General features: G+C 68.1%; 48 protein-coding genes and 2 tRNA genes (2 of these 50 running past the window's edge). 25 read left to right on the forward strand and 25 right to left on the reverse strand.

All coding sequences use genetic code 11. The features are described 5' to 3' along the window. The 6 genes from ACAM42_RS19130 to ACAM42_RS19155 form a co-directional block, all read left to right on the forward strand. Positions 1 to 480, forward strand: the 3' portion of a protein-coding gene (locus ACAM42_RS19130; protein WP_307693511.1) for a thiazole synthase. Its footprint begins 330 nt before the window's first position; the window shows 480 of its 810 coding nt (coding positions 331–810); the start codon falls outside the window, past its left edge; its stop codon occupies positions 478 to 480. Beyond that, positions 477 to 1436 carry a thiamine phosphate synthase gene (gene thiE, locus ACAM42_RS19135; protein WP_369629040.1) on the forward strand — a complete coding sequence of 320 codons (960 nt, stop codon included), beginning with the start codon at positions 477 to 479 and terminating at the stop codon, positions 1434 to 1436. Before ACAM42_RS19130 ends, thiE begins: the two co-directional genes overlap by 4 nt. Further along, the gene (locus ACAM42_RS19140) at positions 1433 to 3580 is read left to right on the forward strand and encodes a TonB-dependent siderophore receptor (protein ID WP_369629041.1); all 2148 of its coding nucleotides are present in this window, start codon (positions 1433 to 1435) and stop codon (positions 3578 to 3580) included. Before thiE ends, ACAM42_RS19140 begins: the two co-directional genes overlap by 4 nt. Before the next feature lie 115 nt (positions 3581 to 3695). Beyond that, positions 3696 to 3771, forward strand: a tRNA-Asn gene (locus ACAM42_RS19145). A gap of 189 nt (positions 3772 to 3960) precedes the next feature. Then, a tRNA-Asn gene (locus ACAM42_RS19150) sits at positions 3961 to 4036 on the forward strand. A 258-nt stretch (positions 4037 to 4294) separates the two neighbouring features. Further along, positions 4295 to 4735, forward strand: a complete 441-nt coding sequence (locus ACAM42_RS19155) for a hypothetical protein (protein ID WP_369629042.1) — start codon at positions 4295 to 4297, stop codon at positions 4733 to 4735. Between the two features lie 45 nt (positions 4736 to 4780). On the opposite strand, the gene ACAM42_RS19160 is transcribed toward ACAM42_RS19155, so the two are convergent. Continuing rightward, a complete protein-coding gene (locus ACAM42_RS19160) occupies positions 4781 to 6685 on the reverse strand; it encodes a hypothetical protein (protein ID WP_369629043.1) in 1905 nt (634 codons plus the stop codon). A 265-nt stretch (positions 6686 to 6950) separates the two neighbouring features. On the opposite strand from ACAM42_RS19160, the gene ACAM42_RS19165 reads away from it, so the two are divergent. Beyond that, entirely contained in the window at positions 6951 to 7103 is a 153-nt protein-coding gene (locus tag ACAM42_RS19165; RefSeq protein WP_369629044.1) for a hypothetical protein, read from the forward strand. 18 nt (positions 7104 to 7121) lie between these two features. After that, on the forward strand, positions 7122 to 7523 hold the full coding sequence (locus ACAM42_RS19170; protein WP_369629045.1) for a hypothetical protein: 402 nt from the start codon (positions 7122 to 7124) through the stop codon (positions 7521 to 7523). 91 nt (positions 7524 to 7614) lie between these two features. Here ACAM42_RS19170 and ACAM42_RS19175 read toward each other — a convergent pair whose 3' ends face one another. From ACAM42_RS19175 to ACAM42_RS19190, 4 genes are all read right to left on the reverse strand, one after another. Further along, positions 7615 to 8622, reverse strand: a complete 1008-nt coding sequence (locus tag ACAM42_RS19175; RefSeq protein ID WP_369629046.1) for a hypothetical protein — start codon at positions 8620 to 8622, stop codon at positions 7615 to 7617. Positions 8623 to 8641: 19 nt separating this feature from the next. Further along, complete coding sequence (locus tag ACAM42_RS19180) at positions 8642 to 15862, reverse strand: hypothetical protein (RefSeq protein WP_369629047.1); 7221 nt, start codon at positions 15860 to 15862, stop codon at positions 8642 to 8644. Between the two features lie 216 nt (positions 15863 to 16078). After that, positions 16079 to 18904 (reverse strand): hypothetical protein, encoded by a 2826-nt coding sequence (locus ACAM42_RS19185; RefSeq protein WP_369629048.1) that lies wholly within the window; start codon positions 18902 to 18904, stop codon positions 16079 to 16081. 234 nt (positions 18905 to 19138) lie between these two features. Continuing rightward, positions 19139 to 19762, reverse strand: a complete 624-nt coding sequence (locus tag ACAM42_RS19190; protein WP_369629049.1) for a hypothetical protein — start codon at positions 19760 to 19762, stop codon at positions 19139 to 19141. An 890-nt stretch (positions 19763 to 20652) separates the two neighbouring features. Here ACAM42_RS19190 and ACAM42_RS19195 point away from each other — a divergent pair. Continuing rightward, entirely contained in the window at positions 20653 to 21054 is a 402-nt protein-coding gene (locus tag ACAM42_RS19195) for a GreA/GreB family elongation factor (RefSeq protein WP_062472433.1), read from the forward strand. 43 nt (positions 21055 to 21097) lie between these two features. Here ACAM42_RS19195 and ACAM42_RS19200 read toward each other — a convergent pair whose 3' ends face one another. Beyond that, entirely contained in the window at positions 21098 to 21328 is a 231-nt protein-coding gene (locus ACAM42_RS19200) for a hypothetical protein (protein WP_062472430.1), read from the reverse strand. A 178-nt stretch (positions 21329 to 21506) separates the two neighbouring features. Here ACAM42_RS19200 and ACAM42_RS19205 point away from each other — a divergent pair, with 178 nt between their 5' ends. Both ACAM42_RS19205 and ACAM42_RS19210 read left to right on the forward strand, forming a co-directional pair. After that, a complete protein-coding gene (locus ACAM42_RS19205; RefSeq protein WP_095950180.1) occupies positions 21507 to 22394 on the forward strand; it encodes a CsgG/HfaB family protein in 888 nt (295 codons plus the stop codon). Positions 22395 to 22476: 82 nt separating this feature from the next. Continuing rightward, the gene (locus tag ACAM42_RS19210) at positions 22477 to 23553 is read left to right on the forward strand and encodes an MBL fold metallo-hydrolase (RefSeq protein ID WP_369629050.1); all 1077 of its coding nucleotides are present in this window, start codon (positions 22477 to 22479) and stop codon (positions 23551 to 23553) included. Positions 23554 to 23560: 7 nt separating this feature from the next. Here the strand turns inward: ACAM42_RS19210 and ACAM42_RS19215 are convergent, their stop codons facing one another. Further along, positions 23561 to 24574 carry a zinc-dependent alcohol dehydrogenase family protein gene (locus tag ACAM42_RS19215; RefSeq protein ID WP_369629051.1) on the reverse strand — a complete coding sequence of 338 codons (1014 nt, stop codon included), beginning with the start codon at positions 24572 to 24574 and terminating at the stop codon, positions 23561 to 23563. Between the two features lie 120 nt (positions 24575 to 24694). Between ACAM42_RS19215 and ACAM42_RS19220 the strand changes: the two genes are divergently transcribed. The 3 genes from ACAM42_RS19220 to ACAM42_RS19230 are packed head-to-tail and all read left to right on the forward strand — an operon-like array spanning position 24695 to position 27028. Next, positions 24695 to 25597 (forward strand): LysR family transcriptional regulator, encoded by a 903-nt coding sequence (locus tag ACAM42_RS19220; protein ID WP_307588607.1) that lies wholly within the window; start codon positions 24695 to 24697, stop codon positions 25595 to 25597. 31 nt (positions 25598 to 25628) lie between these two features. Continuing rightward, positions 25629 to 26495 carry an alpha/beta fold hydrolase gene (locus ACAM42_RS19225; RefSeq protein WP_369629052.1) on the forward strand — a complete coding sequence of 289 codons (867 nt, stop codon included), beginning with the start codon at positions 25629 to 25631 and terminating at the stop codon, positions 26493 to 26495. Then, positions 26492 to 27028: a GrpB family protein gene (locus tag ACAM42_RS19230; RefSeq protein ID WP_369629053.1), complete on the forward strand. Its 537-nt coding sequence runs from the start codon at positions 26492 to 26494 to the stop codon at positions 27026 to 27028. The genes ACAM42_RS19225 and ACAM42_RS19230 overlap by 4 nt, the downstream gene beginning before the upstream one ends. A gap of 2 nt (positions 27029 to 27030) precedes the next feature. On the opposite strand, the gene ACAM42_RS19235 is transcribed toward ACAM42_RS19230, so the two are convergent. Together ACAM42_RS19235 and ACAM42_RS19240 are read right to left on the reverse strand one after the other, a co-directional pair. Beyond that, positions 27031 to 27444, reverse strand: a complete 414-nt coding sequence (locus ACAM42_RS19235) for a PaaI family thioesterase (protein WP_099789819.1) — start codon at positions 27442 to 27444, stop codon at positions 27031 to 27033. 67 nt (positions 27445 to 27511) lie between these two features. Next, complete coding sequence (locus ACAM42_RS19240; protein WP_095950185.1) at positions 27512 to 27916, reverse strand: GFA family protein; 405 nt, start codon at positions 27914 to 27916, stop codon at positions 27512 to 27514. 91 nt (positions 27917 to 28007) lie between these two features. Here ACAM42_RS19240 and ACAM42_RS19245 point away from each other — a divergent pair, with 91 nt between their 5' ends. The 3 genes from ACAM42_RS19245 to ACAM42_RS19255 all read left to right on the forward strand — a co-directional run bounded on the left by ACAM42_RS19245 (position 28008) and on the right by ACAM42_RS19255 (position 31608). After that, positions 28008 to 28985 carry a helix-turn-helix transcriptional regulator gene (locus ACAM42_RS19245; RefSeq protein ID WP_369629054.1) on the forward strand — a complete coding sequence of 326 codons (978 nt, stop codon included), beginning with the start codon at positions 28008 to 28010 and terminating at the stop codon, positions 28983 to 28985. Between the two features lie 108 nt (positions 28986 to 29093). Beyond that, positions 29094 to 29732: a response regulator transcription factor gene (locus tag ACAM42_RS19250; protein ID WP_082818203.1), complete on the forward strand. Its 639-nt coding sequence runs from the start codon at positions 29094 to 29096 to the stop codon at positions 29730 to 29732. 4 nt (positions 29733 to 29736) lie between these two features. Further along, positions 29737 to 31608 (forward strand): sensor histidine kinase, encoded by a 1872-nt coding sequence (locus tag ACAM42_RS19255; RefSeq protein WP_369629055.1) that lies wholly within the window; start codon positions 29737 to 29739, stop codon positions 31606 to 31608. Between the two features lie 15 nt (positions 31609 to 31623). Here ACAM42_RS19255 and ACAM42_RS19260 read toward each other — a convergent pair whose 3' ends face one another. The 4 genes from ACAM42_RS19260 to ACAM42_RS19275 all read right to left on the reverse strand — a co-directional run bounded on the left by ACAM42_RS19260 (position 31624) and on the right by ACAM42_RS19275 (position 36139). After that, positions 31624 to 33105, reverse strand: a complete 1482-nt coding sequence (locus ACAM42_RS19260; protein ID WP_369629056.1) for a DegQ family serine endoprotease — start codon at positions 33103 to 33105, stop codon at positions 31624 to 31626. A gap of 76 nt (positions 33106 to 33181) precedes the next feature. Beyond that, positions 33182 to 34537, reverse strand: coding sequence for an ATP-binding protein (locus tag ACAM42_RS19265; RefSeq protein ID WP_369629057.1), 1356 nt, complete (start codon positions 34535 to 34537; stop codon positions 33182 to 33184). Between the two features lie 109 nt (positions 34538 to 34646). Beyond that, a complete protein-coding gene (locus ACAM42_RS19270; RefSeq protein ID WP_056580229.1) occupies positions 34647 to 35306 on the reverse strand; it encodes a response regulator transcription factor in 660 nt (219 codons plus the stop codon). Positions 35307 to 35368: 62 nt separating this feature from the next. Continuing rightward, complete coding sequence (locus ACAM42_RS19275; RefSeq protein WP_070060906.1) at positions 35369 to 36139, reverse strand: IclR family transcriptional regulator C-terminal domain-containing protein; 771 nt, start codon at positions 36137 to 36139, stop codon at positions 35369 to 35371. A gap of 154 nt (positions 36140 to 36293) precedes the next feature. Here ACAM42_RS19275 and pobA point away from each other — a divergent pair, with 154 nt between their 5' ends. Beyond that, positions 36294 to 37475 carry a 4-hydroxybenzoate 3-monooxygenase gene (gene pobA, locus ACAM42_RS19280; RefSeq protein WP_369629058.1) on the forward strand — a complete coding sequence of 394 codons (1182 nt, stop codon included), beginning with the start codon at positions 36294 to 36296 and terminating at the stop codon, positions 37473 to 37475. Here the strand turns inward: pobA and ACAM42_RS19285 are convergent. From ACAM42_RS19285 to ACAM42_RS19305, 5 genes are read right to left on the reverse strand one after another with little or no spacing between them, the layout of a single operon-like run. Then, the gene (locus tag ACAM42_RS19285; protein ID WP_369629059.1) at positions 37445 to 37879 is read right to left on the reverse strand and encodes a nuclear transport factor 2 family protein; all 435 of its coding nucleotides are present in this window, start codon (positions 37877 to 37879) and stop codon (positions 37445 to 37447) included. The genes pobA and ACAM42_RS19285 overlap by 31 nt on opposite strands. 8 nt (positions 37880 to 37887) lie before the next feature. Further along, a complete protein-coding gene (locus ACAM42_RS19290) occupies positions 37888 to 38295 on the reverse strand; it encodes an SRPBCC family protein (RefSeq protein WP_369629060.1) in 408 nt (135 codons plus the stop codon). Between the two features lie 19 nt (positions 38296 to 38314). Continuing rightward, positions 38315 to 38677, reverse strand: a complete 363-nt coding sequence (locus ACAM42_RS19295; RefSeq protein ID WP_369629061.1) for a VOC family protein — start codon at positions 38675 to 38677, stop codon at positions 38315 to 38317. Then, positions 38656 to 39573, reverse strand: coding sequence for an AraC family transcriptional regulator (locus tag ACAM42_RS19300; protein ID WP_095745520.1), 918 nt, complete (start codon positions 39571 to 39573; stop codon positions 38656 to 38658). The genes ACAM42_RS19295 and ACAM42_RS19300 overlap by 22 nt, the downstream gene beginning before the upstream one ends. Before the next feature lie 39 nt (positions 39574 to 39612). After that, complete coding sequence (locus ACAM42_RS19305; protein ID WP_070060911.1) at positions 39613 to 41943, reverse strand: xanthine dehydrogenase family protein molybdopterin-binding subunit; 2331 nt, start codon at positions 41941 to 41943, stop codon at positions 39613 to 39615. Between the two features lie 227 nt (positions 41944 to 42170). Here ACAM42_RS19305 and aat point away from each other — a divergent pair, with 227 nt between their 5' ends. From aat to ACAM42_RS19320, 3 genes are read left to right on the forward strand one after another with little or no spacing between them, the layout of a single operon-like run. After that, entirely contained in the window at positions 42171 to 42926 is a 756-nt protein-coding gene (aat, locus tag ACAM42_RS19310) for a leucyl/phenylalanyl-tRNA--protein transferase (RefSeq protein ID WP_095745522.1), read from the forward strand. 6 nt (positions 42927 to 42932) lie between these two features. After that, complete coding sequence (locus ACAM42_RS19315; protein ID WP_062478083.1) at positions 42933 to 43682, forward strand: arginyltransferase; 750 nt, start codon at positions 42933 to 42935, stop codon at positions 43680 to 43682. Positions 43683 to 43712: 30 nt separating this feature from the next. Continuing rightward, on the forward strand, positions 43713 to 44537 hold the full coding sequence (locus ACAM42_RS19320; RefSeq protein WP_070060913.1) for an IclR family transcriptional regulator: 825 nt from the start codon (positions 43713 to 43715) through the stop codon (positions 44535 to 44537). A 112-nt stretch (positions 44538 to 44649) separates the two neighbouring features. On the opposite strand, the gene ACAM42_RS19325 is transcribed toward ACAM42_RS19320, so the two are convergent. The 7 genes from ACAM42_RS19325 to ACAM42_RS19355 all read right to left on the reverse strand — a co-directional run bounded on the left by ACAM42_RS19325 (position 44650) and on the right by ACAM42_RS19355 (position 54107). After that, positions 44650 to 45816: a serine hydrolase gene (locus tag ACAM42_RS19325; RefSeq protein ID WP_095950197.1), complete on the reverse strand. Its 1167-nt coding sequence runs from the start codon at positions 45814 to 45816 to the stop codon at positions 44650 to 44652. A 117-nt stretch (positions 45817 to 45933) separates the two neighbouring features. Beyond that, on the reverse strand, positions 45934 to 47472 hold the full coding sequence (locus ACAM42_RS19330; protein WP_070060915.1) for a 2-isopropylmalate synthase: 1539 nt from the start codon (positions 47470 to 47472) through the stop codon (positions 45934 to 45936). A gap of 53 nt (positions 47473 to 47525) precedes the next feature. Further along, positions 47526 to 49229 (reverse strand): 2-isopropylmalate synthase, encoded by a 1704-nt coding sequence (gene leuA, locus ACAM42_RS19335; RefSeq protein ID WP_369629062.1) that lies wholly within the window; start codon positions 49227 to 49229, stop codon positions 47526 to 47528. Between the two features lie 211 nt (positions 49230 to 49440). Beyond that, complete coding sequence (pssA, locus tag ACAM42_RS19340; protein ID WP_062478071.1) at positions 49441 to 50265, reverse strand: CDP-diacylglycerol--serine O-phosphatidyltransferase; 825 nt, start codon at positions 50263 to 50265, stop codon at positions 49441 to 49443. 271 nt (positions 50266 to 50536) lie between these two features. Continuing rightward, a complete protein-coding gene (gene ilvC / locus ACAM42_RS19345) occupies positions 50537 to 51553 on the reverse strand; it encodes a ketol-acid reductoisomerase (RefSeq protein WP_062478069.1) in 1017 nt (338 codons plus the stop codon). Positions 51554 to 51701: 148 nt separating this feature from the next. Then, positions 51702 to 52193 (reverse strand): acetolactate synthase small subunit, encoded by a 492-nt coding sequence (gene ilvN, locus ACAM42_RS19350; protein ID WP_062478068.1) that lies wholly within the window; start codon positions 52191 to 52193, stop codon positions 51702 to 51704. Positions 52194 to 52322: 129 nt separating this feature from the next. Next, positions 52323 to 54107 (reverse strand): acetolactate synthase 3 catalytic subunit, encoded by a 1785-nt coding sequence (locus ACAM42_RS19355; protein ID WP_369629063.1) that lies wholly within the window; start codon positions 54105 to 54107, stop codon positions 52323 to 52325. Between the two features lie 283 nt (positions 54108 to 54390). Between ACAM42_RS19355 and ACAM42_RS19360 the strand changes: the two genes are divergently transcribed. The 4 genes in view from ACAM42_RS19360 to ACAM42_RS19375 are tightly spaced (at most 59 nt apart) and all read left to right on the forward strand, a layout consistent with a single transcriptional unit that may run on beyond the window. Continuing rightward, positions 54391 to 54957 (forward strand): RNA polymerase sigma factor, encoded by a 567-nt coding sequence (locus ACAM42_RS19360; RefSeq protein WP_062478063.1) that lies wholly within the window; start codon positions 54391 to 54393, stop codon positions 54955 to 54957. Beyond that, entirely contained in the window at positions 54954 to 55379 is a 426-nt protein-coding gene (locus tag ACAM42_RS19365; RefSeq protein WP_062478060.1) for a DUF3619 family protein, read from the forward strand. The genes ACAM42_RS19360 and ACAM42_RS19365 overlap by 4 nt, the downstream gene beginning before the upstream one ends. A 59-nt stretch (positions 55380 to 55438) precedes the next feature. After that, a complete protein-coding gene (locus ACAM42_RS19370; RefSeq protein WP_369629064.1) occupies positions 55439 to 56263 on the forward strand; it encodes a DUF3106 domain-containing protein in 825 nt (274 codons plus the stop codon). A 12-nt stretch (positions 56264 to 56275) separates the two neighbouring features. Beyond that, positions 56276 to 56508, forward strand: partial view of an RDD family protein gene (locus ACAM42_RS19375; RefSeq protein WP_369629065.1) — the 5' portion only. It continues 328 nt past the right edge of the window; 233 of the gene's 561 nt are visible here — the first part of the coding sequence; its start codon is at positions 56276 to 56278; the stop codon falls past the right edge of the window.

Genomic DNA, 56508 nt, shown 5'->3' on the forward strand with positions numbered 1-56508 from the left:
GGCGACGACTACACGCTGCAGCCCGACACGCTGAACCTCGTCGATGCGGCGTCGCAGCTGATTCGCGACGGCTTCCATGTGCTGCCGTACTGCACCGAAGACCTCGTGCTGTGCCAGCGCCTCGTCGATGTCGGCTGCCAGGCCGTGATGCCCTGGGCCGCGCCCATCGGCACCGGACGCGGGCCGGTCAACCCGTATGCGCTGCGCCTGTTGCGCGAGCGGTTGCAGGTGCCGATGCTGGTCGACGCGGGCCTCGGCCTGCCCTCGCATGCATGCCAGGTGATGGAGTGGGGCTACGACGGCGTGCTGCTCAACACCGCCGTCGCACTCGCGCAGGAACCGGTCGCGATGGCCGGTGCCTTTGCTGACGCGGTGCAGGCCGGCCGCGCCGCCTACCGCGCCGGCGCGATGGCCGCACAGGACGCCGCGCAGCCCAGCACGCCCGTGCTCGGCACGCCCTTCTGGCACCACGCACCATGAACACCATCGACACCTCCAACGCCCGCGCCGTGGCACAAGCCATCGTTGCGGTCCACGGCTTGCGCTTCGGCGCCGCCACGTCCGCGCCCGTGAGCGGTTCGCCGCGCTTTACGTCTGACGACGCCATCTACCGCGGCGCGAAGCAGGCCTGCACCGCACTCGGCTTCATCGAGATCGATGCCGAATGCCTCGCCCATGCGTGGCGCGCGCAGACCGAACGGCTCAGCCAGTTCGACGCGTCGGCATGGCCCGATGCGCCGGTCGATTTCGGCATGGGCCCGTTTCCGCCCACCGCGCGCGCCGACGCCTTTCCACCCTGCCCCGAACGGCTCGGCCTCTACGCCGTGCTGCCCGATGCGGCGTGGGTCGGCCGCATGGCGCGCGCCGGCGTGCCGACGGTGCAGCTGCGCTTCAAGTCGGACGACGCCGAGGCCGTCGCGCGCGAAGTGCAGGCCGCCGTCGACGCGGTGCGCGGCACCGAGGCGCTGCTCTTCATCAACGACCACTGGCAGGTCGCCATCGCAGCCGGCGCCTACGGCATCCACCTCGGGCAGGAAGACCTCGACGCGCTGTCGCCCGACGAGCTTCAACAGCTGCGCGCCTCGGGCCTGCGGCTGGGCGTGAGCACCCATGGCTACGCCGAGATGGTGCGCGCCGATGCGGTGAGCCCGAGCTACATCGCGATGGGCGCCATCTACCCGACCACGCTCAAGAGGATGGCGACCGCACCGCAGGGCGTGGCGAGGCTCGCGGCCTATGCGCGGCTGCTGCGCGGCTACCCGCAGGTGGGCATCGGCGGCGTCGATGCCGTGCGGTTGCCCGAGGTGCTCGCCACCGGCGTCGGCTCGGTCGCCGTGGTGCGCGCGCTGGTGGCCGCCGACGATCCCGAGGCCACGGCCGCGCAATGGATGACGGCGATGCACGCCGCCCCCGGTTCCCCTGAACGCACAGAATGAACGCTCGACTTTTCTCGCACTCCCCGCTCTCGCGCGCGCTTGCCGCCGCCCTTCTCACTTTCGGTGCTTGCGGCGCGCATGCGCAATCGCAACCACAGTCGCAGGCACTGCCCGAAGTCACCGTCAACGACGGCGCCGCCGCGCCTCAGGCCGAGATCAGCGGCTTCGGCGACGTGCCGCTGCGCGAGCTGCCGCTGTCGGCCACGATCATCGACAGCCAGCAGCTGCGCAGCAGCGGCGCACGCCGCCTCGCCGACCTGACGCAGTTCGACGCCTCGGTCACCGACGCCTACAACTCCGCCGGCTACTGGGACTACCTCACGGTGCGCGGCTTCGTGCTCGACAACCGCTTCAACTACCGGCGCGAAGGCCTGCCGATCAGCGCCGAGACGGCGATCCCGCTGGACAACAAGGAGCGCATCGAGATCCTGCGCGGCACCAGCGGCATCCAGGCCGGCACCAGCGCGCCGGGCGGGCTCGTCAACTACGTGGTCAAGCGCCCGACCGAGCAGGAGCTGCGCACCATCCGCCTCGAAACCACGAGCCGCGGCAGCGTGCTCAGCGCGCTCGACCTCGGCGGGCGCTTCGGCGAGAACCGCCAGTTCGGCTACCGGCTCAACGTGGCCGGCGAAAAGCTCAAACCGCTCACGCACAACCTCGACGGCAGCCGCCGTCTCTTCTCGCTCGCGGCCGACTGGCGCATCACGCGCGACTCGGTGCTCGAGTTCGAGGTGGAGCAAAGCCACAAGCAGCAGCCGAGCCAGAACGGCTACAGCCTGCTGGGCAACACGCTGCCCCGACCGGTCGATCCGCGCATCAACCTCAACAACCAGCCGTGGTCGCAGCCCTCGGTGTTCAAGGCGCTGACCGGCACGGTGCGCTTCAGCCAGGCGCTGAATGCCGACTGGCGCTGGAGCGCGCAGATCGGCCAGCAGCGCCTGAAGACCGACGACCGGCTGGCCTACGCCTTCGGTTGCGGCGCCGAAGGCAACTACGACCGCTACTGTTCCGACGGCACCTTCGACGTGTACGACTTCCGCAGCGAGAACGAGCGTCGCACGCAGACCGCGGGCAGCCTGAACCTCAAGGGCAACGTGATGACAGGCAGCGTGCGGCACGAGCTGGGCTTCGGCCTGCTGCAAAGCCGCGTGCGCAACCGCTTCCAGGACCAGGCCTACAACTACGTCGGCACCGGCAACATCTGGGCCACCGCGATGACGCCGGCCGACCCGCGCCTGACCGACGCCAACACCAACCGCAACGAGCGCTCGACCGAGCTGTCGGTGCAGGACGCAATCCGCTGGAACGACCGCTTCACGACCTGGATCGGCGCGCGGCACACGCGGCTGTCACGCGACAGCATCCGCACCGACGGCTCGCGCCCCACCGGCTACAGCGACAGCATCACCACGCCGTGGATCGCGGCCAGCTACGCGATCCAGCCCGGGCTGCTCGCCTATGCGAGCTGGGGCAAGGGCGTCGAGTCGCAGGTCGTGCCCAACAAGAGCTCGCAGTACGCGAACGCGGGCGAGGCGCTGCCTGCGCTGCAGTCGCGCCAGTGGGAACTGGGCCTCAAGGGTGGCGACGCGGCGTTCAACTGGCAGGTCGCGTGGTTCGACATCTCGCGCCCGATGACCAACCTCGACCTGTGCGGCGCGTCCTGCACGGTACGCAACGACGGCCGCGCGGTGCATCGCGGCCTCGAAGCCGGCGCACAATGGGCCGGCGGCCCGTGGCGCCTGGGCGGCAGCCTCGCGCTGATCGACGCCAAGCGGCGCGGCAGCACGACCGCGCCCGAACTCAACGGACAGGCGCCCACCAACGTGCCCAAGCAGGTGCTGCGCGCACAGGCCGGCTACCGCTTCGCGTCGGTGCCGGGCCTTGAACTCGCGGGACAGCTGTCGTACGAAGGCCGCCGCAACGTGCTGCCCGACGGCTCGATCCGGCTGCCGTCGTGGACGCGCCTGGATGCGGTGCTGCGCTACGACACCAAGCTGGCCGGCATGGCCACGAGCTGGACGCTGGCCGTCGACAACCTGTTCGATCGCCGCTACTGGAAGGAATCGCCCTACCAGTTCAGCCACGTCTACCTGTTCCCGGGCGCGCCGCGCACGCTGCGCCTGGGCGTGAGCATCGCTATGTGACGACATGAGCGGGGCGCTTCGTCTTCGTCATCGCGGCTTCGTTGCCACGAATTCGTTGCGCGGGCGCCGCGTTGTTTTGGAAGCCCCAAAAATCACGCTATAATCTAAGGCTTGTTCCTCGATAGCTCAGTTGGTAGAGCGCCGGACTGTTAATCCGTAGGTCCCTGGTTCGAGCCCAGGTCGAGGAGCCATCACAAAGCCGCAAGGCCTCTGGAAGGCCCGCTACTCACAAGGTAGCGGGCCTTTTCATTTGTGAGACGACCGTCGAACGAAGACGTGTGCCAAGCGATGGAAAGAAATCGCCCCACGCACTTCGATTGGCAAAAATTGAGGGTCGCCGTTCAGAACGGCGATTCCATTGAATATAATTGAAGGCTTGTTCCTCGATAGCTCAGTTGGTAGAGCGCCGGACTGTTAATCCGTAGGTCCCTGGTTCGAGCCCAGGTCGAGGAGCCACCATTTGCTGAAGGCCCGTTACTCACAAGGTAACGGGCCTTTTCGCTTTGCGGCCCCTTTTGCTTTGGCGCCACATATCGGCCGCCGCCTGCCCGCTCGCGGGCCTGTCCGACACGCGGGTCCCGCCCTGCGTGCAAAACTCCCTCTTTGTTAATGACTTGTGCTGCCCTGCCCCGGGCAAACCCGTGCACGCGACGCGCCGCTCAGACGTTGTTTGGGTTCAGTCATTCACAAATAACAACCATCAAGGGCATCACGATGAAACTCACAAGAATTCTTCTGGCCACCGCCGTGGCCGCCGCCACCTTGCCCGCCGTGGCGCAGGTGTCCGTCAACATCAACGTGCCCGGCCTGATCCAGGTCGCGCCGCCCGCACCGCGCTACGAGCCCGCGCCCCGGCCGCGCAGCGGCCAGGTCTGGGTGCCCGGCCATTGGCAGTGGAACGACCGCGCCTACGCATGGCGCCCCGGCTACTACGTGGCGGCCCGCCCCGACTACGCCTACGCCCCGGGCGGCTGGGTGCGCGCCGACGGCGGCTGGCGCTGGCGCGAAGGCGACTGGCGCCGCGCCGAGCGTCGTGAAGAACGCCGCGAAGACCGCCACCACCGTCGCCATGACCACGACCGCTACGACCATGACGACGATCACCGCGGCGGCGGCCACTGCCCGCCCGGCCAGGCGAAGAAGGGACGCTGCTGATAGCAGCAGCAGGAGTAGCTTGCGCGCCTGCTGACGCGCAAGTCGTCAGTTCACCGTCACCCTGAATCGCACGCTGCCCGTGCCGCCGGGCGCGAGTTGCCCGGTGAACTTCCAGTCCAGTGAACCCGTTCCGCCCGGCGCCTGCGCGGCCGCGCACGCCACGACCGGCGCAGGCAATGCATTGGCCGGCGTGCGCTTCGTGCATGCGGTCAGCGTCGCCGGGGTCGCGCCTTCCTGCGAGGCGACGAAGCTGGTGTAGACCGGCGTGACGTCGCTCACCGTCAGGCCGCTGATCGGCGTTGCGCCGTTGTTCGTGTAGGTGATGCGGTACTCGAGCGTCTCGCCCGACTTGGCTTCGTTGTTGAGCCCGAAGTCGCCGTTCTTCGTCAGGTTGCGCACTTCCTTCTTGAGCTCCAGCGCCGTGCTCGACACGGTCGTGGTGTCGAGCACGAGGTAGCTCGCGCTCAACGCGGGCGATGCGTTCGTGAACACGAAGCTCGCCTGCACCGAGCGCTTGTCGTTGTAGCCGGCGAGCGCGCCGGCCGGAATGAACTCCTGCACCACCACGCACAGGTTCTGCCCTGTGGTCACAGGCCTGGGCACCGCCGGCGGATAGAGCACCGTAGCGCCGGCCTGCAAGGCACCGGTGCAGCCCGGGTCTTCGTAGATTTTTGCGCTCCAGCCGTCGATCGCCGGCGTGGCCACCGCGCCGGCCACGCCGAAGCTCACCGTCCCGCCGGTCTGCGCCACGAAGGTGTGCGCGTGACTCACGCTGCTGCCGGGCGAGCCGGTGCGGGCGCTGTCGGCGCCGAAGCGGTTGAGGGCCACGTCGCCGAAGTTCAGCTCGCCGGCCCGGGCCTCGTTCCATGCAAAGGCGATGTGGTCCGGCGCCCCCGCGGCGGTGCGCGTGTAGGTGTAGGTCCGCCCGCCCACGGCCACGCCCGTGCCGGAAGACAGCGGCGTGGCGCCGACCGAGGCCCCGGTGGACAGATGGCCCGCCGGCGTCATCTCCTCGACGCACAGCGGATCGCCATCGGACGGCGACGACGGCTGCGACGGCACCTCCAGGCGGTAGTGGCCCGAGCCGTCGGTCACCGCCGTGGACCACACGCCCGCCGCACAGTTGGTGAGCCGCATCTGCACACCCACGAGCCCCGCTTCGCCGCCGTTGGCCACGCCGTCGTTCGGCACGCCCGCGCCGCTGCCGTTGTCGCTGAAGACGCGGCCGGTGACGGCATGCGCATCGCTGTTGACGAAGGTGCATTCAAGGTCCGCACCGGCCACCATCCACTCGGCAGGAATCTTCAGCACATTGCCGGCCAGCACCACCGGCGGCGCCGACGCGGCCGCTGCGGCCGGGCTCGAACCCGACACCCCGCGAATGGGCGACGGCGCGATGACGTCCTTCAGGTCGCGGCAGCTGGCGCTCACCGGGTTCACGGGCCAGCCGGCAGGCGACGTTTCGGTGATGGTGACCGGCACGCCCACCTTGCCGGTGATCGTCTGCGCACCGATACCCCGGCCCGGCGCGCTGACCGTGATGGTGTCGCGGGCCACGCTCAGGCCCGACAGCGCAAAGTCGAAGCGATGGGTGCCGGAACCGCCGATCACTTCCTTGGCGATGCGAAGTTTCGGGTTCCCCAGGAGGACCGCGACCGGCCCCGTCGAGTCATCGCAGAGCGCTTCGTTCGGCAAGGTGGTGCAAAGTGGATCCCCACCACCGCTCAGGTTGATGGAGTTCGTACCACCCAGCGGCCCGACGGCCGTGGCGTCGACCTGTACAGGAATCTCGACAACGAGGCTACCGGGCATGACACCCGCAGCCACGCTGCAGCGGACGACCACGGAGCCGGCGGGGGAACAACCGCTCAGGACACCCGTGGTGTTGCCCGCGACCAGCACGGGCGGTCCAGCCAGTGTGATGCCCTTGGGCAAGACGTCCTCGAGCACGAGCGGCGCTGTGGTCGGAGCAAAATCCACAACGACGTCGACCCGGTAGAACTGCCCCCGCGCCCCGACAATCAATGGGTGGGGCATCGAATACTTGAATCCCCGGATGCGCGGCCCAGCAACCTGTGTGATTGTCGTGCTCGCGCATGGACCGACACCGTTGCACGCGGGGTCCCCCCCCCCCACGGCCGTTGCCGCGTTGATCACGCGCGGCCTCGCAGCCGCCAGAGGCGTCACCGGGATGACGAACGACGCGGACGTTGCCATGCCCGCAGGCACCGTGCACGTCACGACCTGCCCGGCCCTGCTGCACCCCGAAGGCAGCGTGCCGATCGTCAAGGAGACCGGGACGGTGTCGGTGATGACAGTGTTCGCCGTCGTCATCCCGGCATTGGTGCTGCTCAGTTTCAGCGTGTAGCTGGCCGGCTCGGCAATGATGAACTCCGCCGCATCAGCGATCTTTTCGAGTTTCAGCGTCGCTTGGGGCACCACGCCCGTGGCCGGCGTGCTCGCATCGCACGCCTCTGTTGGCGCCGTCGTGCAGGCGACATCTCCACCGCCGCCGAGATTCACCATGTTCGTGCCGCCCGTTGCGCCCACGGCCGATGCGGCGACGTTCACAGGAATCCGTATTTCGAAGGTGCCGGGCGCGATGCCCGCCGCCACGCTGCAGTTGGTCGTGTTCGATCCCGAGGTCGGGCAACCACTCAGCACGCCGGTGGTCGTTCCCGCCACCAATGTCGGGGCCCCGCTCAGGGTGACGCCCGGCGGCAAGGTGTCCATCACCGAGATCGGCGCCGTGGTCGTGCCGTTGGCCACGGTAACGAGCACAGCGTAGAACTGGTTGGGCGCCCCCACCACCAGCGGGCTGGCGCTGACCGTCTTGGTCGAGGTGATGACGGGCGGAGACGCAGGGACCACCGGCGTGGTCACCGTGCTCGTGCACGCCCCCGTGCGGTTGCAAGTGGCGTCTCCCCCCCCAATGCCGTGGCCGTGTTGGTCACCTCGGGCACGGCGAAAGGCAGGGGCGTCACCGGAATGACGAAGGACATGGACGATGTGAGCCCTGCAGGCACCAGGCAACCGACTTTCTGGCCTACTCGGTCGCACCCCGGGGGAAGCGTGCCGATGGTCAGCGAAGGCGGCACGTTGTCGGACACCACCGTATCGACAGTGGTCTCGACGCCACTCGTGCTCGTCAGCGTGAGTGTGATGCTGGCGGGCTGGCCCACGACCCATGGGGCTGCGCTGGCTTCCTTCTTGAGCGCCAACTGGGGGTCTGGCGCCACGAAGCACACCACGTTGTCCGACCCATTCGGCTGACCATAGCTTGGCTCGTTCGAGAGCGTGACGGAAGACACGGCTGTTCCCGAAACATAGGCCCATGCAGAGGCCCCAGAACTGGCTGTCGCCCCCTCAAGATTGCCGTCTGCATCGATTTTTACCGGCGCAAGGCTACCCATCTGTGCGGTCACTGGACCGGGGGCAGGCGTCGTGATCTCCGCCGCAGTGAACGGATAGTGATTTCCGTTGACGGACACCACCATCTTCTCGCACCCATCTGCTGGGTTGCAGTTGAGCAGGTAAGTTCGAACGCTCACGTTCTTCACCGGCACAGAAAAGTTGAACGTGCATGCCTCCCGCACGTTGGGCTTTCCCAGCCGGAGATAAGTACCCCATGCGAACTTGTCCTCCACCCCGCATGCGCCCTCCGTGGTGACAGCGATGCCCCCGTAGGTCCCGCTCTTCCATAGACAGAACTCTGCAGCCGTGGCCTGCGTGCCGATCAGGAGCGAGGTCAGTGCCAGAAAGAGGACGCCGCGCAAGGCATGAAAGAAGTGCGCCACGCCTCTCGCAAGTGCCATCGCACGCGTCCGCACGGGTAGGCAGCGAAGCGCCGTCGCGCAGCGCATCGAATCATTTTTTTGCATTTTCATTGGCCATTCCTCCGCGACTTCATCGATCGGTCCGCTCGTCTTTCACGGGGGCTGCCGCGCCCGCCGACGCGGCACCCAGCGCCGTTTCGTCGAACTTGAAACGCAGCCGGATGTACGCGCCCTTGCTCGTGTAGTCGTTGGCCGCCAGGTCGCGGTCTTTCAGGCCCACGAAGTTGTAGCCCGCCGACACCCACAGGTCCTTCATGACCTGGTAGCCGACTTCGATGCCCAAGGTCTTCTGCAGGCCGCCGCCCTTGCCGCGCAGCAGGCCGGCCTGCACGCCGAGGTCCCAGCTGTCGTTGAGGTCTTGCGTGTAGCGCGCCTGCAGCAGGTGCGCCCAGTAGGTGCTGCGCAGCAGGCCGTCGTCGGCGCGCGACCACTTGGCGGCGTAGCGCCCGTTGATGACGGTGCCGGGGCGCGGGTTGTAGTTGAGGTGGGCCGAGACGATGTCGGCGCTGGTGCGCCCGGGCAGCGCTGCGCTGCCGTTGCCCGCACCGAAGACGCTCGCGCCGTCGAGTGCGCCGGTCGAACTGCCGGTGCCGGTGACGCGCTCGGAACGGCGCTCGTAGCGCATGAGCGCGTTCCAGCTGTCGGTGTCCACCGGACGGTAGGCCAGGCCGATCTGGTGGCGCGCCAGGTGGTGCGCGTTGCCGGCGTTGGCGCCCTGCCCTTCGCTGGCGCTCATCACGCTGCGCGCCAGCAGGCTCCATGACGCATCGATCTTGAAGCCGAAGCCCGCGCTGAACAGGCGCGTGTCGGCGTCGTCGCCGTGGCGGCCTTCGAGGATGCCGCTGGCCTTGATGCGCGCGTCGGTGTATTCCACGCCGCCGGTGATGGCGGTGGAATCGCCCGCCAGGCCGCTGGCGTGGCCGGTGCCGTTGTTGCCGCTGTTGCGCAGCCCGCCGATCTGGCGCGTGTGCTCGACGCCGCCGGTCAGGCGCCAGTGGTCGTCGACCCTGAAGGTGTTGCGCACGCCCGTGGCGGCCTGCGCGGCGCGCCCGTCGAGGCTGTCGGCCAGGCGGTACTCGCTGTACACGCGCCCGCCCTCCATGTAGGCGCTCTCGATGCCCAGGATGCCCACGTTGTTCGACTGCCCCGCGTTCAGCTCGTACGGCCCGTAGAGGCTGGAGACCAGTTCGTAGCGGCCGTACAGGCGCGTCTTGTCGGTGACAGCGTAGTTGCCGCCCACGGCGAGCACGTGGCGGTCGGACTTTCGGATGTCCTGCTCGCCTTCGACGAACACGTTGGCTTGCGGCACGCCCGGCACCTGCGCCGACAGGCGGGCGCGCACGGTGGTCAGGTCGTCGTCGTTGGCGTTGGCCTGGGTGCCGGCATTGGCCGCCGCGCCGAGCGCGGTGACGTTGTTGGCGGCCACGCCGCTGCCGAGGTTGCCGCTGTAGGTGGAGACCTGGCCGTAGTCGAAGCCCGAGCCGCTGCCCAGGCCGGTGCCGTTGTGGCCGTGGCGCAGGCCGAACTCGCCCACCAGTTGCTCGCCGAACTTTCTCTGCACGCTGGCGGTGATGCCGCGGCGGGTGCCTTCGCGCAGGGCGTCCTGGCCGTAAAGCAGTTCGCCGCGCAGCGCGGTGGCGGCGTCGAGCCGGTACTCGGCGCGCGCCGAGGCTTCGGTGCGCCCGGCCGAGAAGCTCGCGCCGGGGTTGTCGAAGCCGGTGCTGGTCTTGCTCGCGAGCGCGGCCACGGCCAGGTCTTCGCCCTGGTGGCGCAGTTCGACGCGGGCGCCGCTCCCCTTGCCGTTGTGGTCGGAGTCGGTCTGCACCCATTCGCCGGCGACAGTGGTGTGGTCGCCCAGGCGCGCCAGGGCGGTGACGGCGCCGAGCTTGCGGCGGTTCTCGGGGTTCTCGTCGATGGCCGCGACCACGCCGACCTGCAGGTTCTTGGCCACCTTGAGCTGCACGTCGGCACCGGCCACGGTGAACTTGGGGCCGCCCGCGTCGACCTCGTAGGTGACGCGGATCGACTGCGGGTTGAGGTTCGCATCGACCGACGCGATGGCGCGCGTGAACAGCAGGCGGCGCGTGAGCGGCTCGACGGTGTAGTCGACGAAACGCGTCACGGTCGAGCGCTGCAGCACGAGGTCGGGCTGGTTGCGGTCGCGCACGACGATCTCGACCTGCTCGCTGTTCTCGACGAACTCGCCGCCCCTGGCGCCCAGGTAGTACGGGCCCGAGGTGCCGACCGCGCGGAACTCCTCGACCTGCTGCGTCTGCGCGGTGCGCGAGGCATACGTGGTGGTGCGCACCTCGCCGTCGTCGTAGACATGCTTGAGGCCGGTGAGCGAGCGGCTGACCTGGCTTAGGCTGCGCACCTCGGCACTGCTGGCGGTGCTGAAGTCGCCGTACAGCAGGTAGGAGCGGTTCTTGTCGATGCGCACGTAGAGCTTCTGCGTGCTCTGGGCGTCGAAGCCCTTCGCGGACGAGTCGCCGTACACGGGGTAGAACTCGTCGGGGCGGATGTCGCGGAACAGGCGGTCCTTGCGCGTCTTGTCGGAATCGTAGGCGGCGGTGAGCAGGTAGTCGCCCTTGACGGCGCCCTTGAAGAAGAACGCAGCGCGCGCAGCCGCGCGGCGCTTGTCGTTGCCCTCGTCGGCCAGGCCGGACAGCTCGGCCTCGAAGGCCGCGCCCGCGGGCATCGCGCCCAGCGGCACTTGGCCGCGCTTGGTGAAGTCGAGCACGCCTTCGACGATGCCCACGCCGATCATCGGGCGCAGCTCGGGCAGCAGCGCCAGGCGCGCCTCGCTCGTGAAGCTCGCGGCCGTCACGCGCAACCGGGCATCACCGGGTTCGCCGGGCGGCAGCAGGCGGAAGTCGGCCACGCCACCGTCCATGAAGACCTGGGTGCCGGGCTCGGCGGGGTTCAGGTCTTCGTCGAGCCAGCGGCCGCGGTCGGTCTCCAGCGTGAGCTGCGTACGCGCGGTCACGGGCACGCCGGCCGCGTCGGTCAGGCGCACCTTCACGACGACGGGCGTGCGCAGGTCGGCCTGCGCCGAGGCCGGCACGTCGATGTGGATGGCGCCGAGCTTGTCGGGCGCGGTGACGCTGATCTGCTGGGCGGCGCCGCGCACGTTGCCGAACGGATCGACGGCTTCGAGCACGAGGCGGTTGACGCCGGGCCGCAGCACGATGCCGATGTATTCCCAGGCGCCGATCCGGCGGCTGGCCTGCTCGGTCTTCTTGCCGACGCGGCGCTCCTCGACGCCCTGGCCGTTGACGCTCAGGCGCAGCGCCAGGCCGGCTTCGCCCTTGACGCGCACGTTGAGCGAGGTCGAGGGCAAGGTGTCGCCGTCGCGCAGGTCGATGAAGCCGAGGGCGTTGCTTTCGATACGGGGCAGCAAGGCCTCGAGGTCGATGGGACTGAGGGCGGCTTGCGGCGGCACCACCGCGGCGGTCGGCTGCGCAATACCGCGGGACACGCGCATGCCGGAGAAAAGACTGCCCACGGGGGATGCGCCATCCACCGCGGCGCCGCCGGTCACCGCGCCGAGCGTGCTGCCCTGGCTGCCCGACGCGCCGCCGATGAAGCTGCTGGGCGACGCCGGTGCGGTGGGCATTGCGATCAGCGGCGCCGAGCTGGCCTGCGTGGTGCTGGTGCCGGTGCTGCCGCCCGCGCGCACCTCGCCGCTGGCAGGCAGCGCACGCCGGTCGCCCACGGGGACGATCCGGCCTTCGGGGTCCAGGCGCATGCGCACCTGGGCTTCGGCCTCGGTGTCGGGCACGGCGGCGATGGCCTCGCGCCGCGCGATGACGTCGCGCATCACCGCCGGTGCGTCGCAGCTGGTGACGACGAAGTTGGCCTTGTGGAATTCGCCCTTCTTGAGATCGACGAAGCGGCTGTCGGGGCGCCCGGCGTTGCGGTTGTCGAGCGCTTCGAGCCGCGCGCCGGCGGGCAGCGTGGTGGCATCGAGCCGCAGCACGTGGGTGACGGGCTTGAGGCCGTACAGGCTCCACTTGCCTTCGACGTCGGTGATGACGTGCGTGCCGTCTTCCATGTACAGGCGCACGCCGGGCACGCCGATCTCGTCGACGCCCTGCTGGCGGCCGTCGCGCCGGCAGTCCATGTAGACCTTGCCGAAGAGGAAGGCGTCGTCGGAGAACACGCCGCCGGTCACGCGCACGGTCCATTGGGCGAGGTTCGACTGCATCGGGCCGGAATTGGCGCGGGCCCGGTTGACGGCATCGCCGTTCGTCGGTGCGCCAACACCCACGCGCACGCGGTAGCGCACCGTGGCGGACTGGTCGATGCCGAGCGCGAGGCCGGGCTGGTTGAAGACCAGCCGGGGACCGGCCCCGCCCACGGGATCGGCCGTGGCCGCGTCATTGAGCCGCGCGCTGCCGGCCACGTAGGCGAAGCCTGGCGGCAACTGGTCGGAGAGGCTGAGGTCGGTGACGGGAAAGCCGGTCTTGTTGGTGACGACGAGCGCGTAGTCGAGGAAATCGCCGAACTCGACCTGGCGCTTGCTGCCCTCCTTGCGCAGCACGAGGCCAAGCACGTTGCCCGGGTCGAGCGGGAGGTGGTTGTGCAGCACGTCGCAGGCCGCGCCCGAGGGCTCGAAACCGGCCTTGAGCGAGAAGTGGTGCGTGGTGGGCTCCGCGCCCTGCGGCGACGCAGCGTTCGGGACGATGGCGCCGCAACGGTCGAAGGTGCCGGGCGTGGCGGGGATGAGCCGCGAAGGCGCCGCGTAGGCACTGCCCGCGGGCGGCGCCACGCCCAGCGCATAGGTGCAGCTGCCGGTGACCGGCGGCGACAGGAAATAGAACTGGTAGCCGCCGTCGGCGCCGGTGGTCATCGACAGGCTGCCGTCGGCGTTGGCGCGGTAGACGCCGCTGTCGCCGCCGAACACCTCGGCCAGGGCCATCGGCCGGGCAGCGCCGTCGCTGCACGACTGGCGGGTGAAGGTGACGACGGCGCCGGCCACCGGTTGGCGCGTGACGGCGTTGTAGACCACGCCCTGCGGGTCGGCCAGCATCGAGGACGCGCTGCTGGCGCTCGCGGTGACGAGCGCGGCCGACGACGCAGAAGCGGTGTTCTGCTCGAAGGCGGCCGCCCAGGCCTTGTTGGTGAACGGCACGCGGGCGCCGTTGCTCGAAGGCTTGCGGGTGACGCGCACGGTGAATTCGATGTCTTCGCTCTGGCCGGGTGCCAACGCGCGGCTGCCGTCGGTGAGGCCGAGTGCGGCCTGCATGGGCAGCTTGAAGGGGTCGGCGCTGGCGGCAGCCTCGCGGTCGCAGGCGGCGCGGCCGGTGAAGCCGGATGCGATCTGCAGCACGCCGTTGCGCACCTTCGGCGCGCCGACGAGTTCCCAGGCGGCGACGAGGCCTTCGGGCTTGTCCATGTCGAAGGTGCAATCGAGGTTGTCGATCACGCGCACGTTCGGGGCCGGGGCCGCGCCGGTGTTGCCGACCTTGAAACGGTAGTCGAGCTCGTAGACGCCCTCCGCCACGCGGCGCGGCTGCGAGACGCTCTTCACGAGCGAGAGCACGGGCTGCTGCAGCTGCACCGGCGTGGGCGAGGTGTCGTTGCCGGGGTTGCCGTCGCCGTCGGCGTCGGGGTTGCTGCCGTTGACGGAGTCGTCGAAGACGGTGGGCGGGCCGCCGGCGGCGAACGCGGCCTGTGCGCGCACGGTGTTGAGCAGCGTGCCGGCACGGCCCGACACGTGGAAGCGCACGTCGAAACGCACAGTGAACTGGCCGCCCACGGGCAGCACCGTACCGGGCGCGAGCAGGTCCTGCGCGGAGGCCGTGCCGTTGAACGCGGCGTTGACAGCCGCCACCGTGCCGGCCACGCCGTTGCCTGGCCCTCCGACGATGGCCAGGGTTCCGGGCACCACGCCGTACTGGCGCGCGCCGGGCACCGCGGCGGTCGTGCGGGTGCCGAACTGCGCGGCGCCCTGCCCTTCGAGCAGGTCGGCCAGCTGCACGCCGTGCAGCGCGGTCGTGCCGTAGTTGCGCACGTGGACGTCGAAGGTGACGGTGGCCGTGCCGTCGGGTTGGCCGTCCGCGCCGCGGTGCATGCGCGGCGTGGAGGCCGCCTTGGCGACGCCGATGCGGCCCTGGCCTTGCGGCGGGCTCGCCGCGATCACCACGGTGTTCGACGGCGACGCGGCGGGTGCGACGCCGTCGTTGTACTGGCTGTGCGCGGTGTTGCGAATGTCGCCGGTGTGATCGGCCTTGACCTGCACCGCGAACTGCATGGCGATGGAAGCGTTGCGCGCGAGTGCGGTGGGCACGCCGATGGCCACTTCGATCGCCGCGCCGTCTTCGGCGGTGCGGTAGCTGAAGTCGGCGTCACCGGGCATGCGGAACAGGCGCACCGCGCCGGCCGCCGTGCTCTGCAGGCTGCCAGACAGGTAGCGCGTGCCCGTGGGCACGAGGTCGCGCAGCAGCAGCAGGCTGCGCGGGCTGCCGTTGACCAGCACCTGCGTGCCGGTGGGCGCGGCCGCGCCGCCGGGCTGCGCGTCGCGCGCGCCGGTGTTGGTGCCCGAGATGCTGAAGTCGATGCGCGTGCTGCCGGGCACGATGGCCCCCGCATGGCTGGCCGACTTGACCAGCGCGAGCACGGCGACGCTGCCCACGTCCACCGTGTCGCGATTGCTCGCGCTCGCGCCCTGCAGGGCGGTGGTCGCGCTCAGCACCACGCAGGCGCTGCCGCCGGCCGCGGCGGGAATGGTGCCCTGCACCAGCAGCTCGGCCGTCTGGCCCGGCTCCAGCGCGAGCGTGCCGGCGGCACCGGGCAACAGCACGAGATCGGAGGCGTCGACGACGCCGTTGTGGTTGGCGTCGCGCGCCACGCGCAACGCCGACAGGTCGAGCCCGTCGGCCGGGCACCCTGCGCCGTCGTTGACGAGGCCCAGGGTGTAGCGCGAAGCCACGTTGCCGGTGTTGGTGAGAAGGTGGCTCAGCGTGACGACGGTCCCGGGCGGGCGGTTCACGCGCTGGTCCTGCGTGAGCGACAGCGCCTCCACGGGCAGCACGCTGGCGGTCACGGCATTGGAGATGGCCGTCTCGCTGCGGTCGAGGCCGGCAGGGACGTAGGTGCCCGTCGCGATGCTGCGGATCACGACGCCGCCGGGCGCGGGCGCCGCCTGCACGATCGGTGCGAAGAACATGGCGAGTGCCACTGCGGTGGCGAGTGCGAGACCGAAGGCCGCCATCGCGCTGCGCGCGAGCGCCCCGCAGCCCCACCACCGAGGCATGCCGGCACGCGAAGAAGAAAGAAGAAGTGGCACGCGGTGAACCTTCCCTGGCACCTCCCGCTGCGGGAGACACGTCAAACAGTCGAAGAGCTCTTTCCTCTGCCGCCTCGAAGGCCGGCAAGGCACGGCTTGCATGCAGCGATGTGCGCGAAAGCGGCAGGGGAAACAGGCGAGGCACCGGGGCAAACCCGGGCCTCGCGGGAAACAGCCGACGGCCCTTGCGGAACCGTCGGCGGCGCCGATGTCAGGTCAGGGGTTGATCTGCACGGCGAAGGTCAGCGTGACCTTTCCACCTGGGGCCACGGTGTTGGCCGCGCTGCCGCAGCTCACCGCGGTGGCGGTCGATGCGAAGGCCGGCGCCGTACCGCCAATGCCCGGGGCTTCGCACTGCAATGCAGGCTGCTTCGCGCTCAGGACGGTGTACGCCGGCAGTGCGTCGTTGATGGCGATGTTGGTCACCGGCACGACGCCTTCGTTGGTGGCAACGACCTGGTAGACGATGCACTGGCCCGGCTTCAGCTGCAGTGACGTTGCCGTGAACGCGGTGTCCGCCACGCCGTCGCAAGTCGCGTCGGCCGCCTGCGTCTTGAGGACGCGGATCTGGCCGGTGATCACGGCCGTGATGTCGGTGGCCGAAGGCGTACCGCAGTTGGGCGCCGGGTCGGTGAAGGTGGCCGTCACCGTCGTGGTGTTGCTGACACCCGCGCTCACGCCACCCGGCGCGAACACGCGCACCAGCAGCTTCTGCTCTGCACGGGCCGGCAGGCTTGCCAGCGGACCATTCACCGGCGTGTCGCCAGCATCGATCTGTCCGTCGCCGTTGACGTCAAGGTAGACCGCGGTGGTCCAGCCTTGCGCCTCATCTGCCGCAGGCACCTTGGCTGTCAGCGTGTACACGCCGCAGCTCTGGGCGCCGATGTTGGTCAGCGTGTGGGCATACACCACGGTGCCGCCGGGTGCGACCTGGCCGTTGTTGTTCGGCGTGAGCGAGGCGCCCAGCTGAAGGGCCGTCGAGGTCACCGTCACGGCGTCGGTCTTGACGTCGGAAGCGATGCCGCCGGTCGAGGCCACCGCAGTGGATTGCACCTTGAAGTAGATCTTCACTGCAGTGACTGCGGCTTGCGAGGAAGGCGGCGTGACGCACGCTTCGACCGCCTGCTGCCCCCCGGCGATGACCGCGAGGTTCGAGATGGCCGGCGATGCACAGGTGCCGCCAAACGCCACGAACTTGACCGTCCAGCCTGCCGGCAGCGCGCCCGGGAAACCGGTCGTCTGGCTGGCGGCAAGGTTGTAGGTCGCGTCGATCACGTCATGGTTCTTCACCCACAGCGTGAAGACCGTGCCGGTGCCGGCGCCCGTGTCATGAACCTGCGTTGGCAACGGGCTGGGGCCCGCGCCGAGGTCGCCGTTGGCGACGCTGCCGGTGCCAGTACCAATCTTCGTGTTGGTCAGGTCGACCAGGGTCTCGATCACGCGCTCGAGGCGGTCTTCGGTCGCATCGATCTTCGTGTTGTCGTTCACGGAGCGACCGAGCACCGTGGCCACGTAGGCGCCGCCCACCGTGCCCGGCGGCAGTTGCACCTGCGTCACGATGTTGAGGCTCACGCCGGCTGGAATCGGGCCTGTGTCGGGCACGCCGTCGCCGTTCGTGTCCAGCAGCGGTGCGCCGCTGTCGGCCGCGAAGAACTGGAAGCTCGTGCCGGCCGGGAAGGTGCTGGCGGAGATCGACAGGTTCACGGCATCCGAGGCGCCGCCCGTGTTGAACACGGTTTGCGGGAACCGGACGCTGCCGCCTGCAACGGCCAACTGCCTCGTGGTCAGATCTTGCCCGGCGGGGTTCGGTGTGCCGGGTGTCGCGTCGAGGGCCGTTGCAGCCGTGGACGGGTTGGAACCCACCACGATGCCGAAACGCGCCAGGACGGTGTACGCCGACGGGTTGGAGGTCGAACCGACCGTGCCGATCAACGCCGCGGTCACGCCGGCCGGCGCGGTCGCGGGGTTGTAGCGGGCCACGTTGGTGGTGGTCGACGTACCGACCGCCGCGGTGCTGTTCACCAGCACCACGAAGCTCAGCGTTTGCGTCACGTTCGGGCTCAGCGAAGCCACCACGGCATTCAGCGTGTTGCCGGTCACCTGGAAGTCGATGCCCGACGGATCACCGCCCGCACCGTCACCCAGCGCCGCACCCGACGCACCGCTCCACACGGCCGAACCGGTGACGTAGGTCAAACCTGCAGGCAACACGTCGGACAGCGCGAACTTGCCCGGTGCGCCGCCCGTGTTGTTGAACGTGAGGGTGTAGACCGAGTACTGGCAGTTCGCGTTCGACGCGAGACCCGCCGTCCAGCTCGTGGCCGTGCAGGCAGCGGAAGAGCTCGGCCCACTGGCCGGCGCGGTCGGCCAGACGCCGTTGCCCGGCGCTGCGACCGACGGAGTGCCGATGACCTTGGTGAGGTTGAACACCGCATCGGTGGCCAGCTTGACCTCGTCCTTGTCGGCCGCCGAGGTGTTCGGCGCGGTGTACAGCGCCGGGGTGCCCGGGGTGGCGGTGATCGTTGCGGCATCGAAATTGCCGGCGCCGGTGGCCGAGCCCGGGATCGTGTAGGCCACGACGAAGCGGAACGCACCGTTGTTGCCGGGCACGCTCTGCGCCGGGGTCACCGTGCAGACGTTCGCATCGGTGGCCGAGCACAGTGCCGTCGTGCTGTCGGGCAGCCCGTTGCCGTCGGCATCGGCAAAGACCTCGACGCGCGAGAACTTGCCCGCATCGGCCTTGACCGTGAGGGCGAAGGTGTCGACGCCGTTGCCGGTGTTGGTCAGCACGTGAGGCGCATAGACCGTGGCGCCGGCAGCGCCGGACTTGGTGTTGACGACGGTCGTCGTGATCTGGTTGACGCTGTCGAGCGTGAACGAGCCCACCTGGAGAACGGTGGTCTGCACCAGGTTGGAGGTGGCGACCTGGGTCGTCCCGGTGGCGTCCGAATAGCTGGCGGACGCCTGGTTGCCGATGACGGTGTTGGCGGGCGGCGACGCGGCAAATGCAGCCGGGCTTCCGAAAAGGAAGCCCAGCGTCAACGCTGCAGCGCCTGCCCAGGGCGCACACGGCTTGCAGCCACTGGCGCGTTGGGTTGGCTGGGTGGGAATCACGTAGTTTTCTCCTCTGTTGTCAATGAACGGGAACACGAACGAACCTGGCCGATACGTTTCGACGGGCGAACGCGTACCTGCCGACTGGCACTCGGAAACAAGAGATCGATGGAAGAGGCGGGCGCCCTCGCCTCGCGCAGCGCGCGAGGGCCGGCGCGGCCTTTACTTGCCGCGCGGGGGCGGCGTGGCGGGCGTGGGGGGCGCCGCCGTTGGCGGCACGACGGCTTCAACCTTGGCGCGCGCGCTCACGGCGAGGCTGCCGTTGGCGGGCAACTGGCCCAGGCTCCAGCGCAGCATGCGGTACTCGCTGTAGGGAACGGGTTCGGTCTTGCCGCTGGCCAGCTTGCGAACGAGCGGCTCGGGCTCGAAGACGGCGGTCTTGGTGGCGGCTTTCACGAGGCTGGCGCCTGGCTTGGCGCTGCGCGGCAGGTATTCCAGCCCCTCGGGGATCGGCAGATCCGCCACCAGCCCCTTGACCGGCTTGCCCGTGTTGTTGGTGTAGGTGGCCTTGTATTCGATGACGTCGCCCGGCTTGATGGTGGCCGCGTCCTGGAACTGCTCATTGCCGTCGGGCCCCTTGACCACCTTCGACTGGGCGAGGACGACGGTCACGGCCTGGGCCGCGACAGGTGCGCGCGACGCCTCCAGCGAAGCGGTGGGTTGCGCGAACGCGACGGTCGCGGCGCCTGCGGCAAGCAGGACCAGGCCTGCGCGGATCAGCGGGTGGACCGCCCCTGCGCGGCCTCGCGACGACGACAAGAACAAGTCCCATGTGGATGCTGTCATTCAAACCCCAATTAACAATATTTGAAATTCACGTCACAAAATTTGCAATCAACCTCTTATTGCAAACAAATAGCCAACATTGCTTGCAATTGAAGGCAATCGGCCACTCAGATTTTTGCGTACTGAATTCTTATGTCTCGGGGCTTTTATGGCAATCAAACAAAAGAACAGAGGATGCGCAAATGAGACATATTGAACAAACAAAATGCATCCACCATTTCGTTCGAACTGAAGCCCCTTCAATTGAAGCTTTCAAGCTTCTGAGAGAGTCAAAACAATTGAGATCGAATGACAGCAACAGCAAACTCAGGCGCACCCCTTATGCATCAAATAATATTCTCAATAAATCCGAATCCATAAAATTAATTTGAAACCACTCATTCGATGCGGCAAAAGAAATTATTCATCGATGAATCACAGAGAAATCCCGGTGACCAGGGAAATATCGAACTCGCAAAGAATCCGGTAAATATGAGTGCTTGCCCACCCTTTTCCCATCACTCATTCACGTCATCTCGAATCACAGGCTCTTGATTTCAATTCGGGCTTTCTACTGATTGAATCCAGAGATTCCACGGCAATTCCTCGCTGCACCCGTAGGGCCATAATTGGCCAATCTGGCCAGAATCCCCTACACTCGCGCCCCATGGCTCTCCTCTCGCCCCGTCGATACCCTGCGCGCGCAGCCCTGCCCATGGCAGCGGCCGGTCGTCGTGTGGGCGCCGTCGTCGCGGCGGCCACGTCGGTCCTCCGACGCACGTCCGCACATTCCTGAGCCCGGCGGTCCGCTACCTTCTTCTTGATGCGCACACCTTGACCGCCGGGCACCACACCGCGCGGTAGCGACCCTGTCTGTTGGAAAGGCGGGTTGCGTTCATCTGGAGTGCTTCATGCTTTCAACCGTTCACGGGGAGCGCACGCTCACCGAACTCGATTACGTCCGTCTCAGCAAATTCGCGGACACGCCTCTTCCCCCGGCCCTGGTCGATCTGCTCGACACGGCCGACATCCTTCCGTCACGCGAAATGCCCTCGGACATCGTGACGATGTACACCCAGGTGGAAATCGAAGACCTGCCCGCCGGACAGCGGCAGAAGATCGTGATCTGCTATCCCGCCGACGCGAACCCGACCACGGGCTTCATCTCGGTGTTCTCGCCCGTCGGCATCGGCCTGCTCGGCCAGAAGACCGGTGCGGTCGCGCGCTGGAAGACGCCCGGCGGCGGCGAACACAGCGCGCGCGTGATCGCCGTGCTGTTCCAGCCGGAAGCCAGCGGCGACTACACGACCTGAAAATGCGCCGGTTCAGGCCGGAGGCCGGCGCCCCACCGGCCGGTCAGTGCTGCAGCACGCCGGCGACGCCGGGGCCCCTGCTCTTCGCACTGTCGATGGTCGCGCTGACGGAACTCGTGTTGACCGCCAGCGCCACCAGCACCGCCCCCACGAACGACGGATCGGCGCTGCCGCTGTAGCCCGACGCCCCGGCAATGGCCAGGGCCTGCGCCACCTGCTGCGTCGTCAGCTCGACGGCGGCTTCTCCCACGATATTCCTCTTCTTTGTGGCCATCTGAAAACTCCTGCGAATGGAGTTCGGACTGTAACCAAGCCCCGACAAGCGCCACAAATGTTCCTGACCGTGTGACTTTCGACACTGGCCCGCGCATCGGGCGGCCCGTATCGTCGCGCGGGCGCGGCGCCCGCCGGTGGGGCGGACGCCACATTGTTTTCATTTGATGGACAGGGACATGCCTTTTTCCAAACTCTCTCTCGCCAGCGCACTCGCGGGCCTGCTCGCGCTTTCCGGTTGCCAGACCATGGACATGCAGATGGGCGCTCCGGCGGCCAAGACCACGGCCACGGGCAGCGCCGCCGGCGGCGCCACCTCGGGCGAGAGCAGCCAGCTCGAGCGCTGCGACTCGCCGCTCGGTACTGTCTCGCTGATCGAGAACGTCAACGCCGGCTGGTACACGATCCTCACCGGTGAATACCGCCTGCCGCCCACGGCCAACCTGCTGCGCCTGCTGGTGCAGCAGTCGAACTGCTTCGTGGTGGTCGAGCGCGGCGCGGCCGGCATGAACGCCATGACGCGCGAACGCGCGCTGATGCAATCGGGCGAGATGCGCGGCGGCAGCAACTTCGGCCGCGGCCAGATGGTGGCCTCCGACTACGGCCTGTCGCCCGAGATCGTGTTCAGCAACAACGACGCCGGCGGCATCGGCGGCGCGCTCGGCGGCCTCGTGGGCGGCGGCCGTGGCCGCGCCATCGCGGCTGTCGGCGCCAGCCTGCAGACCAAGGAAGCCAGCGCACTGCTGACGCTCATCGACAACCGCTCGGGCGTGCAGGTGGCTGCCGCCGAAGGCAGCGCCTCCAAGACCGACTTCGCGGGCTTCGGCGGCCTCGGTGGCCGCGGCGGCGCCGGCGGCATCGGTGGCTACACCAACACCGCGCAGGGCAAGGTGATCGCGGCAGCCTTCATGGACGCGTTCAACCAGATGGTCCGTTCGCTGCGCAACTACAAGGCGCAGACGGTGCGCGGCCAGGGCCTGGGCGGCGGTGGCCGGCTGGGCGTGGACGGCGGCGCCGCCCCGTCGCAAACCTCGGCGCCGGGCGCCGCCCGCCCGCGCCGCAAGTAAGCGCAGCCGTCCATCGTCTTCGAAGTGACCCGGGCCGAATGCCGGCCGGGTTCACAATTCATCCCTCTGGAGGTGAAACACGATGGATGGTTTGGAAGAGTCGGCGGAAGCAGCCAAGGGCAAGCTCGTTTATCCCTTTGCACAGCTTCCGCCACGCGGCAAGTCGATCGAGGTCGCCGACGGGGTCCACTGGATCCGCATGCCGCTGCCCTATTCGCTCGACCACATCAACCTGTGGGCGCTGGACGACGGCGACGGCTGGGCCGTGGTCGACACCGGCGTGCGCACCGAGGAAACGGTGGCGGTCTGGCGCGAGCTGTTCGCCAATTCGCCGGACACGCGCGGCCTCACCCGCGTCTTCGTGACGCACATGCACCCCGACCACGTCGGCATGGCCGGCTGGCTCACGCGCAAGTTCGGCGTGCGGCTGTGGATGACCCGCTCCGAATACCTCATGTGCCGCGTGATGGTGTCCGACACCGGCCGCGAAGCGCCAGACGACGCCATCGCCTTCTACCGCCGCGCCGGCTGGGGCGAGGCGGCCATCGAGACCTACCGCACGCGCTTCGGCAACTTCGGCAAGCACATCCACCCGCTGCCCGACAGCTTCCGGCGCCTGCGCGATGGCGAGGTGTTGCGCATCGGCGCGCACGACTGGTGCGTCGTCACCGGCAACGGCCATTCGCCCGAGCATGCGTGCCTGTACTGCCCCGACCTGAAAGTGCTGATCTCGGGTGACCAGATCCTGCCGCGCATCTCGTCGAACGTGTCGGTCTCGCCCGTCGAACCCGATGCCGACCCGATGGCCGACTGGCTGGCGTCGCTCGCCAAGCTCAAGCGCGAAGTACCCGACGACGTGCTGGTGCTGCCGTCGCACAACGAGTGCTTCCGTGGCCTGCATGCGCGCATCGACCGGCTGCAGCACGGGCAGGAGCGCTCGCTCGACCGCTTGCGCAACGCACTGAAGACGCCGAAGCGCGCGGTCGATGTGTTCACGAGCCTGTTCGCGCGCAGCATCGCCGAATCCGACGTGCCGCTGCTGGGCATGGCCACCGGGGAAAGCCTGGCCTGCCTCAACTACCTGCGCCACCGCGGCGAGATCGCGTGCGACATCGCCGACGACGGGGTGGCCTGGTACCGGCTGACCTCCGCCGCCTGAGCGCCGGTCAGACCTCGAGCACGACCTTGCCGATATGCCCGGCGCGCTCGAGGTAGCGATGGGCCTGCACCACGTCGTCGAACGCGAAGCTCCGGTCGATGCGCACATGCAGCGTGCCATCGGCAAGGCCTGCATCGATGAAGGCCAGCGCGCGACCCAATGCGGCCGCGTCGCGCGGCAAACCCATGGTGGCGGCACCCGTGTGCTCCAGCACCTTGTAGACGTGGAAGCGCCAGCTCTTGCGGAACTGCGCCACCACCGGAAATTTGAATTCGGCGCCACCCGACAGGCCGTACAGCACGTACCACCCGCGATGCGCGACCACATCGCCGAGCCGCTCGACCTGCGCGCCGCCCACGCCGTCGTACACCAGGTCGACACCGCGGCCCTCGGTGAGCGTCAACACGCGCTCGACCACGTCTTCTTCGTCCGTCACAACCACATGCGTCGCGCCCGCTTCCCTCAGCGCGTCGCGCTTGGCGGCCGTGCGCGTGACCGCGATGGCGACGATGCCCGCCACGCGCGCCATCTGCAGCGCCGCGATGCCGGTGCCCGATGACGCCCCGGTGACGAGCATCACCTGACCGCGCTGCAGCCGTGCCATCTCGAACATCGGGAAGTAGCCCGTGAGGTAGGCCATGTAGGCGCCCGCAGCCTGCGCGGCCGACAGGTTGGCGGGATACCGCACCACGTGCGCGGCCGGAAAGAGGATGCGGTCGCCGTAGGTCGGATACAGCCCCTGGCTCGCCCCCGGCAGCACCGCGACCTTGTCGCCCACACTCAGCCCGTCGACGCCCTCGCCCACCGCGTCGATGACGCCAGCGGCTTCGTTGCCCAGCCCTGCCGGCAACGTCGCGTCTTCGATGTACAGCTTCTCGCGCCACAACGCGTCGGCCCGGTTCAGGCCGATGGCCTGCACCGCGATGCGCACCTCGCCAATGCCCGGCGCGGGCACCGCGACCTCTTCGAGCCTCAGAACCTCGGCACCACCGAATGCGTGGAAGCGAACCATCCTGCTCATGACAACTCTCCTTCTTTTCCTGAATGACCGATGGCTTCAATCTAGAGGCCGCAGCGGCATCAAGGAAATCGATTCGCGGGATAGTCGCTATGCGCACCATCGATAACGCCCCGACCCCCGATGAAACCCATCGAACTCAACCGCATCGACCTGAACCTGCTCACCGTGCTGGCCGCGCTCATGCGCGAGCGCCACGTCAGCCGCGCCGCCGAGCGGCTGAACCTCGGCCAGCCCGCGGTGAGCCATGCGCTCGCGCGACTGCGCGAGCTCACGGGCGATCCGCTGCTGGTGCGCCAGGGCCGCGTGATGGAGCCCACCGCACGGGCGCTCGCCCTGATGCAGGGCCTGGGCCCCGCCCTCGCGCAGATCGAGGCCACGTTCCGCGCGCAGGCCGACTTCGAACCGGCGCGCGCCGCGCCGGTGTTCCGCATCGGCCTGACCGACGACCTGCAGATCGCGATGCTGCCCCGCCTGCTGCGCGCTCTGAGCACTGAGGTGCCCGGCGCCAAGCTGGTGACGCTCACCGTCTGCTACCGCAACGCCATGCGCTACCTCGACCAGGGCCGTGTCAGCGCGGTGATGTCGTTCCTGAAAGACCTGCCCGCCGATGCGAAGGTGCGCAAGGTCCGCACCGCGCGCTTTGCCGTGCTCCGCGCCGACACCGCGCCAGGCAGGCTGTCGCTCGACGACTACTGCCGCCGACGCCACCTGCTCGTGACCTATGCCGGCGACCTGTGCGGCACCGTCGACGAAACGCTGGGCGAACTCGGGCGCCAGCGCGACGTGCTCTTCTCGGTGCCGCAGTTCGGCAGCCTGCCCGCCGTGCTGGCGGGCACCGACCTGCTGGCCACGGTGCCTGAGCACGTGGCGCTGGCGCTGTCGGCGCAAAGCGGCCTGCGCTGCGAGCCCCTGCCCTTCGACAGCCCGAGCTACCAGTTGCGGATGGCCTGGCGCGCAGTGACCGACAAGGACCCGGCGCAGGCGTGGCTGCGCAAGGCCATGCTGCGGGCCGTCAACGATTAGGATGCAGATCCACTTCCCTGGAGGACCCCGCATGCCGAGCACCGAGACCCACTTCGAACTGACCGCCAACGACGGCCATCCGGTGGAGGCCCACCGCTGGCAGGGCACCGCGCCGCGCGCCATCGTGCAGCTGGCACATGGCATGGGCGAGCATTCGCTGCGCTACCGGCCGCTGGCCGATGCGCTCACGCAGGCCGGCTACGTCGTCTACGCGAACGAGCACCGCGGCCACGGCCCGGGCGCCGCCGCGCGCGACGAACTCGGCGAGTTCGGCCCGCGCGGATTCGCCGGCCTCGTGGACGACATGGCGCTGCTCAGCCGCCACGCACGCGCCGAGCACCCCGGGTTGCCGCTGGTCCTCGTCGGCCACAGCATGGGCTCGTTCGCCACGCAGTACTACCTGGTGCGGCACAGCGAGCTGCTGTCGGGCGCGGTGCTGTCGGGCACCACGGCGCTCGACCTGCTGGGCGGCGCGCTGCAAAGCGGCTTCCGTCTCGAAGACATGAACGCCGCGCTGCCCGATGTGCGCACGCCCTTCGACTGGCTCAGCCGTGACCCGGCGCAGGTCGATGCCTACATTGCCGATCCGTTGTGCGGCTTCACCGTGTCGGCGGAAGGCATGGGCACCATGTTCGCGAACCTGGACGAGCTCACGCCTGCCGCGATGCAGACGCGCATCCGTCCCGAGTTGCCGCTGTACCTGTTCACCGGCGACCAGGACCCGGTCAGCAACAAGGCCGAATGGTTCTACCCGCTGGTGCAGCGCTACCGCGACGCCGGCCTGCGCGATGTGTCCTGCCATGTGTTCGGCGGCGCGCGCCACGAGACGCTCAACGAAACCAACCGCGACGAGGTCGTGGCCGTGCTGCTGGCCTGGCTCGCGCGCATCGTGCGATGAAACTCCTCGCCTTCGACGAGGGCCTGGACCAGCGCCACATCCTGCCTTACGACCCGGCGTATGCCGAGGTGTTCGCGCAGGTGCGGCGCCACGTGCAGGCGCAGCTCGAAGGCGTGGAACTCGTGCACATCGGGAGCACGGCCATCGTCGGGCTGCGAGGAAAGCCGATGGTCGACATCGCGGCGATCACGCAGCGCGAGAACCTGCGCACGGCCCAGTCGGAATTCGAGGCCCTCGGATTTCACCGCCGCCCCGTGTGGGTCGACACGGACGAGAAGCCCTACGTCTGCGCGTCCGTGCTGCACGACGGGCGCAGGTTCAACCTCAACCTGCACATCTGCCATCGCGGCGACCCGGTGCATGCCGATTCGCTGGCGCTCATGGAAGTGCTCGACCGGCGCCCGGACCTGCGCCAGAAGTACGAAGAAGCCAAGGACCGCGCCCACGGCATCGACCCGGCCAACCCGCAGGTCTACAACCGGGAAAAGGAAGCAGTGATCCGCGAGATACAGGCCCAGGTCGGGCGGGCGTAGCTTTAGAGGCTCGCCAGTATTCCGGTCGATGTGGCCTCGGCGGCCAGCTTCCCATCGGGGTTGTAGAGCGCCGCTTCGAGGAACGCCACGCGCTTCCCGCGTCGGATCACGCGCCCCTCCACCCGGCCTTCGCCAGGACCGACCTTCTCGTAGAAGCTCACCTTGATCTCCAGGCTGAAGACCGTCTGCGACTGCTCGGTGTCGTGCATGACCGCATGGGCCATGGCGGCGTCGAGCCAGGCCGTGATGAAGCCGCCCTGGGCGATCGTGCCGTTCGTGTGGCAGTACTCGCGCCGCACGGTGAAGGCGGCCTTCAGCGTCTTGTGCTCGGCGTCCCAGCCGGTCACGTGGAAGTTGCCCATCGATTCGGACAGCGCCTGGCCCGAGCGGATGCGGGCTTCGAGTTCGTCGTTCATTGGTTTCGTTCGCAGCAGGTGAAGCAACGGGCATTCTCTGCCGAAAGCGTGGGGGCCATCGGTCACCTCAGAGGTAGCGCACCTCCGCCGGCACCTCGAACCAGTTGTTGTGGCGACCGTCCATGTAGCGCACCGGCGCGGTGGCCAGCTCTTCGAGCGTCGCGTCGTCCAGGCAGGAGACGTTCACGCTGACGTAGGCGCCGCCGATTTCCGGCACGTTGCCGCGCCCGAAGGACTTGACGCCGCAATGGCGGCAGAACAGGTGCTCGGCGCTGAACGAGCCGAACTGGTAGCTCGACAGGTCTTCTTCGCCCGACAGCAGCGTGAAGTCGGCCGGCTTGACGATGGCGCCCCAGCCGCGCGATTTCATGCAGATCGAGCAGTTGCACTTGCCGGTGCCCGCGGCGAGGTCGATGAGCGCCTGGAAGCGCACCTTGCCGCAGTGGCAGCTGCCGTGATAGGTCTTCTTCATGGTCGGTGTCCGTGGAAACGAGTGGAGGAAACCCAAGGCTACGACCCATTGCGGACAGATTCTGTCCTCGATCGCAGGCATGATGCGGCCCATGCTGTCCGCTTCCGCCCGCCTGCTTCGCCTGCTCGCGCTGTTCCAGGCCCAGCGCGCCTGGACTGGTGCCGCCCTGGCCGAGCGCCTGGAGATCACCGAGCGCACGCTGCGCCGCGACGTCGACCGGCTGCGCAGCCTCGGCTACACGGTCGACTCCACCTCGGGCGTGGCCGGCGGCTACCGGCTGGGTGCGGGCAGCGCCCTGCCGCCGCTGCTGCTGGAAGACGAGGAAGCCATTGCGGTGGCGCTGGCGCTCGGCCATGCCGGCACGGGTGAAGGCGACATCGGCAACGCCTCGATGCGCGCCCTCGCCAAGCTCGACCAGTTGATGCCGCCGCGGCTGCAGCGCCGCCTGGGCAGCGTGCGCGCTTCGGTGGTGCCGGTGATGCGCAGCAAGTCGGGCGTGCGCGTGAAGGCGGTGTCGATGTTCGCCGAGGCCTGCACCGAGCGGCGCGAACTGCGCTTCGGCTACCAGGACCACCACCAGACGGCCACGGCGCGCACGGTGGAGCCGCACCGCGTGGTGCAGACCGGCCAGCGCTGGTACCTGCTGGCCTGGGACACGGCGCGCCAGGACTGGCGCACCTTCCGCCTCGACCGCATCGTCGACGCCGAACCGACGGGCGCGCGCTTCACCGCGCGCCGCCTGCCGTTGGGCGACGTCGAGGCCTACATGGAACACGCGCTCAAGGTGTCGCCCTACCTGCACCACGCGCGCGTGGTCGTGCATGCCCCGCCCGCGGCGCTGGAACCGCACTTGGGCTGGGTAGGCGGCGTGCCCGAGGCCCTCGACGCGGGCCGCACGCGCGTCGTGACCGGCGCCAGTTCGCTCGACGCGCTGGCCGTGTGGCTGGGCTGCCTGGGCCACGACATCGAGATCGAGTCGCCTCCCGAACTGGTGCAGCACGTGGCGCAGGTCGCCGCACGGCTGGACACCATCGCGCGCCGGCAGGGTACCCCCATCCCCCGTCTATAGGATGGGCTCGCCCGATACCGGTCGATAGGCTTGCGGCACCTGCAACCTCCGAACGGAAACGGATCTGCCCATGCGCCTCGGCCCCGGTCTCGCCTGCGGAAGCCCGCCATGCCCCTGACCGCCACCCAGGTCGCCGTGGTCGAGGACGACAGCGGCATGCGCGAGCGCATCGCCCGCGTGATCGGCGCCGACCCCGCGCTGGCGCTGGCCTTCAGCGCCTCGAACGCGGTCGACATCCTGAACTGGCTCACGGACAACCCGGTCGATGTGCTGCTGGTCGACCTCGGCCTGCCCGACCACCCCGGCCTGCAGGTGATCCGCCAATGCCGCCGCATGCAGCCGGCCTGCGCGGTGATGGTGCTGACGATCTTCGGCGACGAGACCCACATGGTGCAGGCCTTCGAGGCCGGCGCGCGCGGCTACCTGCTCAAGGACGGCACCGAGGCCGACCTGGCGGCGCACCTGCGCCACCTGGGCACCGGTGGCTCCCCGCTGCCGCCAGGCATCGCGCGGCAGCTGTTGCGCCGCTGGCAGGCCTCCGACGGCGCGCCCGGGCACCTCTCGTCGCGCGAGGCCGAAGTGCTCGACCGGGTGTCTCGTGGTTTCACCTATGCCGAAATCGGCGCGCAGATGGGAGTCTCCGCATCGACGGTTCAAACCCATATCAGAAACATCTACGGCAAGCTGGATGCGCCCCCTCCCTCGGAAGCCGTGTTGGCGACCCGTCCTCCAGGCCGGCTTTCCTAGCCGCGTGAACCGCCCCGCCTTTTTCCTTTCCCCCCTGCGGGCCGCGCTGCTGCTACTGCTGCTGTGGCTGGCTCTCGCAGTGCCCTTCGCCCAAGCCGCCAACCCGCCGGGCACCACCGACGTGGACTGGGCCGAAGCCAGCCTCGAACCCGACGGCCTGCCGATGCAGGTGCGGCAGGTGGCGCTGCCCTTTCGCTGGGACCACGAGTTTCCGGGGCGCGGCGGCAAGGCCAGCTACCGCATCGTGCTGCCCCCCGACGCCGCCCGCGCGGACGACGCCCAGGCGCTGTTGATGTCGGGCCTGGGCAACCAGGCCGCCGTGTGGTTCAACGGCGCGCTGGTCGCCAACTACGGCGTGCTCGGCGACCCGGCCTACGACGCAGGCAAGGCCAATCTGCTGATCCCGCTGGCCGCCGCGCTGCGACGCGGCGACGGCCAGCCGCAGGAGCTGCTCATCCAGGCCACCATCCAGCGCCAGCGCGGCGGCGGGCTGGCCAGCGTGCTCTACGGCCCCGAGGCCTCCCTGGCCCCGCTGCACCGCTCGCAGCAGAACTGGCGCAACACCTCGGCCATCGTCTACGCCGTGAGCCTGCTGCTGATGGGCGGCCTGGCCGCCGGGCTGTGGCTGCGCCAGCGCGATGCGCTCTACGGCTGCTTCGCGCTGGCCGCGCTCTCGGGCGTGGCGCGCAACCTCGACCGCGTGCTGACCGAAGGCCCCGTGCCCTGGCCGCTGTGGGGCGCCGTGGTGGCGGTCTGCTATGCCTGCCACATCGGGCTGATCGCGCGCTTCGTGCTGCTGGTGCTCGACCGCAACCCGCCGTGGCTGGTGCGCTCCATCTACGGGGCGCTGGCGCTGTCGGTGGTGCTGGCCTGTGCCTCCTTCGCCTTCGCGCTGCCGGCGCTGTGGACCACCGGGCTGGCGATCCTGCAGGTCACGAGCACCATCTGCCTGCCCTACGTGGTGCACGGCGCGCTGGTGGCGCGGCGGCGCATCGCGGGCGTGCTGATGGCGGCGGGCACGCTGGCCATCCTGGCCGGCGCGCACGACCTGCTGCTGGTGCGCATGGGCCTGTTCGGCGGCGCCTACTACACGCTCACCTCGCACGCGATCTTCTTCTTCGTGATGATCCTGGCCGGTCTGGTGGTGGAGCGCTACAGCCGCACCGTGGCCGACTACCGCTCGCTCAACGCCAACCTCGCAGCGCGCGTGGCCGAGCGCGAGGAGCAGTTGCGCGGCGCCTTCGAAACCGTGCGCAAGCAGCAGGAAGAACAGGCCGTGCTGCTGGAGCGCCAGCGCATCATGCGGGAGATCCACGACGGCGTGGGCTCGCAGCTCGTGGGCCTGCTCAACGTGGTGAACCAGCCCGCGCCCAACCGCGACGTGGTCGAGGAGCACGTAAAGCTGGCGCTCGACGAGATGCGCATGGCCGTCGATTCGCTGCAGCCCATGCACGACGACCTGACGACCGTGCTGGCCACGCTGCGCTACCGCCTGCAGCCCCGGCTGGATGCCGCCGGCATCGAGCTGGTGTGGGACGTGGCGCTCATCCCCACGCTCGCGCCCTTTGCCGCGCAGGCCGCACTGCAGCTGCAACGCATCCTGCTGGAGGCCTTCACCAACGTGCTGAAGCACGCGGGCGCCACGCGCATCGTGATGCATGTGGGCTGGCACGGCGAGCAGACGCCGCCGCTGGTGCGCATCGTGCTCACCGACAACGGCCGCGGGCTGCCGGCGAACGAACGCCCCGGTGGCCACGGCCTGGCGAACATGCGTTCGCGGGCGCAGGCCATCGGGGCGCGGCTGCAGATCGAGCGGGCCGACGCGCAGGCCGGCGGCACGCGCGTGTCGCTCGACTGGCCCTGCGCGCTGCCCTGAGCGCGCACGGGTCGGTCAGCCCAGGCGCACCGGCACGAAGATCTTGTCCTCGCCGCGCTGGATCAGCAGCGCCACCGACTTATCGGCCTTGGCCACCGCCTGGCGCACCTGCTCCAGGCTCTTGGCCGGCGTGCCGTTGATGGCCAGCAGCACATCGCCGGCCTGCACCCCGGCCATCGCCGACGGGCCTGCCACGTCCTCGATCAGCAGGCCACCGTCGACCGAGGCCGCGCGCTGTTCCTGCGGCTGCAGCGGGCGCAGCGCGAGGCCGAGCTTGCCCTGCCCCGCCGTGTTGTCGGCCTTGGCGACCTGCGCCGGTTTGTCGCTGGCATCGCCCAGCTTGGCCTGCAGCTCCTGGCGCTCGCCCTGGCGCCACACCTCGAGCGTGACCTTCTTGCCCGGCGCCTGCTGGCCGATGACGGCCGGCAGGTCGCCCGACGACACGATGGCCTGGCCGTCGACCTTGCGGATCACGTCGCCCGCCTTCAGGCCGGCATGGTCGCCGGGGCCGCCCTTCTCGATGTTCGAGACCAGCGCGCCCTCGGGCTTGTCGAGCTTGAACGAATCGGCGAAGGCCTGGTTCACCTCCTGCACCGCCACGCCCAGGCGCGCATGCGTGGCCTTGCCGGTGGCGACGATCTGGTCCTTCACCTGTACGGCCACGTCGATCGGAATGGCGAACGACACGCCCTGGTAGCCGCCGCTGCGGCTGTAGATCTGCGAGTTGATGCCGACCACCTCGCCGCGCGCATTGAGCAGCGGCCCGCCCGAGTTGCCGGGGTTCACGGCCACATCGGTCTGGATGAAGGGCACGTAGCTGTCGTCGGGCAGCGAGCGGCCCTTGGCGCTCACCACGCCGGCCGTCACGGTGTTCTCGAAGCCGAAAGGCGAACCGATGGCCAGCACCCATTCGCCGACCTTCAGGTCCTTGGTGTTGCCCAGCGCGAGCACGGGCAGGTTCTTGGCGTCGATCTTGAGCACCGCGATGTCGGTCTTGGCGTCGGCGCCCAGCACCTTGGCGCGGTACTCGCGGCGGTCGGTCAGCTTGACGGTGACTTCCTTCGCGTCCTTCACCACGTGGGCGTTGGTCATGATGATGCCGCTCGGGTCCACGATGAAGCCCGAGCCCTGCGAGCGCACCGGCACGGCGCGCTGCTGCTGTTGGCCGCGCGGTCCCATCTGTCCCTGGAAGTGGCGGAAGAACTGGAACATCGGATCGTCCGGGTCGATGCCCTGCAGCTGCGCCATCGTGTCGTCGTCCGGGGCCTTCTCGGTGCCGGTCACGCTGATGTTGACCACGGCCGGGCCGTCGCGCGAGGTGATGGTCGAGAAGTCGGGCAAGGTGACCATCGCGGCCGGCGCGGCCGCGGCAGCGGTGGTGGCCGGGGCGTTCACGGCACGGGCGCTGGTGTAGGCACCGGCGCCGACGGCACCGATCACGCCGGCGCTGGCCAGCGCGATCACGAGGGCACGGGGGGAAGTCAAGGCGGTTTTCATTCTTCGATTCCTTTCAATCCTGCGCCGAAGCGCAAACACGATGAAGGGAATGTCGCGGCCTTGACTTAGGCGTCGCTTAAACGGAATCCACTTTCTCTGGGGCAGCGAACACCACGCGCACGCACAGCCCGCCGAGGCTCGCGGACTTTTCCAATGCCACCGTGGCGCCGTGCAGGTCGGCGATCGACTTCACGATGGCCAGCCCCAGCCCGCTGCCTGGCGCCTGCTGCTCGCCCGAGCGGTAGAAGCGATCGAGCACGCGCGCACGCTCGGCCTCGGGCAAGCCGGGGCCGCTGTCGTCCACGCGCAACTCCACCGCGTCGGCGCGCTTCACGAGGCCGATGTCGACCCGCCCGCCTTCGGGCGTGTACTTCACGGCGTTGTCGATCAGGTTGCGCAGCAGCATGCGCAGCGCCTCGGGCTGGCCGCTCACGGTCGCGCCCGCGTCGGACTGCGCCACGCCGATGTCGATGCGGCGCGCCTGCGCGGCGGCCACCGCATCGGAGATCGCCAGGCGCGCCACCTCGGTCAGATCGACCGTCTCGGGCTTGGCGCCCGCGGCCACGCTGGCCTCGTGACGGGCCAGCGCCAGCATCTGCTCGACCAGGCGCGTGGCGCGGTCGATGCCGGCCGACAGCCGGCTCACGGCCAGCGTGCGCGCCGCATCGTCGGGCGCGCGCTGCAAGCCCTGCACCTGCAGCTTGAGCGCCGCCAGCGGCGAACGCAGTTCATGCGCGGCATCGGCCACGAAGTGCTTCTGCGCGTCGAAGGCATGGCGCACGCGGCCGAACAACAGGTTGAGCTCCTGCACCAGCGGACGCACTTCTTCGGGCAGGTTCTCCTCGCTCACGGGCGAGAGGTCGTCCGCCTGCCGTGATGCCACCTGCCGGCGCACGCGCGCCACGGGCGCCAGCGACAGGCTCACCACCCACCACACGACCAGCATCAACAGCGGCGCCATCAGCGCCACGGGCACGATGGTGCGCAGCGCGAGCGAGCCGGCCATGTGGCGGCGCGCCGCCATGTCCTGCGCCACCTGGATCACCAGCCCGCGCGTCTGCATCGAGAACACGCGGTAGGTCGTGCCGCGCGCGCGCACGTCGGCAAAGCCCAGCACCGCGAGCTGCGGCAACGCAGCCTCTTCGGCCGACTCGAAGATGCGCACGCCGTCGACCGTCCACACCTGCACCACGAAATCGAAGTTCTGTTCCGCGCCGCCGAGCCCGCCCACGGCCGCGCTCGGCGGCAGGCCCGCGCGCAGCGACAGCGCCATCTGTTGCATGTGGTAATCGAAGATGTCGTCGGCCTCTTTCAGCACCGTGCGGTAGGCCACCAGCGCCTGCGCGCCGGCCGCGAGCACGATGGCCGCGAGCAGGAACACCAGCAGCCGCGCACGCAGCGATCCGGTCAGGCTGCTCAGAACTTTGTTCATGCACGTTCCGTTCGTGGGACGCCACGGAACCGGCTTTGCCGGGCCGTGGGCGTCGCCCCCGGTAGGGGGTTGGAGAAGCGACACGAAGTGCGCGAAGCCTGGGGGGGAGTCATAGTTTTGGCACCATGTAGCCGACGCCGCGCACATTGCGGATCAGCTCCGCGCCCAGCTTCTTGCGCAGGCCGTGCACATAGACCTCGACCGCATTGCTGCTGATCTCGTCCTTCCAGCCGTAGAGCTTCTCTTCGAGCTGGGCGCGCGAAAGCACCATGCCCGGGCGGGCCAGCAGCGGCTCGAGCACGGCCCACTCGCGCGCCGAGAGCACCACCGGCTCGCCGTTCACCGCGACCTCGCGCGTGGCGGGGTTGATGCTCACGCCCATATGCTCGTACACCGGCTCGGCGCGCCCGGATGCGCGCCGCAGCAAGGCACGGATGCGGGCCAGCAGCTCGTCGAGGTCATAGGGCTTGAGCACGTAGTCGTCGGCGCCGGCGTCGAGGCCTTCGATGCGCTGCTGCACCGAGTCGCGCGCGGTGGCGATCAGCACCGGCATGCGCTGCTTGCGCGCACGCAGGGCACGCAGCACTTCCAGGCCGTCGCGGCGCGGCACGCCCAGGTCGAGCAGCACGAGGTCGTACTGCTGGGTGCGCAATGCGGATTCGGCGGCGTCGCCGTCTTTGACCCAATCGACCGCGTACTGTTCGGCCCGCAACAGGTCGAGCACGGCCTCGCCGATCATCACGTCGTCTTCGAGAAGCAGGAGTCGCATGGTGGATGTCCGTTTCGGGGGTTCGAGGCCGCGCCGGCGCCGAAAGTTCAGCGCGCCTGCGTTCACAGGAGGGAGCGCACCTCGCGCGCCGCTTCGAACAGCAGCGGCAGCATCTCGCGCTGCAAGGTCTCTTCCTGGTAGCGCGTGCCCGACAGCACCACGTTGAGCGCCGCCACCGTGTGGCCCTGCATGTCGCGCAGCGGCACCGCCAGCGCCTGCACGCCGAGTTCGTGCTCTTCGCTGGCGAAGCAGTAGTCGTCCTTGCGCACCTGCGCGATGCGCTGGCGCAGCGCGCGCGCCTGGGTGATGGTGTGCGGTGTGAGCCGTGCCAGGTGCCGGCCCTTGAGCCACTGCGTGAGCTGCGTGGCGGCCATCGCGGCCAGCAGCACGCGCCCGGTCGAGGTGGCGTGGGCCGGCAGACGCGCCCCCAGGTGCAGGCCGTAGGCCAGCACGCGCGTCGGCGTGCCGTAGCTGCCGCTGCGCGCGACGATGACCACCTCTTCGCCGTCGAGCACCACGGCCGAGAACGACTCGCCGGTCTGCGCGGCGAGCCGGTTCAGCGTGGGCTGCAAGGCGCGCGGCAGGCGCGACGAGGCCAGGTAGCTGCCCGAGAAGCGCAGCACCTTCGGTGCCATCCAGAAGTAGCTGCCGTCGGTTTCCAGGTAGCCCAGGTGGGCCAGCGTGAGCAGGTGGCGCCGGGCGGCGGCGCGCGTGAGGCCGGCGCGCTCGGCCGCCAGCGTGGCATTCAGGCGCTGGCGCTCGGTGTCGAAGCTTTCGAGCACCGCCATGCCCTTGGCGATGCCCTCGATGAAGTCGGCGCGGGCGATGGTCATTCGTCGTCGGGAGTTCGTCGTGGATCGGTCGGCTGAAGAAGTGTTGCGCGATGATCGCGCACGCGTTCGCATGATCGCACAGAGCCTCGCCAGCCACCGCCCCAACCGGCCGGCCGCGCCCTACGCTTCGCAAAACCCTTTCGGAGACACGAACATGCGCACCCAGGTCGCCATCATCGGCGCAGGCCCCGCCGGCCTTCTGCTCGGCCAGCTGCTGCACAAGGCAGGCATCGACAACATCATCGTGGAGCGCCAGAGCGGCGACTACGTGCTGGGCCGCATCCGCGCCGGCGTGCTCGAACAGGTCACGATGGACCTGCTGGCGCGCGCGGGCGTCGACACCCGCGCCAAGGCCGAGGGCCTGCCGCACGACGGCATCGAGCTGCTGTTCAAGGGCGCGCGCCACCGCATCGACATGCACGACCTCACGGGCGGCAAGCAGGTCACGGTGTACGGCCAGACCGAGGTGACGCGCGACCTGATGGAAGCGCGCACGGCCGAAGGCCTCACGACGATCTACAGCGCAGCCAACGTCAGCCTGCACGACTTCGATTCGGCCAAGCCGCGCGTTCGCTACGAGAAAGACGGCCAGACGCACGAGATCGAGTGCGACTTCATCGCCGGCTGCGACGGCTACCACGGCGTGAGCCGCGCCAGCGTGCCGGCCGACGCGATCCAGACCTACGAGAAGGTCTACCCCTTCGGCTGGCTCGGCGTGCTGGCCGACGTGCCGCCGGTGTCGCACGAACTCATCTACGCCAACACCGAGCGCGGCTTTGCGCTGTGCAGCATGCGCAGCGCCACGCGCTCGCGCTACTACGTGCAGGTGCCGACCGAAGAGAAGGTGGAGAACTGGAGCGACGAGGCCTTCTGGAACGAGCTGCGCGCGCGCCTGGACCCCCAGGCCCGCGAACGGCTGGTGACGGGCCCGTCGCTTGAAAAGAGCATTGCGCCGCTGCGCAGCTTCGTGGCCGAGCCGATGCGCTTCGGCTCGCTGTTCCTGGCCGGTGACGCCGCGCACATCGTGCCGCCGACCGGCGCCAAGGGGCTCAACCTTGCGACGGCCGACGTGGGGTACCTGTCGCGCGCGCTGGAGATTTTCTACAACGAGAAGTCGGCCTCGGCGCTGGACCGCTACTCCGACCTGTGCCTGCGCCGGGTCTGGAAGGCCGAGCGCTTCTCGTGGTGGTTCACCTCGCTGATGCACCGTTTTCCCGAGACGGGCGCCTTCGGCCAGAAGATCCAGGAAGCCGAGCTCGACTACCTCGTGCATTCGCGCGCGGCGTCCACCGCGCTGGCGGAAAACTACGTGGGGCTGCCGCTCGAAGACTTCTGAGCGGCGGGCGACGACAGCACCTCGTCGACCCAGCGCTGGTCTTCGTCGTAGATCCAGCATTCGCTGAGCTTGCCGTCCTTCACTGCGTAGCGCAGCTGGCGCTCCAGCTCGACCGGGCGCCCCTGGTGCTCGAACTGCTCGACGGCGACGATCAGCCCGAAGTGCTCGCCGGCCAGCACGTCGCGGATCGCGACCAGCCGGCGGTTCGTGCGCTCCTTGACCTGCTTGAGCACCGCGAGGCAGGCCGCCTTGCCCCGGTGCGTGCCCGCGAGCGGGCTGCGGCCGAAGTAGTGAAAGACGACCTCGTCGTGGTAGCAGTCGACGATGGCCTTGAGGTCGTTCGCGGCCCAGGCCTGCGCGTAGCGCTGCACGACCGCCAGGATCTCGCTCGCGGCAGGGGTCATCGGCGTGCTCATTGTGCGCTGGCTTTCTCCAGCGTCTTCTTCATCGCGGCGCCGCCCTGCGCCATCATGGGTTCGACGTAGGCCGCAAGCCCGTCGGGCAGCACGTCGGTGATCCAGACGAAGCGCGACCGGCCTTCGCCGTGCGCGAACACCTGGGCCGATGCGTGGTGGTGCGTGGCCTTGCCGTCGGTCACGGTGTAGGCCAGCCGCCGGTTCTCGTCGTCGAGCGCCACGAGAAGCTCGCGCGCCACGAGGCCGTTGGCAAAGTGGACGATGCGGGCGCCCTGCCCGTCGAGTTCGCAGCCGGTGAGAAAGCCCGGCGCCAGGCGCGTGTGCACGGCGCCGAAGTCGCGCAGCGCGTCCCACACCTGCGCGGCGTCGGCCTCGACGATGAATTCCTTGTAGACGGTGGCCATGGGGTCGATGCCTTTCGTGTCAGGGGCAGACGGCCTCGACGTTGTTGCCGTCGGGGTCGATGAGGAAGGCCGCGTAGTAGGTCGGGCTGTAGTCGGCGCGCGGCCCCGCGCCGCCGTTGTCGGTGCCGCCGGCTTTCAGGCCGGCCTTGTGGAAGGCGGCGACGGCGGCGTGGTCGGGCGCGCGGAACGCGATGTGCGTGCCAGGGCCCTTGGCGCCTTTCGCGGCATAGAGCCACAGCGCCGGTTCGCCGGCCGGGCCGAGGCCGGCGTAGCTGTCGTCGTCGTGGGAGCCCAGCACGTGGCCGAGCGGCGCGAGCGCGGCTTCGTAGAAGCGCCGGCTGGCGGCGAGGTCTTTGACTTTCAGTCCGATGTGGTCGTACATGGCGATGACTTCCTGCTTGAAGGGTGGATCAAGCGGTCATCGTGAAGCAGCGCGGCCAGGCGGTCTTGGAAAATCTTGCGGTCGCCCTTGGCAGCAAGCCGGAAACCGCGCGGCGACACACCGGCCGCACGGTGGAAGGTGCGCACGAAGTTGCTCAGGTCGGCAAAGCCGGCTTCGAGGGCAACGTCGGTCACGGCCAGGTCGCTGTCCGCCAGCAGGCGCGCCGCGCGGCGCAGCCGGGAGCGCACGAGGTACTGGTGCGGCGTGACGCCCAGCACCTGGGAGAACAACCGCAGGAAATGGAAGGCGCTCAGGCCCGCCTGGGCGGCCGCGTCTTCCAGGCCGATCTCGCCGGCGGCGTGGGCCTCGATCCAGGTCGCGGCCTCGACCGCGCGGCGGCGGTCGCGCGGCGTGGCTGATGGCGGCGGCGCCGCGGGTTTGCCGCGCCCCTTCACCACGTCGAGGAAGCGGCTGGCGAAGCCCATGCCCAGCTCGTCCAGGCCCACGTCGCTGCCGCCTTCGACCGCGACCTGCGCGAGTTCACCGAGCACCATGAGTTCGGGCAGCGGCGGCAACGCCGAGGCATGCCAGCTGCGCCGATCGGCGCCGATCAGGTCGACGAAGCCCGGCGAGAAGTGAAACGACAGGCACTCGTCGCCACAGGCAAAGTGCTCGTGGGTGCAGACGTAGTCGTCGCCCGGTGCGCCGACCAGCACCGCGCCGGCCACCAGCTCGTAATCGCGGCCGAGCGCGCGGCAGCCGAAGCTGCCCTTGCGCACGTACGAGACCGAGTGCGTCTCGTGCATCTCGGTGAACGGCGCCGCGCCGACGCCCGCGTCGCAGCGGTAGGTCGAGACGCGGATCGCGTCGGTCTGCAGTTCGGTGGTGACGCGCATGATGACTTTCGTCGCCCTTCGATCACCGGCCGGCGGCGCTCAGTCGATCGTCTGCATGGCCTGCCAGACCCGCGACGGGCTCAGCGGCATGTGCAGGCGGGGCGCGCGGGCGCCGAGGCCGTTGCGTGCGAAGGCGTCGGCCACCGCGTTGACGATGGCCGGCGTGGCGCCGATGGTGCCCAGCTCGCCCACGCCCTTCACGCCCAGCGGGTTGTTCTTGCAGGGCGTGGATTCGTCCATTTCCATCTGGAACATGGTGTCGACGATGTCGGCGCGCGGCGCGGCGTAGTCCATGAGGCTGCCGGTGACGGGCTGGCCGGTTTCGCTGTCGTACACCACCTGCTCGTACAGCGCCTGGCCGATGCCCTGCACCGCGCCGCCTTCGAGCTGGCCGCGCACGATCATCGGGTTGACCACGCGGCCCACGTCGTTGACCGAGCTGTAGGCCACGACGCTGATCTCGCCGGTGGGCGGGTCGAGCTCGATCTCGCAGATGTGGCAGCCGTTGGGCCAGCTCGGGCCGGCCACGGTGCTGGTGGAGTCGACGAAGATCTCGCGCCCCGGCTGCTTGGCGGCCAGGGTGAACAGGTCGAGCTCGAGGTCGGTGCCGGCCACGATGAAGGTGCCGCGGCTGTAGACGATGTCGTCGATGGAGGCCTCGAACTCCTGCGCCGCGAGTTCGCGCGCCTTGTCAATGGTGCGCTCGGCACCGATGCGCACGGCCGAGCCGCCAGTGAAGAGCGAACGCGAGCCGGCGCTGCCGAAGCCGTCGCCGCGGTCGGTGTCGCCGAGCACGACGCGCACCTTCTCGATCGGCACGCCGAAGGCATCGACAGCCAGCTGCGCGAGCGAGGTCGCGATGCCCTGCCCCATGGCGTTGACGGCCGAGAACACCTCGATCACGCCATCGGCCTGCACCGAGACGGTCACGCGCTCTTCGAACACGTTGCCGCCGGTCCATTCGAGGAACGTGGCGATGCCCAGGCCGCGCTGCTTGCCGCGCGCCGCCGACTCGGCCGCGCGGGCCTCGAAGCCCTGCCAGTCGGCCAGCTGCAGCGCCTGGTCCATCACCGACTCGAACTGGCCGGTGTCGTAGGTCTGCGCCATCGGGTTCTTGTAGGGCATCTGCTCGGGGCGGATGAAGTTGCGCCGGCGCAGCGCGATGCGGTCGATGCCGGTCTGTCGCGCGGCCTCGTCCATCAGGCGCTCGATGGTGAAGATGGCCTCGGGCCGGCCCGCGCCGCGGTAGGCGCCGGTGGGCGCGGTGTTGGTGAGCACCGCCTTGAAATGGAAGTCGATGGTCTGGATGTCGTAGACGCTGGTCTGCACCCACGGGCCGATGAGCAGCTGGATCGCGACACCAGTGCCGGTGGCGTAGGCGCCCACGTTGGCGAGCGTCTTGATGCGCAGGGCCAAGATCTTGCCGTCGGCGTCCAGGGCCATTTCGGCGCGCGCCTCGATGTCGCGGCCGTGCGCGCTCGACAGGAACTCTTCGCTGCGGTCGGCCACCCACTTCACGGGCCGGCCCACCTGCAGCGCGGCGTAGGCGACCGCGATGTCCTCGGGGTAAGCGCCGGTCTTCATGCCGAAGCCGCCGCCGACGTCGCCCACGACCACGCGCACTTTTTCCTTGGCGAGGCCAATGGCCGCGCAGACCGAATCGCGCACGCCGGACGGCATCTGGGTGCTCATGCGGATCGTGAGGCGGTCGGTCTTGCTGTCGTGCGTGGCAAGCACGGCGCGCGGCTCGATGGTGAGCGCGACCACGCGCTGGTTGTTCACGTCCAGGGCGATCACGTGGGCGGCGCGCTCGAAGGCGGCGGTGGCGGCTTCGCTGCTGCCATGGCGCATCTCGGCGGCGATGTTGCCCGTGGCCTCCTCACACAGGAGCGGCGCGCCGTCGGCGGTCGCGCCCGGCAGGTCGACCACCATCGGCAGCTCTTCGTAGTCGACCATGACGGCTTCGGCCGCATCGCGCGCCTGCTGCACGGTGTCGGCAATGACGGCCGCGACCGGTTCACCGACGAAGCGCGCGCGCTCGTGCGCCAGGGCGCGGCGCGGCGGGCTGGCGCTGTCGCTGCCGTCCGCGCGCTTGAAGCCGGCCGCGCCGGGCATCGGCTTGACGCCGGCCTCGGCCAGGTCGGCCCCGGTGATCACGCGCAGCACGCCGGGCATGCCGACGGCCGCGGACGTGTCGATGGACACGATGCGCGCATGCGGATAAGGGGATCGGAGAAAAACGAGGTGCGCCTGCTCGGAGAGCGTGACGTCGTCGGTGTAACGGCCGGCGCCTGCGAGCAGGCTTTCGTCCTCGAGGCGGCGCACCGCCTGGCCGCTGCCGAAGCGCGTGGGATTGGGTTCAGTGGTCAACGTGGTCCTCTTGTGCTGATCCCCGGCGCCCTGCACATGCCTGCCGGATCCGCTGTGGTACTGCGAAAGCAAGCTGTGCACTATAGGTTTTTCGACGGGTCTTGTGGGGTTGTCTCGCGTGCCATCGGCGGTGGCACCAGGGCCGCAGCCTTGTGGACTGTTCCCGTGTGAGCGGGATTTTCCCTCAACTGGCTTGCGTTTTCGAGAAGCCGTGTATACCTGCATCCATGCGACAACTGCCTTGGCTCGAACCCGGAGATGCACTGCCCGACCCCGCTTCGGCGTGGGACGAACGGGACCCGGTGCCCGGCCTGCTGGCGGCCGGCGGCTCCCTCGATGTCGATACTCTGATGCAAGCCTACAGTCGCTGCGTCTTCCCCTGGTTCAGCGACGACCAGCCGATCCTGTGGTGGAGCCCCGACCCGCGCATGGTGCTGCGGGTGAACGACTTCCGGCTGCATCGCTCGCTGCGCAAGACGCTGAGCCGTTTTGCCGCGACGCCGGGCTGCGAGCTGCGCATCGATCACGATTTTGGAACAGTGATCCAGGCGTGTTCGCAGTCGGCGCGCGCCGGCCAGTCGGGCACCTGGATCGTGCCGGACATGGTGAAGGCCTATACGCAATTGCACCGCGCCGGGCACGCGCACAGCGTCGAAACCTGGATCGACGGCGAGTTGGCGGGCGGGCTCTACTGCGTGGCGCTGGGCCGGGCCGTGTTCGGCGAATCGATGTTCACGCGCCGCCCCGACGCCTCGAAGATCGCGCTGGCCGGACTGGTCGCGCTGTGCCGACGCGCCGGCATCGCGATGATCGACTGCCAGCAGAACACCGCGCACCTGGCCAGCCTCGGCGCCCGCGAAATGCCGCGCGCGCGCTTCGTCGCACACGTGGCCCAGGCCCGAAAACAGGAGGGCCCGCAGTGGCAATTCGACCCCGTATACTGGTCCGAACTCCTTTCCGAGCGACCTCCTCTTTCGACGTGACGTGACGTGACGCACCTCAAGGATCTTCCGCTTCACACGCTGCAGTTCTACGCGACGGCGCCCTACCCCTGCAGCTACCTGCCGGATCGCCAGGCCCGCTCGCAGGTGGCCACGCCCAGCCACCTGATCCACAACGACGCCTACTCCGACCTGGTGCTCAGCGGCTTCCGGCGCAGCGGCATGTTCACCTACCGGCCGTATTGCGACGGCTGCCGCGCCTGCATCCCGCTGCGCGTGCTGGCGCACAGCTTCAAGCCGAACCGCAGCCAGCGCCGCACCGCCAAGCAGCACGCCGACCTGCAGGCGCGCGTGCTCAAGCTGTGCTTCGTGCCCGAGCACTACCAGCTCTACCTGCGCTACCAGACCGGCCGCCACTCGGGCGGCGGCATGGACCACGACAGCATCGACCAGTACACGCAGTTCCTGCTGCAAAGCCGCGTCAACTCACGGCTGGTCGAGTTTCGCGAAACCCTGCCCGACGGCAGCCCCGGCGCACTGAAGATGGTGTCGATCCTCGACGTGCTGAGCGACGGCATCTCGGCCGTCTACACCTTCTACGAGCCCGAGGACGGTGCCGGCTACGGCACCTACAGCGTGCTGTGGCAGATCGAGCAGGCCCGCAAGCTGGGGCTGCCGCACGTCTACCTGGGCTACTGGATCGAGCGCAGCCCCAAGATGCACTACAAAGCGCGCTTTTCCCCGCACGAAGTGTTGGTGGACGGCCACTGGCAGGCACCGAGCGATTTCACAAGGTAAAATGGCGCACGGTCATCACCGCATTGCGCCATGAGAAAAAACCTATCCGACGTTCCCGCCACTCCCGTCATCCAGGTCATCGAGCGCATGTTCTCGCTGATCGACGTCCTGGCCTCGCGCGAAGAAGCGATCTCGCTGAAGGAAATCAGCGAAAAGACGGGGCTGCACCCGTCGACCACGCACCGCATCCTCAATGACCTCGCGGTCGGTCGTTTCGTCGACCGCCCCGAAGCCGGCAGCTACCGCCTCGGCATGCGCCTGCTGGAGCTGGGCAACCTGGTCAAGGGCCGGCTGAACGTGCGCGACGCAGCCCTGGGGCCGATGCGCGAGCTGCACAAGCTCACGCAGCAGCCGGTCAACCTCAGCATGCGCCAGGGCGACGAGATCGTGTACATCGAGCGCGCCTACAGCGAGCGCTCGGGCATGCAGGTGGTGCGCGCCATCGGCGGCCGCGCCGCCCTGCACCTGACCTCGACCGGCAAGCTGTTCCTGGCCGCCGACGATCCGCAGCGCGTGCGCAGCTACGCCACGCGCACCGGCCTGGCCGGCCACACCCGCAACAGCATCACCCAGCTGCCCGCGCTCGAGCGCGAGCTGTCGAAGGCGCGCCAGTACGGCATCGCCCGCGACAACGAAGAACTGGAACTGGGGGTGCGCTGCATGGCGGCCGGCATCTACGACGACCAGGGCAAGCTGGTGGCGGGCCTGTCGATCTCGGCCCCGGCGGATCGCCTCGACGAAGGCTGGCTGCCCAAGCTGCAGGCAACCGCCAACGAAATCTCGGGCGCGCTGGGCTTCAAGGACGGCATGGCTGCAACGCCTGCGTCGGGTGCGAACGTGACAACGGGCGCCTGAGCGCCCGTTTGCTTTCGACTCTGTCTTTTCTCTTCTTCCCGGCGAGTCGGCCGGTGGGCCCTACAAGAGAGCAGCAGGCAGGCCGCTGGACGGCCTCCCCACTCAATCAATCTCAGCCAGCGACCTGGAAGCCGCGCGGCCCCGACACAGCATGCGTGGCCTCGACCCAGCGGCGAACCCGCTCGGCGTCGGCGATGCGGCTGAACTTGCCGGCCGAATCCAGGAACACCATGATCAGCTTGCGCCCGGCCACCTTGGCCTGCATCACGAGGCACTGGCCGGCTTCGGAGATGTAGCCGGTCTTCTGCAGGCCGATGTCCCATTCCGGGCTCTTCACAAGGCGGTTGGTGGTGTTGAACTGCAGCACGCGGTTGCCGACTTCGACCTGGTATTCCGGCGACGTGGACAGCGAACGCACGGTGGCGTCCGAATAGGCGGCGTTGACCAGCAGCGCCAAGTCTTGCGCGCTCGACTGGTTGCGGCTCGACAGGCCCGTGGGCTCCACGTAGCGCGTGTCCTTCATGCCGAGCATGCGGGCCTTTGCATTCATGATGCTCACGAAGGTCGTGAGGCCGCCCGGGTAGGTGCGGCCCAGCGCATGCGCTGCGCGGTTTTCGCTGGACATCAGCGCCAGGTGCAGCAGCTCGCCGCGCGACAGCGTGGTACCGACGGTCAGGCGCGAACGGCTGCCCTTTTCGGTGTCGACGTCGTCCTGCGTGATGGTGATGAGTTCGTCGTTCGGCAGATGGGCCTCGCTGATCAGCAGACCGGTCATGAGCTTGGTGAGCGAAGCGATCGGCAGCACGGCGTGGTCGTTCTTGCTGAACAGCACTTCGTGGGTGTCCTGGTCGATCACCAGGGCGACACTCGACTTCAGGTCGAGCGCGTCGTCGGTGCTGTGCAGGCCGGCCATCTGGCCGAAGGACTGGCGGGCTGGCGTCTCGACGCGCACCACCGAACGGCGCTGCACGGCGACGACGGTCTTGCCGTTCTTCTTGTGGATGGTGGCAACGACATTGCGGCCACCGCGCACGACCTTGTCGGCCTGCTCGGCGCGACCGCCGCGCGCCACCTTGGAAGCGGACGCATTGCGTTGCTTGGCCTCGGCAGGTGCCTTCGCCTTCTTGGCGACGGCGGACTTGGCGGCAGCGGGTTTTTCCTTCTTCGCGGCCTGGGCGCCAGGCAGCAAAAACGCCGAGGCGCACAGCGCCACGGCGAGGAACTTGAAGGCGGGTAGGAACCGCTGGATGGAAACTCGACGTAGACGGGTTTCAGGCATCAATAAATCTCCAGCGGCAACAAACGAGGACCGCAGTGTATCGAAATCAAAAAAGACACGCAATATCAGTTACTTGCATCCTCTTCTTCATTCGAATACCAAGGAACGCCTGAAAACCTAACCTTGTGCCGCCACTCTCTCAGCTTGGCTCTGTAACTTGTTGAGCGCACTCAAATAAGCCTTTGCCGAAGCGACCACGATGTCTGGGTCTGCACCCACACCGTTGACCACCCGCCCTGCGTTTTGTAACCGGACTGTAACTTCTCCCTGGCTTTCCGTCGAGCCGCTGATGGCGTTTACAGAGTAAAGAACCATCTCGGCGCCGCTCTTGACGTGGGCCTCGATGGCCTTGAGCGACGCATCGACCGGCCCGTTGCCGTCGGATTCGCTGGTGACTTCCTTGCCCTGGACCGTGAACACGATCTTGGCTTGAGGCCGTTCGCCGGTTTCGCTGTGCTGGGAGAGAGAGACGAAAGCAAACTGTTCACCAACGTGCGACAGCTCTTCCGCGCTGACCAGCGCCAGGATGTCTTCGTCGAAAATTTCGGACTTGCGGTCGGCCAGCTCCTTGAAACGCGCGAACGCGGCGTTGACCTCGGTTTCGCTTTCCATCGTCACGCCCAGGTCCTGCAGGCGCTGCTTGAAGGCGTTGCGGCCGCTGAGCTTGCCCAGCACGATCTTGTTGGCGGTCCAGCCCACGTCTTCGGCGCGCATGATCTCGTAGGTGTCGCGCGCCTTGAGCACGCCGTCCTGGTGGATGCCCGAGGCGTGTGCGAACGCGTTGGCGCCCACCACGGCCTTGTTGGGCTGCACCACGAAGCCGGTCGTCTGGCTGACCATGCGGCTGGCGGCCACGATGTGCTGGGTGTCGATGTTCAGGTCGAGCCCGAAGTAGTCTCTGCGCGTCTTCACGGCCATGACCACTTCTTCGAGCGAGCAGTTGCCCGCGCGCTCGCCCAGCCCGTTGATCGTGCACTCGACCTGGCGCGCGCCGCCGATCTTCACGCCCGCCAGCGAGTTCGCCACCGCCATGCCCAGGTCGTTGTGGCAATGCACCGACCAGATCGCCTTGTCGCTGTTGGGAATGCGCTCGCGCAGCATCTTGATGAAGTTGCCGTACAGCTCGGGGATGGCGTAGCCGACGGTGTCGGGCACGTTGATGGTGGTGGCGCCCTCGTTGATCACGGTTTCGAGCACGCGGCACAGGAAGTCGGGGTCGCTGCGGTAGCCGTCTTCGGGACTGAACTCGACGTCGGCGATCTGGTTGCGCGCAAAGCGCACAGCCAGCTTGGCCTGCTCATGCACCTCGTCGGGCGACATGCGCAGCTTCTTTTCCATGTGCAGCGGCGAGGTCGCGATGAAGGTGTGGATGCGCCCGCGCGCCGCACCCTTCAGGGCCTCGGCCGCGCGCGCGATGTCGCGGTCGTTGGCACGCGACAGGCCGCACACCGTCGAGTCCTTGATCGCGTTGGCGATGGCCTTCACGGCCTCGAAGTCGCCGTTCGAACTGGCCGGAAAGCCGGCTTCGATGACGTCGACCCTGAGCCGCTCCAGCAGCTTGGCGATGCGCAACTTTTCGTCGCGCGTCATCGAGGCGCCGGGCGACTGTTCGCCGTCGCGCAAGGTGGTGTCGAAAATAATGAGTTGGTCGGTCATCGTGGATCTCCTTGGTTCGTTCCCACCTTGCGCGTGCGGCTGGTGCCGGTGCGTCAGGCGACTTCAGCCACCGATTGTGCGCTGCGCGCGCCCCGGCCCCTGGCCCGCTGCACCCCCGATACGATCGCCTTCAGCGAGGCCGAGATCACGTTCGCATCGATGCCGACGCCGAACAGCGTCTGCGACTCGTCCACGCGCAGCTCGAGATAAGCCACCGACTTGGCGTCGGCGCCCGCGCCGATGGCGTGCTGGTGATAGTCCATGACGCGCACCGTGTGGCCGGTGGCCTGGCTCAGCGCCTGCGTGAAGGCGTCGATCGGTCCGTTGCCGCGGCCTTCGATGGCGCGCGTTTCACCGTCCCATGGCAGGTCACCGCGCAGCACCACCGTGGCCTCGGCGCCCTCGCCTTCTTCCTGGATCACGCGGTGCTGCAGGGCCTTGGCGGTCTCGATGCCGTATTCGTTCACGAAGATCTGCCAGAGGTTGGCGGCGGTGAGCTCCTTGCCGCCCACGTCCATCACACGCTGCACGACCTGCATGAATTCCATCTGCAGGCGGCGCGGCATCTCGAGGCCGTACTCGCTCTCGAGCAAGTAGGCCATGCCGCCCTTGCCCGACTGGCTGTTCACGCGGATCACGGCTTCGTAGCTGCGGCCTACGTCCTTCGGGTCGATGGGGAGGTACGGGATGTCCCAGATGTCGCCGTCCTTGCGCGCGGCGAAGGCCTTCTTGATCGCGTCCTGGTGCGAGCCCGAGAACGAGGTGTAGACGAGGTCGCCTACATACGGATGGCGCGGGTGTACCGGGATCTGGTTGCAGTGCTCGACAGTCGCGCGGATCTCGTCGATGTTCGAGAAGTCGAGCTCCGGCGAGACGCCCTGCGTGTAGAGGTTGAGCGCGACGTTCACGAGGTCGAGGTTGCCGGTGCGCTCGCCGTTGCCGAAGAGGCAGCCTTCGATGCGCTCGGCGCCCGCCATCAAGGCCAACTCACCAGCAGCCGTGCCCGTGCCGCGGTCGTTGTGCGGGTGCACGCACAGCACGATCGAGTCGCGGCGCGCGAGGTTGCGGTGCATCCACTCGATCATGTCCGCGAAGATGTTCGGCGTGGAATGCTCCACCGTGGTGGGCAGGTTGACGATGCACTTGCGCTCGGGCGTCGGCGCCCAGACTTCGGTGACCGCATCGACCACACGCTTGGAGAACACCACGTCGGTGCCCGAGAACATCTCGGGCGAGTACTGGAAGGTCCACTTCGTGTTCGGCTGCTTTGCGGCGAAGTCGTTGAACATGCGGGCATGGCTGCTCGCGAGTTCGACGATCTGGTCTTCGTCCATGCCGAGCACCACGCGGCGCATCACCGGAGCCACGGCGTTGTAGAGGTGAACGATGGCGCGCGGCGCGCCCTGCAACGCTTCGAAGGTGCGTTCGATGAGGTGGTCGCGCGCCTGCGTGAGCACCTGAATCGTCACGTCATCGGGAATGCGGTCTTCTTCGATGAGCTTGCGCACGAAGTCGAATTCAACCTGTGACGCCGAGGGAAAGCCGACTTCGATTTCCTTGAAGCCGATGGCCACGAGGGTTTCGAACATGCGCATCTTGCGCGCGATGTCCATGGGTTCGACCAATGCCTGGTTGCCATCGCGCAGGTCTGTCGACAGCCAGATCGGGGCCTTGGTCAGCACGGCATCGGGCCAGGTGCGGTCCTTGAGACCGATCGGGGCGAATGCGCGGTATTTGGCTTGAGGTTGCTTGAGCATGTCGATTTCTCTGTGATGGTTGGAACTCAACCAGCAACCCCAAAAGACAAACGGCCCGTTGCTGGTGCGAACGGGCCGTGATGAGGGATTAGCGCGTGCGCTACCGTCTCCGCCCGTGAGGGAGGGCTAGTAGGGCCAGCAGCGAAATCTTGGTCATGAGGGTTGCGAATGTAGCACAGCCTTCGCGGGCCTGTGAAGGCCCGGGGCTTCTTCAGTTGTGCAGCCCCCGCTCGTCGGGCTCTTCGGTCGAGGTGCTGATCACGCTCACCGGCTGGCCCTTGGCCTTGCGCCACGCGTACACCACGTAGCCACTCAGGCCATAGGCCACGAAGAGGCTGAACAGCACCGTCGGCGGATGGATGTTGATGACCGCGATGCCCAGCGCAATCAGAACGATCACGACGAAGGGCACGCTCTTCTTCATCTGGATGTCCTTGAAGCTGTAGAACGGCGCGTTGGTCACCATGGTGAGGCCCGCGTACAGCGTGAAGGCGAAGGTGACCCAGGTGATCTGCGTCCACGAGAGGTACAGCACCTCGCCACCGCGCTTGCCCCATTCGTTCACGAGCCAGATAAAGCCCGCCACGAGCGCCGCGGCCGCCGGCGACGGCAGGCCCTGGAACCAGCGCTTGTCGACCACGCCCGTGTTGACGTTGAAGCGCGCGAGCCGCAGCGCGGCGCAGGCGCAGTACACGAAGGCGGCGATCCAGCCCCAGCGCCCCAGCCCCTTGAGCGACCACTCGTAGGCGATGAGCGCGGGCGCGGCGCCGAACGACACCATGTCGGACAGCGAGTCCATCTGCTCGCCGAACGCGCTTTGCGTGTTGGTCATGCGGGCTACGCGCCCATCGAGGCTGTCGAGCACCATCGCGGCGAACACGCCGAGCGCGGCCAGGTCGAAGCGCGCGTTCATGGCCATCACGACCGAGTAGAAGCCGCCGAACAACGCCGCCAGCGTGAACAGGTTCGGCAGGATGTAGATGCCCTTGCGACGCTTGCGCGGCTGCGCGTCGTCGGGGACGGTGTCGTCATGCATTGAATTGGCCTCCGTCCCTCGTGGGAACTGCCCGATCAGCTATCCATTCGATAGCATCTTGGTCTGTGAATCGCATGCTTCGCAGTGTAGTTCAGGGGACCCGTGCGCTCCCCTTCAAACAAAAGGGCCACCGCGACGGGTGGCCCTCTGATTTGCGTGCTTCAAAGGCAGCCGAGGCGGCCGCCGCCGGGCCGCCCCAAGGCGAGCCGCGCCTCCCCCTCGGGGGGTGGCAAATTACACGCAGCGAAGCGGAGTGAAAAGCCGGGGGGCTTTAGTTCCGGGTCTGGTCGACCAGCTTGTTCTTCTTGATCCAGGGCATCATCGCGCGCAGCTTTTCGCCGACGACTTCGATCTGATGCTCAGCGTTCAGGCGACGGCGGCTGATCAGCACCGGCTGGCCGGCAGCGGCTTCGAGCACGAAGCTCTTGGCGTATTCGCCGGTCTGGATGTCCTGCAGGACCTTCTTCATGGCCTTCTTGGTCTCGTCGGTCACGATGCGCGGGCCCGTGACGTACTCGCCGTATTCGGCGTTGTTCGAGATCGAGTAGTTCATGTTGGCGATGCCGCCTTCGTAGATCAGGTCGACGATCAGCTTCAGCTCGTGCAGGCATTCGAAGTACGCCATTTCGGGCGCGTAGCCGGCTTCCACCAGCGTTTCGAAACCAGCCTTGATCAGCTCGACCGTGCCGCCGCACAGAACCGCTTGCTCGCCGAACAGGTCGGTCTCGGTTTCTTCGCGGAAGTTGGTCTCGATGATGCCGGCCTTGCCGCCGCCGTTGGCGGTGGCGTAGCTCAGCGCGAGGTCACGCGCCTTGCCGCTCTTGTCCTGGTGCACCGCGATCAGGTGCGGCACGCCGCCACCTTGCGTGTACGTGCCGCGCACGGTGTGACCCGGAGCCTTGGGAGCGACCATCCACACGTCGAGGTCGGCGCGCGGCTGCACGAAACCGTAGTGCACGTTGAAGCCGTGCGCGAAGACGAGCGAAGCGCCTTCCTTGATGTTCGGGGCCACGTCGTTCTTGTAGACGGCGGCGATCTGCTCATCGGGCAGCAGGATCATGACGACGTCGGCCGACTTCACGGCGTCAGCGACTTCAGCGACCTGCAGGCCGGCCTTGCCGACCTTGTCCCACGAAGCGCCGCCCTTGCGCAGGCCGACCACGACCTTGACGCCGCTGTCGTTCAGGTTCTGCGCATGTGCGTGACCCTGCGAGCCGTAGCCGATGATGGCAACCGTCTTGCCCTTGATCAGGCTGAGGTCCGCGTCCTTGTCGTAATAAACCTTCATGATGTTCTCCAGATAGATAAGCGAGTTGCAGTGTGTTGTTGTGCCGTTCGTCCTGAGCCTGTCGAAGGGCTCAATGCAGTCCCCGCTCGCGCGGAGGCTTCGACAAGCTCAGCCCGAACGGGCAGCGACTGAGCTCCGAATCATGGTGTCAGACCCGCAGGATGCGTTCGCCGCGCCCGATGCCGCTGGCGCCGGTGCGCACCGTCTCGAGGATGGCGCCGCGGTCGATCGCTTCCAGGAAAGCGTCGTTCTTGCCGTGGTCGCCAGTCAGCTCGATGGTGTAGCTCTTGTCGGTCACGTCGATGATGCGGCCACGGAAGATTTCCGCCATGCGCATCATTTCCTCGCGTTCCTTGCCCACCGCACGCACCTTCACCATCATGAGCTCGCGCTCGGTGTAGGCGCCTTCGGTCAGGTCGACCACCTTCACGACCTCGATGAGACGGTTCAGGTGCTTGGTGATCTGCTCGATCACGTCGTCCGAGCCGTTGGTGACGATGGTCATGCGCGAGAGGCTTGCGTCCTCGGTCGGCGCGACGGTCAGCGATTCGATGTTGTAGCCACGGGCCGAGAACAGGCCCACCACGCGGGAAAGAGCACCCGGCTCGTTTTCCAGCAGTACTGCAATGATGTGTTTCATGTTGGCGTGACTCCTCTTTTCGCCTACGCGGAAGCTTTCGCTTTCGCCGCCCTCCCCCGTGCACGGTAATGCGCGGGCTTGGCGGGCAATAGATTCGTCAGTAAAGGTTGAACGAACGAATGTTCCGGATCAGAGATCTTCGGAACCCAGCAGCATCTCGGTGATGCCCATGCCGGCCTTGACCATCGGGAACACGTTCTCGGTGGGGTCGGTACGGAAATCCATGAACACCGTGCGGTCCTTGAGCTTGCGCGCTTCGCGCAGCGCCGGCTCCACGTCTTGTGGACGCTCGATCAGCATGCCGACGTGGCCATAGGCCTCGGCGAGCTTCACGAAGTTGGGCAGCGCGTCCATGTAGCTGTGGCTGTAGCGGCCGGAGTATTCGATCTCCTGCCACTGGCGCACCATGCCCAGGTAGCGATTGTTGAGCGAGCAGATCTTGATCGGCGTGTTGTATTGCAAACAGGTGGAGAGCTCCTGGATGCACATCTGCACCGAGCCTTCGCCGGTGATGGTGAACACTTCCGAGTCGGGCTTGGCGAGCTTGATGCCCATGGCGTAGGGAATGCCCACACCCATGGTGCCCAGGCCGCCCGAATTGATCCAGCGGCGCGGCTCGTCGAAGCGGTAGTACTGGGCGGCCCACATCTGGTGCTGGCCGACGTCCGACGTGATGTACGTGTCGGCGTCCTTGGTCATGTTCCAGAGGGTCTCGACCACGAACTGCGGCTTGATCACGTCCTTGTTGTCGCGGTCGTACTTGAGGCAGTCGCGCGAGCGCCAGCCTTCGATGGTCTTCCACCAGTCGGCCAGCGCGCCGGCATCGGGCTTGGTCGTGCTCTCGCGGATCATCGAGATCAGCTCGGTAAGCACGTCCTTCACGTCGCCGACGATCGGGATGTCGACCTTCACGCGCTTGGAGATGCTCGACGGGTCGATGTCGACGTGGATGATCTTGCGTTCGTTCTGCGCGAAGTGCTTCGGATTGCCGATCACGCGGTCGTCGAAGCGCGCCCCCACGGCCAGCAGCACGTCGCAGTTCTGCATCGCGTTGTTGGCTTCGATGGTGCCGTGCATGCCCAGCATGCCCAGGAACTTGCGGTCGCTCGCCGGATAGGCGCCCAAGCCCATCAGCGTGTTCGTGACGGGGTACCCCAGCATGTCGACCAGCGTGCGCAGCTCGTTCGTGGCGTTGCCCAGGAGCACGCCGCCGCCGGTGTAGATGTAGGGGCGCTTGGCCGCCAGCAGCAGTTGCAGCGCCTTGCGGATCTGACCGCCGTGGCCCTTGCGCACCGGGTTGTACGAGCGCATCTCGACCTTGTCGGGATAGCCGCTGTACGGAATCTTCTTGAAGGAAACGTCCTTCGGCACATCCACCACCACGGGGCCGGGACGGCCGCTGCGTGCGATGTGGAAGGCCTTCTTCATCGTCATGGCCAGGTCCTTCGGATCCTTGACGAGGAAGTTGTGCTTGACGATGGGGCGCGTGATGCCGACCGTGTCGCATTCCTGGAAGGCGTCGAGGCCGATGGCGGCCGTCGGCACCTGGCCGGAAATGATCACCATCGGGATCGAGTCCATGTACGCCGTCGCGATGCCGGTGACCGCATTGGTCAGGCCGGGACCGGAAGTGACCAGTGCCACGCCGACTTCGCCGGTGGCGCGCGCATAGCCGTCGGCTGCGTGGACGGCGGCCTGTTCGTGGCGCACCAGCACGTGCTGGATGGTGTCCTGCTTGTAGAACGCGTCGTAGATGTAGAGAACCGCGCCGCCCGGGTAGCCCCAGATGTACTGGACGCCTTCGGCCTGCAGTGCCTTGACCAGCACTTCAGCGCCCATGAGTTCTTGCGTGGTGTTGCCGGCGCTAGAGGACGCGGCTGCTGCGGAAGCGAGTTCCGCCTTCGAGATTTCCATGATCAACCTTTGTGTTTTTTCGGGAACGAAAAACCTTGGGTGCCCCTTGCCAGCCCTTGTGGGGCCGCGCCAGGACTTGAGGCCAAAGCCATGAGCGGACTGATGTTCCGCCGGACCGTGACCCGTTTGCCTTTTGACTTGCAAGGCGGATTATGACACTACCGGCGCGTTCAGACTCGCTTCAGGTGCCCTGTCTTGGCACAAAGGCATAATCCGCGGCATAAAAACATGAGCGTTCGCCAAACATCCTCCCCACGCGGCGCGTCCCGCCGCCCCCTCTCATTTGGCTACTGAACACGAACTCTCCGACTTCCTGAAAAACGTCGAACGACGGGCCTTCAAGCGCTCGGTCTATCACGTGCGGGACGAAGAAGCGGCCTTGGACATCGTGCAGGACAGCATGATGAAGCTGGCCCAGCACTACGGCGACAAGCCTGCCGAGGAACTGCCGATGCTGTTCCAGCGCATCCTGTCGAACTGCACGCTCGACTGGTTCCGCCGCCAGAAGACCCGCCGCGCCCTTTTTTCCAACCTGAGCGACTTCGAACCGGCCGACAACGGCGAAGATTTCGACCTGCTGGAGAACTTCGTCTCGCCAACCGACTCCAGAGAATCGGAGAGCGCCGAAGACACCACCCGCCGCAGCCAGGTCTTTCACGAAATCGAAGAACAGATCGCGGCTTTGCCCGGCCGTCAACGCGAGGCTTTCCTGATGCGTTACTGGGAGGAAATGGACGTCGCAGAGACGGCCGCCGCAATGGGCTGCTCCGAGGGCAGCGTCAAAACCCATTGTTCGCGAGCTGTCCACGCTCTGAGCAAGGCGCTCAAGGCCAAGGGAATATCGCTATGAACACTAAGGTTCCAACCTCTCAATCCAGCGCAGCAGAAGACCGCTTCGGCCAACGGCTGGCGGCCCGGCTGTCGGACGGCAATCAAGCGTTGCCGCACGACATCAGCGAGCGTCTGCGCGTTGCCCGTTCGCAGGCCGTGGCCGCGCGCAAGCAGGCGCCGCAGCTGCGCACGGCGCCCGTCGCGGTCCAGTCGGGCCACACGGTCACGCTGGGCGGCAGCTGGTGGACGCGCATCGGTTCCGTGGTACCTCTCATCGCCCTGGTGGCCGGCCTGATCACCATCAGCGTGCTGCAGGACGACGACCGCGCCAGCGAACTCGCCGAGGTCGACTCGGCCCTGTTGACGGGCGACCTGCCGCCCGCCGCCTACACCGATCCCGGCTTCGCCCAATTCCTGAAGTCCGACAGCGCCTCCGACTGAACACCTTGCCCGACCGAATGCGACGCCGCTCCGTTTCCCGTGCGAAAGCCCTGCTTCCGTTGCGCCCGCTCCCGGCGGGCGCCGTCGTTTGGGCGGGTGCGCTGGCAGCCGCTGCCTTCGGCCTGACGCTGGCCGATGCACAGACGCTGCCCGAAACCGCCAAGCCCGCCAAGCCCGCCACGCACGCCGCAGCCACCAATGGCGCGGCAAGCCCCAAGGCCGTTGCCACGACCAAGCCCCTGTGGAACGAACTGAGCAACGAGCAGCAGCACGCCCTGAAGCCGCTGGCTTCGCACTGGAACACGCTGAACGCCGGCCAAAAGCGCAAGTGGCTGGCCTTGTCGCGCAACTACGCGAACATGCCCGCCGACGACCAGGTCACGCTGCACAGCCGCATGATCGAATGGGCGGCGCTGAGCAACCAGCAGCGCGCCCAGGCCCGCCTGAACTTCGCCGAGGTCAAGCGCTTGCCTGCCGACGAGCGCAAGCTCAAGTGGGAGCAGTACCAGGCGCTGAGCGAAGAAGAAAAACGCAAGCTCGCCGAGAGTGCCCCGCCCAAGCCCCGCGGCGCCGCCCTGCCGGTGCGCCCGGTCTCGTCGCAGAAGCTCGTGCCCGTGCCGGCCGTCACGCCGCCCGGGCAGCACACGCCCCGGATCGTGCCGGCCACGCCGCCCACGCCCGTGCTGCCGCCGGCGGCCATCGTGGTGAGTTCGCCGGCGACGCCCCCTGCCGCCGCGGAACGCCCCGCAGTGCAGGCCAGCACCGTGGTCGCCCCGGCGGCGTCGGCGCCGAGCAGCCTCACGCCGCCGCCGGTGCCCGCCGAGGCCCAGGTGCCAGCGCCGTCCGCGGCCACGGCGCCTGCGGCCTCGTCCTCCGCCCCCTGACCGAAGGTTTCGATGGTTTCCAGTTCGCCCGAGGCCTCGGGACCCGGCCAATCGGCCTCGCCCTCTTTATCCACCCCCAACGCTCCCGCGGTGCCTGGCCTGTGGCGGCGCATGGCCTGCTGGCTCTATGAGGGCATGCTGCTGTTCGCGGTCGTGTTCGTGTCCGGCTGGCTGTTCAGCACGCTGGGCCAGATGCGCGACGCCATGGACGAACGGCGGCACCTGCTGCAGGCCTTCCTCTTCGT

Origin of the sequence: Variovorax sp. V35 (assembly GCF_041154465.1) — a bacterium.
GTDB classification, from domain to species: domain Bacteria; phylum Pseudomonadota; class Gammaproteobacteria; order Burkholderiales; family Burkholderiaceae_C; genus Variovorax; species Variovorax boronicumulans.

Excerpts from the sequence above, each read along its gene's own strand:
- thiE (WP_369629040.1), top strand. The coding sequence starts at position 477 with ATGAACACCATCGACACCTCCAACGCCCGCGCCGTGGCACAAGCCATC.
- ACAM42_RS19140 (WP_369629041.1), top strand. The coding sequence starts at position 1,433 with ATGAACGCTCGACTTTTCTCGCACTCCCCGCTCTCGCGCGCGCTTGCC.
- ACAM42_RS19155 (WP_369629042.1), top strand. The coding sequence starts at position 4,295 with ATGAAACTCACAAGAATTCTTCTGGCCACCGCCGTGGCCGCCGCCACC.
- ACAM42_RS19165 (WP_369629044.1), top strand. The coding sequence starts at position 6,951 with ATGCCCGCAGGCACCGTGCACGTCACGACCTGCCCGGCCCTGCTGCAC.
- ACAM42_RS19170 (WP_369629045.1), top strand. The coding sequence starts at position 7,122 with ATGAACTCCGCCGCATCAGCGATCTTTTCGAGTTTCAGCGTCGCTTGG.
- ACAM42_RS19175 (WP_369629046.1), bottom strand. The coding sequence starts at position 8,622 with ATGAAAATGCAAAAAAATGATTCGATGCGCTGCGCGACGGCGCTTCGC.
- ACAM42_RS19190 (WP_369629049.1), bottom strand. The coding sequence starts at position 19,762 with ATGACAGCATCCACATGGGACTTGTTCTTGTCGTCGTCGCGAGGCCGC.
- ACAM42_RS19195 (WP_062472433.1), top strand. The coding sequence starts at position 20,653 with ATGCTTTCAACCGTTCACGGGGAGCGCACGCTCACCGAACTCGATTAC.
- ACAM42_RS19200 (WP_062472430.1), bottom strand. The coding sequence starts at position 21,328 with ATGGCCACAAAGAAGAGGAATATCGTGGGAGAAGCCGCCGTCGAGCTG.
- ACAM42_RS19205 (WP_095950180.1), top strand. The coding sequence starts at position 21,507 with ATGCCTTTTTCCAAACTCTCTCTCGCCAGCGCACTCGCGGGCCTGCTC.
- ACAM42_RS19210 (WP_369629050.1), top strand. The coding sequence starts at position 22,477 with ATGGATGGTTTGGAAGAGTCGGCGGAAGCAGCCAAGGGCAAGCTCGTT.
- ACAM42_RS19215 (WP_369629051.1), bottom strand. The coding sequence starts at position 24,574 with ATGAGCAGGATGGTTCGCTTCCACGCATTCGGTGGTGCCGAGGTTCTG.
- ACAM42_RS19220 (WP_307588607.1), top strand. The coding sequence starts at position 24,695 with ATGAAACCCATCGAACTCAACCGCATCGACCTGAACCTGCTCACCGTG.
- ACAM42_RS19225 (WP_369629052.1), top strand. The coding sequence starts at position 25,629 with ATGCCGAGCACCGAGACCCACTTCGAACTGACCGCCAACGACGGCCAT.
- ACAM42_RS19230 (WP_369629053.1), top strand. The coding sequence starts at position 26,492 with ATGAAACTCCTCGCCTTCGACGAGGGCCTGGACCAGCGCCACATCCTG.
- ACAM42_RS19235 (WP_099789819.1), bottom strand. The coding sequence starts at position 27,444 with ATGAACGACGAACTCGAAGCCCGCATCCGCTCGGGCCAGGCGCTGTCC.
- ACAM42_RS19240 (WP_095950185.1), bottom strand. The coding sequence starts at position 27,916 with ATGAAGAAGACCTATCACGGCAGCTGCCACTGCGGCAAGGTGCGCTTC.
- ACAM42_RS19245 (WP_369629054.1), top strand. The coding sequence starts at position 28,008 with ATGCTGTCCGCTTCCGCCCGCCTGCTTCGCCTGCTCGCGCTGTTCCAG.
- ACAM42_RS19250 (WP_082818203.1), top strand. The coding sequence starts at position 29,094 with ATGCCCCTGACCGCCACCCAGGTCGCCGTGGTCGAGGACGACAGCGGC.
- ACAM42_RS19260 (WP_369629056.1), bottom strand. The coding sequence starts at position 33,105 with ATGAAAACCGCCTTGACTTCCCCCCGTGCCCTCGTGATCGCGCTGGCC.
- ACAM42_RS19265 (WP_369629057.1), bottom strand. The coding sequence starts at position 34,537 with ATGAACAAAGTTCTGAGCAGCCTGACCGGATCGCTGCGTGCGCGGCTG.
- ACAM42_RS19270 (WP_056580229.1), bottom strand. The coding sequence starts at position 35,306 with ATGCGACTCCTGCTTCTCGAAGACGACGTGATGATCGGCGAGGCCGTG.
- ACAM42_RS19275 (WP_070060906.1), bottom strand. The coding sequence starts at position 36,139 with ATGACCATCGCCCGCGCCGACTTCATCGAGGGCATCGCCAAGGGCATG.
- pobA (WP_369629058.1), top strand. The coding sequence starts at position 36,294 with ATGCGCACCCAGGTCGCCATCATCGGCGCAGGCCCCGCCGGCCTTCTG.
- ACAM42_RS19285 (WP_369629059.1), bottom strand. The coding sequence starts at position 37,879 with ATGACCCCTGCCGCGAGCGAGATCCTGGCGGTCGTGCAGCGCTACGCG.
- ACAM42_RS19290 (WP_369629060.1), bottom strand. The coding sequence starts at position 38,295 with ATGGCCACCGTCTACAAGGAATTCATCGTCGAGGCCGACGCCGCGCAG.
- ACAM42_RS19295 (WP_369629061.1), bottom strand. The coding sequence starts at position 38,677 with ATGTACGACCACATCGGACTGAAAGTCAAAGACCTCGCCGCCAGCCGG.
- ACAM42_RS19300 (WP_095745520.1), bottom strand. The coding sequence starts at position 39,573 with ATGCGCGTCACCACCGAACTGCAGACCGACGCGATCCGCGTCTCGACC.
- aat (WP_095745522.1), top strand. The coding sequence starts at position 42,171 with ATGCGACAACTGCCTTGGCTCGAACCCGGAGATGCACTGCCCGACCCC.
- ACAM42_RS19320 (WP_070060913.1), top strand. The coding sequence starts at position 43,713 with ATGAGAAAAAACCTATCCGACGTTCCCGCCACTCCCGTCATCCAGGTC.
- ACAM42_RS19325 (WP_095950197.1), bottom strand. The coding sequence starts at position 45,816 with ATGCCTGAAACCCGTCTACGTCGAGTTTCCATCCAGCGGTTCCTACCC.
- ACAM42_RS19330 (WP_070060915.1), bottom strand. The coding sequence starts at position 47,472 with ATGACCGACCAACTCATTATTTTCGACACCACCTTGCGCGACGGCGAA.
- leuA (WP_369629062.1), bottom strand. The coding sequence starts at position 49,229 with ATGCTCAAGCAACCTCAAGCCAAATACCGCGCATTCGCCCCGATCGGT.
- pssA (WP_062478071.1), bottom strand. The coding sequence starts at position 50,265 with ATGCATGACGACACCGTCCCCGACGACGCGCAGCCGCGCAAGCGTCGC.
- ilvC (WP_062478069.1), bottom strand. The coding sequence starts at position 51,553 with ATGAAGGTTTATTACGACAAGGACGCGGACCTCAGCCTGATCAAGGGC.
- ilvN (WP_062478068.1), bottom strand. The coding sequence starts at position 52,193 with ATGAAACACATCATTGCAGTACTGCTGGAAAACGAGCCGGGTGCTCTT.
- ACAM42_RS19355 (WP_369629063.1), bottom strand. The coding sequence starts at position 54,107 with ATGGAAATCTCGAAGGCGGAACTCGCTTCCGCAGCAGCCGCGTCCTCT.
- ACAM42_RS19365 (WP_062478060.1), top strand. The coding sequence starts at position 54,954 with ATGAACACTAAGGTTCCAACCTCTCAATCCAGCGCAGCAGAAGACCGC.